Annotated in this window: 47 protein-coding genes and 3 pseudogenes (1 of these 50 running past the window's edge); 27 read left to right on the forward strand and 23 right to left on the reverse strand. The window is 70.2% G+C overall.

Features of this window, described 5'->3' with window-relative positions; translation table 11 throughout:
• Together AB0I04_RS08380 and AB0I04_RS08385 are read right to left on the reverse strand one after the other, a co-directional pair.
• Positions 1-338, reverse strand: a pseudogene (locus tag AB0I04_RS08380) (polyphosphate kinase 2); the annotation flags it as partial.
• A 218-nt stretch (positions 339-556) separates the two neighbouring features.
• Positions 557-1,726 (reverse strand): alpha/beta fold hydrolase, encoded by a 1,170-nt coding sequence (locus AB0I04_RS08385; protein ID WP_360881053.1) that lies wholly within the window; start codon positions 1,724-1,726, stop codon positions 557-559.
• Between the two features lie 98 nt (positions 1,727-1,824).
• Between AB0I04_RS08385 and AB0I04_RS08390 the strand changes: the two genes are divergently transcribed.
• Complete coding sequence (locus tag AB0I04_RS08390) at positions 1,825-2,439, forward strand: TetR/AcrR family transcriptional regulator (RefSeq protein ID WP_360881055.1); 615 nt, start codon at positions 1,825-1,827, stop codon at positions 2,437-2,439.
• Positions 2,440-2,451: 12 nt separating this feature from the next.
• Here AB0I04_RS08390 and AB0I04_RS08395 read toward each other — a convergent pair whose 3' ends face one another.
• A complete protein-coding gene (locus tag AB0I04_RS08395) occupies positions 2,452-5,436 on the reverse strand; it encodes an NACHT domain-containing protein (protein ID WP_360881057.1) in 2,985 nt (994 codons plus the stop codon).
• 283 nt (positions 5,437-5,719) lie between these two features.
• Between AB0I04_RS08395 and AB0I04_RS08400 the strand changes: the two genes are divergently transcribed.
• Positions 5,720-5,851 carry a hypothetical protein gene (locus AB0I04_RS08400; protein ID WP_360881059.1) on the forward strand — a complete coding sequence of 44 codons (132 nt, stop codon included), beginning with the start codon at positions 5,720-5,722 and terminating at the stop codon, positions 5,849-5,851.
• Between the two features lie 382 nt (positions 5,852-6,233).
• On the opposite strand, the gene AB0I04_RS08405 is transcribed toward AB0I04_RS08400, so the two are convergent.
• Complete coding sequence (locus AB0I04_RS08405) at positions 6,234-7,508, reverse strand: barstar family protein (RefSeq protein ID WP_360881061.1); 1,275 nt, start codon at positions 7,506-7,508, stop codon at positions 6,234-6,236.
• A 123-nt stretch (positions 7,509-7,631) separates the two neighbouring features.
• On the opposite strand from AB0I04_RS08405, the gene AB0I04_RS08410 reads away from it, so the two are divergent.
• The 4 genes from AB0I04_RS08410 (at position 7,632) to gap (ending at position 11,405) form a co-directional block, all read left to right on the forward strand.
• A complete protein-coding gene (locus tag AB0I04_RS08410; RefSeq protein WP_360881752.1) occupies positions 7,632-8,456 on the forward strand; it encodes an alpha/beta hydrolase in 825 nt (274 codons plus the stop codon).
• 52 nt (positions 8,457-8,508) lie between these two features.
• Positions 8,509-9,321: a DJ-1/PfpI family protein gene (locus AB0I04_RS08415; RefSeq protein WP_360881063.1), complete on the forward strand. Its 813-nt coding sequence runs from the start codon at positions 8,509-8,511 to the stop codon at positions 9,319-9,321.
• Positions 9,322-9,334: 13 nt separating this feature from the next.
• A complete protein-coding gene (locus tag AB0I04_RS08420; RefSeq protein WP_360881065.1) occupies positions 9,335-10,306 on the forward strand; it encodes a helix-turn-helix domain-containing protein in 972 nt (323 codons plus the stop codon).
• 100 nt (positions 10,307-10,406) lie between these two features.
• The gene (gene gap / locus AB0I04_RS08425) at positions 10,407-11,405 is read left to right on the forward strand and encodes a type I glyceraldehyde-3-phosphate dehydrogenase (RefSeq protein ID WP_360881067.1); all 999 of its coding nucleotides are present in this window, start codon (positions 10,407-10,409) and stop codon (positions 11,403-11,405) included.
• 178 nt (positions 11,406-11,583) lie between these two features.
• Here the strand turns inward: gap and AB0I04_RS08430 are convergent, their stop codons facing one another.
• A complete protein-coding gene (locus AB0I04_RS08430) occupies positions 11,584-12,006 on the reverse strand; it encodes a VOC family protein (RefSeq protein WP_360881069.1) in 423 nt (140 codons plus the stop codon).
• A gap of 165 nt (positions 12,007-12,171) precedes the next feature.
• On the opposite strand from AB0I04_RS08430, the gene AB0I04_RS08435 reads away from it, so the two are divergent.
• Both AB0I04_RS08435 and AB0I04_RS08440 read left to right on the forward strand, forming a co-directional pair.
• Entirely contained in the window at positions 12,172-13,155 is a 984-nt protein-coding gene (locus AB0I04_RS08435) for a WYL domain-containing protein (RefSeq protein WP_360881071.1), read from the forward strand.
• A gap of 420 nt (positions 13,156-13,575) precedes the next feature.
• Positions 13,576-14,976, forward strand: a complete 1,401-nt coding sequence (locus AB0I04_RS08440; protein WP_360881073.1) for a cytochrome P450 — start codon at positions 13,576-13,578, stop codon at positions 14,974-14,976.
• Between the two features lie 22 nt (positions 14,977-14,998).
• Here the strand turns inward: AB0I04_RS08440 and AB0I04_RS08445 are convergent, their stop codons facing one another.
• From AB0I04_RS08445 to AB0I04_RS08460, 4 genes are all read right to left on the reverse strand, one after another.
• On the reverse strand, positions 14,999-15,706 hold the full coding sequence (locus AB0I04_RS08445) for a DUF4126 domain-containing protein (protein ID WP_360881075.1): 708 nt from the start codon (positions 15,704-15,706) through the stop codon (positions 14,999-15,001).
• Between the two features lie 145 nt (positions 15,707-15,851).
• Entirely contained in the window at positions 15,852-16,931 is a 1,080-nt protein-coding gene (locus AB0I04_RS08450; RefSeq protein ID WP_360881077.1) for a maleylacetate reductase, read from the reverse strand.
• Positions 16,928-17,896, reverse strand: coding sequence for an intradiol ring-cleavage dioxygenase (locus AB0I04_RS08455; RefSeq protein ID WP_360881079.1), 969 nt, complete (start codon positions 17,894-17,896; stop codon positions 16,928-16,930). Before AB0I04_RS08455 ends, AB0I04_RS08450 begins: the two co-directional genes overlap by 4 nt.
• Before the next feature lie 217 nt (positions 17,897-18,113).
• Complete coding sequence (locus AB0I04_RS08460) at positions 18,114-18,872, reverse strand: dienelactone hydrolase family protein (RefSeq protein WP_360881081.1); 759 nt, start codon at positions 18,870-18,872, stop codon at positions 18,114-18,116.
• A gap of 228 nt (positions 18,873-19,100) precedes the next feature.
• On the opposite strand from AB0I04_RS08460, the gene AB0I04_RS08465 reads away from it, so the two are divergent.
• The gene (locus AB0I04_RS08465) at positions 19,101-19,694 is read left to right on the forward strand and encodes a TetR family transcriptional regulator (RefSeq protein ID WP_360881083.1); all 594 of its coding nucleotides are present in this window, start codon (positions 19,101-19,103) and stop codon (positions 19,692-19,694) included.
• 104 nt (positions 19,695-19,798) lie between these two features.
• On the opposite strand, the gene AB0I04_RS08470 is transcribed toward AB0I04_RS08465, so the two are convergent.
• On the reverse strand, positions 19,799-20,770 hold the full coding sequence (locus AB0I04_RS08470; protein WP_360881085.1) for an RNA polymerase sigma-70 factor: 972 nt from the start codon (positions 20,768-20,770) through the stop codon (positions 19,799-19,801).
• 139 nt (positions 20,771-20,909) lie between these two features.
• Entirely contained in the window at positions 20,910-22,076 is a 1,167-nt protein-coding gene (locus tag AB0I04_RS08475) for a helix-turn-helix domain-containing protein (protein ID WP_360881087.1), read from the reverse strand.
• A gap of 120 nt (positions 22,077-22,196) precedes the next feature.
• On the opposite strand from AB0I04_RS08475, the gene AB0I04_RS08480 reads away from it, so the two are divergent.
• Positions 22,197-23,123, forward strand: coding sequence for a proline dehydrogenase family protein (locus tag AB0I04_RS08480; RefSeq protein ID WP_360881089.1), 927 nt, complete (start codon positions 22,197-22,199; stop codon positions 23,121-23,123).
• 16 nt (positions 23,124-23,139) lie between these two features.
• Positions 23,140-24,765 (forward strand): L-glutamate gamma-semialdehyde dehydrogenase, encoded by a 1,626-nt coding sequence (pruA, locus tag AB0I04_RS08485; RefSeq protein WP_360881091.1) that lies wholly within the window; start codon positions 23,140-23,142, stop codon positions 24,763-24,765.
• A gap of 120 nt (positions 24,766-24,885) precedes the next feature.
• Here pruA and AB0I04_RS08490 read toward each other — a convergent pair whose 3' ends face one another.
• The 3 genes from AB0I04_RS08490 to AB0I04_RS08500 all read right to left on the reverse strand — a co-directional run bounded on the left by AB0I04_RS08490 (position 24,886) and on the right by AB0I04_RS08500 (position 27,667).
• Positions 24,886-25,626, reverse strand: coding sequence for a PIG-L deacetylase family protein (locus AB0I04_RS08490; RefSeq protein ID WP_360881093.1), 741 nt, complete (start codon positions 25,624-25,626; stop codon positions 24,886-24,888).
• Positions 25,627-25,830: 204 nt separating this feature from the next.
• On the reverse strand, positions 25,831-27,288 hold the full coding sequence (locus AB0I04_RS08495; protein ID WP_360881095.1) for a WGR domain-containing protein: 1,458 nt from the start codon (positions 27,286-27,288) through the stop codon (positions 25,831-25,833).
• Between the two features lie 196 nt (positions 27,289-27,484).
• Positions 27,485-27,667, reverse strand: coding sequence for a hypothetical protein (locus AB0I04_RS08500; RefSeq protein ID WP_360881097.1), 183 nt, complete (start codon positions 27,665-27,667; stop codon positions 27,485-27,487).
• Between the two features lie 66 nt (positions 27,668-27,733).
• On the opposite strand from AB0I04_RS08500, the gene AB0I04_RS08505 reads away from it, so the two are divergent.
• The 6 genes from AB0I04_RS08505 (at position 27,734) to AB0I04_RS08530 (ending at position 35,071) form a co-directional block, all read left to right on the forward strand.
• Entirely contained in the window at positions 27,734-28,384 is a 651-nt protein-coding gene (locus tag AB0I04_RS08505) for a hypothetical protein (RefSeq protein WP_360881099.1), read from the forward strand.
• Between the two features lie 11 nt (positions 28,385-28,395).
• On the forward strand, positions 28,396-29,040 hold the full coding sequence (locus AB0I04_RS08510) for a hypothetical protein (protein ID WP_360881101.1): 645 nt from the start codon (positions 28,396-28,398) through the stop codon (positions 29,038-29,040).
• Positions 29,037-30,230: a hypothetical protein gene (locus AB0I04_RS08515; protein WP_360881103.1), complete on the forward strand. Its 1,194-nt coding sequence runs from the start codon at positions 29,037-29,039 to the stop codon at positions 30,228-30,230. The genes AB0I04_RS08510 and AB0I04_RS08515 overlap by 4 nt, the downstream gene beginning before the upstream one ends.
• A 106-nt stretch (positions 30,231-30,336) precedes the next feature.
• Positions 30,337-32,598, forward strand: a complete 2,262-nt coding sequence (locus tag AB0I04_RS08520) for an alpha-galactosidase (RefSeq protein WP_360881105.1) — start codon at positions 30,337-30,339, stop codon at positions 32,596-32,598.
• Between the two features lie 19 nt (positions 32,599-32,617).
• Positions 32,618-34,012 carry an FAD-linked oxidase C-terminal domain-containing protein gene (locus AB0I04_RS08525; RefSeq protein WP_360881107.1) on the forward strand — a complete coding sequence of 465 codons (1,395 nt, stop codon included), beginning with the start codon at positions 32,618-32,620 and terminating at the stop codon, positions 34,010-34,012.
• Complete coding sequence (locus AB0I04_RS08530) at positions 34,013-35,071, forward strand: (Fe-S)-binding protein (RefSeq protein WP_360881109.1); 1,059 nt, start codon at positions 34,013-34,015, stop codon at positions 35,069-35,071.
• Positions 35,072-35,090: 19 nt separating this feature from the next.
• Here AB0I04_RS08530 and AB0I04_RS08535 read toward each other — a convergent pair whose 3' ends face one another.
• Positions 35,091-35,747, reverse strand: coding sequence for a GntR family transcriptional regulator (locus tag AB0I04_RS08535; protein ID WP_360881111.1), 657 nt, complete (start codon positions 35,745-35,747; stop codon positions 35,091-35,093).
• 88 nt (positions 35,748-35,835) lie between these two features.
• Here AB0I04_RS08535 and AB0I04_RS08540 point away from each other — a divergent pair, with 88 nt between their 5' ends.
• Entirely contained in the window at positions 35,836-36,303 is a 468-nt protein-coding gene (locus tag AB0I04_RS08540) for a MarR family transcriptional regulator (RefSeq protein WP_360881113.1), read from the forward strand.
• Positions 36,300-38,360: an MFS transporter gene (locus AB0I04_RS08545; RefSeq protein WP_360881115.1), complete on the forward strand. Its 2,061-nt coding sequence runs from the start codon at positions 36,300-36,302 to the stop codon at positions 38,358-38,360. Before AB0I04_RS08540 ends, AB0I04_RS08545 begins: the two co-directional genes overlap by 4 nt.
• A gap of 43 nt (positions 38,361-38,403) precedes the next feature.
• Here AB0I04_RS08545 and AB0I04_RS08550 read toward each other — a convergent pair whose 3' ends face one another.
• From AB0I04_RS08550 to AB0I04_RS08565, 4 genes are all read right to left on the reverse strand, one after another.
• Positions 38,404-39,750 carry a right-handed parallel beta-helix repeat-containing protein gene (locus AB0I04_RS08550; RefSeq protein ID WP_360881117.1) on the reverse strand — a complete coding sequence of 449 codons (1,347 nt, stop codon included), beginning with the start codon at positions 39,748-39,750 and terminating at the stop codon, positions 38,404-38,406.
• A 215-nt stretch (positions 39,751-39,965) separates the two neighbouring features.
• Complete coding sequence (locus tag AB0I04_RS08555) at positions 39,966-42,719, reverse strand: alkaline phosphatase family protein (protein ID WP_360881119.1); 2,754 nt, start codon at positions 42,717-42,719, stop codon at positions 39,966-39,968.
• 4 nt (positions 42,720-42,723) lie between these two features.
• Complete coding sequence (locus AB0I04_RS08560; RefSeq protein ID WP_360881121.1) at positions 42,724-44,076, reverse strand: ABC transporter permease; 1,353 nt, start codon at positions 44,074-44,076, stop codon at positions 42,724-42,726.
• Positions 44,073-45,032 (reverse strand): ABC transporter ATP-binding protein, encoded by a 960-nt coding sequence (locus AB0I04_RS08565; protein ID WP_360881123.1) that lies wholly within the window; start codon positions 45,030-45,032, stop codon positions 44,073-44,075. The genes AB0I04_RS08560 and AB0I04_RS08565 overlap by 4 nt, the downstream gene beginning before the upstream one ends.
• A gap of 413 nt (positions 45,033-45,445) precedes the next feature.
• Here AB0I04_RS08565 and AB0I04_RS08570 point away from each other — a divergent pair, with 413 nt between their 5' ends.
• On the forward strand, positions 45,446-46,567 hold the full coding sequence (locus tag AB0I04_RS08570; RefSeq protein WP_360881125.1) for a glycosyl hydrolase 53 family protein: 1,122 nt from the start codon (positions 45,446-45,448) through the stop codon (positions 46,565-46,567).
• Positions 46,568-46,573: 6 nt separating this feature from the next.
• Here AB0I04_RS08570 and AB0I04_RS08575 read toward each other — a convergent pair whose 3' ends face one another.
• The 3 genes from AB0I04_RS08575 to AB0I04_RS08585 all read right to left on the reverse strand — a co-directional run bounded on the left by AB0I04_RS08575 (position 46,574) and on the right by AB0I04_RS08585 (position 49,619).
• A complete protein-coding gene (locus AB0I04_RS08575) occupies positions 46,574-48,313 on the reverse strand; it encodes a hypothetical protein (protein WP_360881127.1) in 1,740 nt (579 codons plus the stop codon).
• A gap of 255 nt (positions 48,314-48,568) precedes the next feature.
• Positions 48,569-48,928 (reverse strand): cellulose binding domain-containing protein, encoded by a 360-nt coding sequence (locus AB0I04_RS08580; RefSeq protein WP_360881754.1) that lies wholly within the window; start codon positions 48,926-48,928, stop codon positions 48,569-48,571.
• A gap of 25 nt (positions 48,929-48,953) precedes the next feature.
• The gene (locus AB0I04_RS08585) at positions 48,954-49,619 is read right to left on the reverse strand and encodes a GntR family transcriptional regulator (protein WP_360881129.1); all 666 of its coding nucleotides are present in this window, start codon (positions 49,617-49,619) and stop codon (positions 48,954-48,956) included.
• A 218-nt stretch (positions 49,620-49,837) separates the two neighbouring features.
• On the opposite strand from AB0I04_RS08585, the gene AB0I04_RS08590 reads away from it, so the two are divergent.
• The 5 genes and pseudogenes from AB0I04_RS08590 to AB0I04_RS08610 all read left to right on the forward strand — a co-directional run.
• Positions 49,838-51,454: a thiamine pyrophosphate-binding protein gene (locus tag AB0I04_RS08590; protein WP_360881131.1), complete on the forward strand. Its 1,617-nt coding sequence runs from the start codon at positions 49,838-49,840 to the stop codon at positions 51,452-51,454.
• A gap of 172 nt (positions 51,455-51,626) precedes the next feature.
• Entirely contained in the window at positions 51,627-52,820 is a 1,194-nt protein-coding gene (locus tag AB0I04_RS08595; RefSeq protein WP_360881133.1) for a CoA transferase, read from the forward strand.
• A complete protein-coding gene (locus AB0I04_RS08600; protein WP_360881135.1) occupies positions 52,817-54,001 on the forward strand; it encodes an acyl-CoA dehydrogenase family protein in 1,185 nt (394 codons plus the stop codon). Before AB0I04_RS08595 ends, AB0I04_RS08600 begins: the two co-directional genes overlap by 4 nt.
• A gap of 189 nt (positions 54,002-54,190) precedes the next feature.
• A complete protein-coding gene (locus tag AB0I04_RS08605) occupies positions 54,191-55,051 on the forward strand; it encodes an RNA-guided endonuclease TnpB family protein (RefSeq protein ID WP_360881137.1) in 861 nt (286 codons plus the stop codon).
• Positions 55,048-55,137: pseudogene (locus tag AB0I04_RS08610) on the forward strand (hypothetical protein); the annotation flags it as partial. The gene AB0I04_RS08605 and the pseudogene AB0I04_RS08610, both read left to right, overlap by 4 nt.
• 139 nt (positions 55,138-55,276) lie before the next feature.
• On the opposite strand, the gene AB0I04_RS08615 reads toward AB0I04_RS08610, so the two are convergent.
• Positions 55,277-56,197, reverse strand: a complete 921-nt coding sequence (locus tag AB0I04_RS08615) for an NAD-dependent epimerase/dehydratase family protein (RefSeq protein WP_360881139.1) — start codon at positions 56,195-56,197, stop codon at positions 55,277-55,279.
• 56 nt (positions 56,198-56,253) lie between these two features.
• On the opposite strand from AB0I04_RS08615, the gene AB0I04_RS08620 reads away from it, so the two are divergent.
• Together AB0I04_RS08620 and AB0I04_RS08625 are read left to right on the forward strand one after the other, a co-directional pair.
• On the forward strand, positions 56,254-56,859 hold the full coding sequence (locus tag AB0I04_RS08620) for a TetR/AcrR family transcriptional regulator (RefSeq protein ID WP_360881141.1): 606 nt from the start codon (positions 56,254-56,256) through the stop codon (positions 56,857-56,859).
• Between the two features lie 177 nt (positions 56,860-57,036).
• Positions 57,037-57,671 (forward strand): annotated as a pseudogene (locus AB0I04_RS08625) (cellulose binding domain-containing protein) (its annotated part continues 202 nt past the right edge of the window); the annotation flags it as partial.

A 57,671-nucleotide genomic window follows, 5' to 3' on the forward strand; every position in this document is an offset into this window, starting at 1 on the left:
TCGACGCCGGCCCGGTTGTACCAGCTGCGGTCGAACAACACGACCTCGCCGGCCGCCGGCAGGTGTTCGACGTAGCGCTGGAAGTACCACTGCGTGCGCTGCCGCTCGGTCGGGGCGGGCAGTGCCACGATCCTGACGACACGCGGGTTCAGATACTCGATGACGCGCTTGATCGTGCTGCCCTTGCCGGCCGCATCACGCCCCTCGAAGACCACGACCAGGCGGGCCCCGGTCGTACGGACCCATTCCTGCAACTTCACGAGTTCGCCCTGAAGCCGGTAGAGCTCCTGTTCGTAAGCCCGGCGGGGAAGCCGTTTCATCTCACCGCCCTTGCCCATGCACGATCCTCCTTTCTTAGCTGACCGCTCCCCTACGGGCTACCGCCTGCAGAGTGATCGGACACCCGCCGAAAGCGAGAAAAGTGCATCTTCCTCCTGGGTGATGCAAAGTCGGTGCGGCACGGAGACCGTAGAGGCAGATCCCGCAGCGAAACGCCGGCTCACAGCACCGAATCGGGTTTCCGAGCGGGACACGACCTGCAGGCCGGCCTGCGAGGTCAGCCGGCGAGCACGGTGTCGAGCCGGTCGAAGGTGCGCTGGTGGAACAGGAACATCGCACCCTCGTGGCAGTGCTCCCCTGCGCCTTCGTCCTCACGGAAGGCGATCAGCTCCTTCTGGCAGGTCAGCTCGTCGAACAGACGCTGCGGCTGCCCCTTGAAGAACTGGTCGTTCTCGGCTTCGAGTACGAGTGTCGGGCAGGTGATGCGGTCGGCGATACCCGCCATGTTGTACGCCTCGGTCGCCTTGACCATCTCGTCGAAGCTGGACACGCCGAAGGTCCACAGGCCGTTGCGCACCACCCACCGCACCATGGTGTTCTGCGCCATCAACGCCTCCAGACCGCCGGGCATCGAAGCGGCACGGCCGGCGGTTGCGGCGATGACCGCGTGGAAGTCGTAGACGCCGTCGTACAGCACGCACGCGGCGATGCGGTGCTCGAAGGCGGCCGCCCTCGCGGCTAGGTAGCCGCCGAGGCTCATGCCGATCAGTACGAGTCGCTCGGCGTCCACCTCGGGCATGGTGAGCGCGAAATCGACGACCGGGGTGACCACGGCCTCCCAGTCCGGCCGGAAGTGCAGGCCCTGCTCGCGGACGTTGCTGCCCTGGCCGGGGCCGTCGAACGCGATGACGTTGTAGCCGCGCCGCAGCGCGCCCGCGGCCATCGCCAGATAGTCCTCCTCGAGGGTGGAGTCGTACCCGCCGTGGAAGAGCACGGTCGGGCGCGGGGTGCCCGAATCATCGACGAGGAACAGGTAGCCGGGCAGCGTGGTGTCCTCGTAGGGGATGCGCAGGGCGCGGGCCGGGGTGTCGAGCAGGGCGGCCGCGTCGGCGAACGTCTGCTGGGAGGCCTTGGCGAGCCGCGCCGACTCGGCGTCGGCGGCGGGATTCTCGCGGCGGTAGAAGTCGGCGGTCCGGTAGTAGTTGGACGCGCGCAGCAGCGCCTCGCGGGCGCTGACCCGGTGACCGGCGGCCAGCGCGTCCCGGCCGATGCGCTCGATGCGCGCCGCCGTCGCGGCCCACTGTGCGGACCAGGCCTCCTCGTCTCCCTCCGGGATCCGCCGGCAGGTGACCAGGACCTCGCCGAGGTCGGCGCCGCTGTAGGCGGCGTAGCCCGCGGCGCGCAGCGCCTCGAAGGAGAAGGACTCGTCGTCGTAGAGGAATTTCATCGTCGGCTCCCTTCCACGAGTGGAACGGAACGGCACCGTTCCATCTCTTGAAGGCTAACATATGGAACGCGACCGTTCCGTTCGTTATGCTCAGGGGCATGGCAGTGCAGCAGAAGGAGGGCCGGTCGGCGACCGGCGGGGCGGTCCTACGGCAGCGGGTGACCGAGGCGATCACCGAGGCAGCCTTCGCCGAACTCGCCGAGGCCGGGTATGCGCGGATGTCGATGGAGTCGGTGGCCCGGCGTGCCGGCGTGGGCAAGGCCGCGCTCTACCGGCGCTGGCCCTCGAAGCAGGCGATGGTCACCGAGTTGATCCGTGGCAAGGTCACCGACGCGCTCCCGCCCACTCCGGCCACGGGCGCCCTGCACACCGACCTGCGCGAGCTGCTCGCCACCTTCCGCAGCCAACTGGCCAATCCGCTACTTGCCCGGATCGCGCCCGGACTGCTCGCCGAGGCCGTTCACGACGACGCTCTGGCGGAGGAGCTCGACACCGGAGTGACCGCACCGCGGCGGGCGGCGGCACGCGCGATACTGCAGGGCGCGATTGACCGCGGCGAACTCCCGCCCGGGCTGGATCTGGAACTCGGCACCGACCTGCTGATCGCACCGCTCGCATTCCGCATACTGGTCATACAGGGCAGCAGTGACGATGAGTATCTGGAAGCGCTGACCAACGCGATCGAGGCGGCGTTGAGAGCGGCCATCCGCTGACCGACGGACGAACTACGGCGCTGACAGGTACTTCCGCGCCAGCCGTAGTACGAGTGCTTGGTCGAGCCGCCAGAACGGCCTGTCTTGGCGGATTTCATGCAGTAGGGACAGCGCGTGGTCACGGTCAAGGGCGGCGACGCCTTCGATCGCCTTGAGTCGGTCGAACAGGCCGAGGTTTCCACGCGCGATCCGCTCGAGCAGTGCCATGCCCAGCTCGTCTCCGCCGGCGGCGAGCCAGCGTGCCGCCGAAATGTTCCGGATGAGGCCGAACGAAGGGTCTTCGGCGTATGCGGTGAGCAGGGCCGTTGCGCGCGGGTCTCCGAACCTGGCGAGCTGGCATGCGGCGATCAAGCGCTGCGTGGGTCTGAGATTCGTGTCGTTGGAGATCTTGTAGAGCAGGTCAGCCGCCCGGGGGTCGTCCAGGCTGGGTGCGAGTCCCGCCGGGAGCCGATCGTTGTGTTCAGGCGATGCAATGAGGCCGCGACGGTAGTCCGGGGAGTTCACGATCGGCGTGAGATGGGCCAGTTGAATCGTGATCCAGGCGGAGGAGTGTTCCAAGGGCTCTGTGTCCTGCTCATTTGGCACGACGGGCTGGAGCAGGTCTGTGGCGAGTTTGGTCAGCCAGGCGCGATCTCGGCGGGAAGGCCGCTCGTCGAGCCGCTCGTGCACTAAAGCGACGGCCCTCTGCGGATCCACCTCCACCAGCCGTCGTACCGCCTGTTCGGCGTTGGCTCGTAGAACGCGATCGCTTTCTCGGAGCGCTTCAACGACTGCTGTCTCCAGCAGGCTGGCGCCTGGGCCGAGGTTGACCGTCACCAGCGCGAATGCCGCCTCCGCCCGGTCCCAGGCGAGGCTGCTCTCATCCCGGGCCTGTGCTTCGAGTAGCTCGGCGGCGAGCAGCGGATCCAGCGGCAGCAACGACCGCGCGGCGGCCACCCGCATCGAGCCGGAGGCCGGCCTGTCGCGGGCGATGGCCGCGAGGCGTTGTGCACCTTGCAGAGGGTCGAGCTGTGCCAGCAGGCGTGCGGCATCGACCCGCCGCTCGCGTAGGCGGACGTTCTCTGCCATCGCACACAGCAGCCGTGTACCGCGGGCGATGTCGAGGGCCGCGACCCCGCGGGCGGCCGCGAAGGGGTCGATGTGGGACGGGATGGCAGCGAGGCCTTCCAGTGCTGCCAGACCTTGGTCCCGGTCGAGGTCGGCGAGGATCCGCGCTGCCTGGACCCGCGTGTCGACGCTGGACTGCGAGTCGATGAGGTGTTCGACGACCTCGCGCATCTTCGCGACGACCGAGGGCGGCAGGCCGGTGCCGAGCCGTCGCTGTGCGGCCAGAAACCGGCACCCTTCGAGGCGGCCGGACGTGACGAGCTCGAGAGCCGCCTGCTCCAAGTCGGCCGGCAAAGTCTCGTCGGCCTGACCCCAGGTTCCTGGGTCGAGGACGAACCCGAGCAGTGAGGGGTCCTGTCGCGGAGCCGACCAGTGGACGTATCGCCTGTGGCGTCGAAGGGCGAAGATCTCCCGAATGGTCCGCATGCGATCGAGGTGATGGCGCGCGATGAGGTAGTCGGCCAGGGTCTGGTGCAGGAGCTCGAAGTCCCCCCGGCGAATGTCGAGCAGGCCGCTGCGCCGCAGCGCGGAGTCCAGCACGCTGCGCCAGTCCTCAGCCGGCACGCTCGCCGGGCAGGCGGCCAGCGCGTGAGTGGCCACGATCTCCAGGGCGGGTGCGGTGTCACCGGCCCTGCGCCGTACCGCAAGAGCGGTAATGAGTTCGGGAAGCCGGTCCAAGGTGCGGTCGGCCCGGGTGGTGGCGTCGTCGCCGTAGCGGCGCAGCGCCCGGTGGGTCTGCGCCCGTACGCCGGACTCACCGTCGCTGTTGAGACGTCTGTGCAGCTGCAGCGTGAAACGGTAGTAGATCTCGCCACGGGTTCTCGGCAGCTCCGCGTCCGGCAACAGCGCGTGCAACTGGCACATGATCGAAGCCATCAGCGGTGTGGCGGCCAACTCGGTCAGCCGCATCCGGCTGAGCAGCGCAACGAACCGATCGGCCATCAGCTCGGGTCCGGGTAGCTCAAGCGCCCGATACCACGTGACGGCGAGAACATGGATGTCATCGGGAGTGAACGGCTGGATCTCCCAGCGAACCGGGCGCCACCGGACATAGGCGAGCAGCGAGTCGAGTTCCAGACCGCTCAGCGGCCGCGTCGTGAGGATGATGCGATAGCCCGGGGCGGTGTTCTCGCGAGCCAGGGCCGCAAGTTTCTCGACCACTTCGCGGCGTGCCGTCACACCGACGATTTCGTCGAGGCCGTCCACCAGGAGAAGCCAGCGCGCGCCGGCAGCAGGCGCGACGGCGAAGAACTCTGGTGACCATATGATTCGCGGTTCATGGCCGGACAGATCTCGCCGTACGGCGTTGGCGATCAGTTCGGCAACCGACCCCGGGCCCAGCAGGTCGGCGGCCAGAATCCGCACCGGCACCTCCCCCGCAGGCCGCCGCGTCAACGTGAGCACACACTGCCGCAACAGGCTGGACTTGCCCATACCGGGACCGCCGACGACCAGGCAGTCTTCGTCCATGTCCACGACGTCCTGGGCCGGCATCCTTCCGCCGGCCTGATCCTGGCCACTGGACGCGGCCCGCGCATCCGGTTCGGCCAGGTGGGGACGCAGGTACACCTGCGACAGCGGCGGCGGGAAGGCGTTCTCCACCACCGCCGGATAGGGATGAGCACTGGCATCATTCGCCACGGCGGTGAGGTAACGGCGTAGGAGCGTATCCCTACGACCGGGATCACGAGGCACATCCCTGGCCTCATCGAGCAGCGTCCGCCATCGGCCCTCATCGACTCGGGGATCACCCGCCCAGCGGCCCAGCACGGTCACCAACGCCAGCAGCGAATCCGGGTCGTCCGGGACGGTGGCCCTCCCAGGCGTGTCGGCGATCCACTCGCTGAGCCGCTGCCCCCTGAAGGCCGCACCGCCGGGTTCTCTTCGCACCGCCCGTTCGATCTCGCGCTGACCGTGGTTGAGACGCTGCCTCGCCCGGGCGGCTGTAGCCCTTCCATAAAGCGCACGCAGCTCGTCGTAGAACCGGCGTCTAGGGTCGTCGGCGATAACGACCTCCCGCCCCCACATGACCCATGCCCGCACCCGGGCACCCCCGGGCAAGGCTCTCAACAGCAGATTAAACGGAATCTCCCGAGTGTGCCCGCGATCGGTGGCACATGACGCCGACCGCTCCGCATGGTGGTGTCACACGATCCACCGCGAAGGAGTACCGATGAGAAAGACCCGCAACAGCACCAGCCGCCAGCTCGCCCGCGTCACGATCGTCAACCTTGTCCGTGGCATGGCCACGGCGGCCGGTACGGCGGCAACCGCCTTGGTCATCAACTGGCTGCACGGCCACTGAGAAGACCTGAAACACGCCGAGATACGACGACCCATCAGGCCAGGCGAGCGCCTCGCCCAGAAAGCAGAACCTGGAATCGTCGAGGTAGCCCCGGGACGCGAAGAACCTTCACCGGCCCGGGGCCACCACCACCGGCACGGATCGCTCTTTGCGGCATGAGCAGGTGTCCCAGGGCCTGCTCGGTATCCGTGCTGATGAGCGCCGTCGCCGCAGACGGTGATCGTATGCGGAAGCTCATCGCCTCGGCCGAGGCCGGCGGCTTCGAGTTCGATGATTGATGCGAGCGCGACTCTTGGTGCGCGCGGCCATGGACCGCCAAGGAGACCGTCAGTCTCCCGTGTGATGAGGCGCATGTGCGGGCCGCAGGGGTGAGGTGAGGCGCTCAGCGCAGTTCGACCTCGACGCCGTGTTCGGCGAAGATCTGCAGGAGAGAGTCGAGAGTGACCGCCGGCGCGTGCCGATACCGGTCGTAGCCGGCGACGAGGTGTTCACCGGCCACCGCCGAGTCGTGCCAGACCAGTCGGAACGGCGCCCGAGCACCCCACCTCCCGCCAAGGCAGTCATCGAGGGCGTCAAGGTTCCAACCGAAGTAGCCACCCGGACCGTTGATCGCCTCCCCGATGGCGCAGTAGAAGCCCTCGAGGTCGGTGACGAAGCGGCCATCGAGGTGGAACACGGTCCCCGCCGGCCGGTCTGGCGGGGCATCGGAGCGACGATGAGCCAGTGCCACGCCGGCCCACTCGTGCCGCAGCGTCCGGTCATAGCGGGCCCACAGGTTGGGTTCGGTGGGTCGACCGGCGAACCACAGGTCCAGAATGCCGCGCGTCCCCGCCGGGAACGGTTCACGTGCGTCACCGGCGATGGTGACGTCCAAGAGGCCGGCGCCGAGCGCGGACGACACACTCGACACGAGCGTCCCGGACACAAAGCCATTGACCAGCCGAACCACCGAACCGTCGGCGGCGACGGCTCCCACCTCCGCGGACACCCGCCGGCGGCGCAGGCCGGCCTTCGTCGACTGTTCTACTGCGGCGATCGCGGCCAGCAGCGACGGCTCGGCCCGGCAGCCGACCAGGACGACGTGCGGCACCGGCGGCTCGGCCGGCTCCCGGAAGACGCCGGTGACGTCGACGCAGACACCGGCCCGTGTGTCGTCCGGACCGCTCAGCACGAATCCGGTGACGTCATCAGGACGATCGACGCCATCCGTGCGGTCGTACACACCGACCAGGCCCTCCAACTCGATGTCGACACGCCCCGGCGAGGTCTGTGACGGCCGGTGGTCCAGCACGGTCACATCGAGCAGTTCCTCACCGATCCAGCCGCGCCGCGCCGCCGGGTCATCGGGCATCGCCGACACCCAAAGGTTGCCCAGCCACGCTCGCTCGGCGCCGGCGGTCCCGGTGCTCACGACGTCGAGGATCGAGGCGAGCGCGCCGTCCGGCACACAGCCGAGGAGGGTGAAGCGTTCCCGCGGCCGGGGCGGCAGATCGATGAACAGCCCGTCGATGTCGGCGCACAACGCCAAGGCGTCCTCGTCGGGGTACTGCGGCGTACCGGTGTGTCCGACGAGCAGCCAACGCGGCGAAACCCGCCGATTCCACGTCCACCGCCGCTGCCACGGCTCGTCGGCCCGGCCCGAGCGGTCGGTCGTCACCTCCCAACCGTATCGGCGATCAAGAACTCGCCCCGCGCACCACTCAGTTCGTCACGGTGGTGCGATCGGCCGGTACTTCGCCGACTACGACCTGCTGCTCACCCCGGCTCTGCGTGACACAAGCTGAAAGGGCAGGAACCACTTGTTCCACGGCGCCGGTCGCCCAAGCCTGAGTTCGCCGAGGCCGGCTTCGCCGTGCTGGTCCACGACCACCGCACCTTCGGCGCCAGCGACGGCACCCCACGCCAGGACATCGACCCCTGGCGGCAGATCGAGGACTGGCGGCGCGCCATCACCTATCTGGAAGCCCGCCCCGAAGTCGACGCCGACCGGATCGGCCTGTGGGGCTCCAGCTATGCCGGAGGACACGCCCTCGTGCTCGGCGCCACCGACCGCCGCCTCAAGGCCGTCGTCGCCCAGGTGCCCACCATCAGCGGCTTCGAGCAGTCCAAGCGCCGCGTCGGCCCCGAACACGTCGCCGCCCTGGAAGCCGCCCTCGACGCCGACGAGCGTGCCCAGTTGACCGGCGCGGCGCCGCTCACCCAGGCCCTGGTCAGCGCCGACCCGGCCGTCGCCGCCGCCTACCGGGCTCCGGACGCCGTCAGCTACTACCTCCAGGAGCTCCCCGATGGAACCCGCTGGGACAACACCGTCACCGTCGGCTCCACCCGCAAGGCACGCATGTACGAGCCGGGCACGTTCATCGAGCGCGTCTCCCCCACCCCGCTGTTGATGATCACCGGCCGGCAGGACACCGTCACGCTGACCGACACGGCACTCGCCGCTTACAACCGGGCGCTGCAGCCGAAACAGCTGCTGATGGTCCCTGGTGGGCACTTTGCCCCGTACACCACCGAGTTCGCGCGAGCCTCAGGCGCGGCCACCGACTTCTTCCGCGGCCATCTGGCACCGGCGGCGGACCGACGGGCGGAGGTGGCAGATCGTTGAGCCTGACCAGCATGCGGATGGCAGAAATGCCTACTTTCGCTAGAATACCGCCATGACCATCCATCGAGTGGCCGTGCTGGCGCTGGACGGGATGGCCCCGCTCGACCTGGCCATCCCTTTGCAGATCTTCGGTCCGCACGCGGAGACCCCCTACGAGGTCTCCGTGTGCGGACCGACCAGTTCTGTCTCCAACACCAGCGGCTTCGCGCTGGCCGTCACCGGCGGACTGGACGTCCTGCGCGCAGCCGACACGCTGATCGTGCCGGGGTTCGGCCCGGGGTTCCTGCCGCGGCCGGGGCCGGTGCCGCCGTCGGTGCTCGACGCGCTGGCCATGGCCCGCGACCGGGGCCGGCGGGTGGTTTCCATCTGTACCGGCGCATTCGCGCTGGCCGCGGCCGGCGTGCTCGACGGGCTGCACGCCACCACACACTGGCAGTACACAGACGAACTCGTACGGGAATACCCCGCCGTGCACGTGGATCGTGACGTGCTCTACGTAGACGAGGGCAACATCCTCACCTCCGCCGGGGTGTGCTGCGGCATCGACCTGTGCCTGCACATCCTGCGCCGCGACCTGGGCGCCGTTGTGGCCGACCAGATCGCCCGGCGCATGGTCGCCGCTCCCCACCGCGAGGGCGGCCAGGCCCAGTTCGTACCCGCACCCGTCACGGTCACCGGCGACACGGCGCTGGCCGACACCCGAGCCTGGGCCCTGGAACGTCTCGGGCAGCCGCTCACCGTGACCCAACTCGCCCGCCACGCCGGCATGTCCGAACGTTCGTTCATGCGCCGGTTCGTCGAGGAGACGGGCACGACGCCGCTGCAGTGGCTGGTGGGCGCCCGGCTCGGCCTGCATGGACAATAACCCCAGAGTACTCATGACACCTTTTCCCGTGCCGTCCTCCCGCCTGCGCCGCGTCGCCGTCCTGGTGCTCGAGGGTGCGAAGCCGCTTGATGTCGGCATCCCCGCGCAGGTGTTCACGACCCGGGTGAGCATGCCGTACGAGGTGCGGGTGTGCGGCGCGGCACCCGGGCTTGTGACCGGCGGCGATGGCCTGGCCTACCACGTCGCCCACGGTCTCGACGCGCTTGTGTGGGCCGACATCGTCTTCGTCCCCGGCTATCGGTTCCCGGACCGCGACGACCCGCCACAGGCCGTCGTCGATGCGCTGATCTCCGCACACGACCGAGGTGCACGGCTCGCCGCCATCTCGACGGGTGCCTTCGCGCTCGCCGCCACGGGCCTGCTCGACGGCAAGCGCGCCACGACGCACTGGCACTACACGCGGGCGCTCGCACAGAAGCATCCGCTCGTCCGGGTCGACGAGAACGTCCTGTTCGTCGACGAGGGCAGCGTGCTGACGTCGGCCGGCGCCGCCTCGGGCATCGACCTGTGCCTGCACGTCCTGCGCGGCGATCTCGGCGTGGCCGTGTCGAACCACGCGGCCCGGCGCCTGGTCGCGGCCCCCTACCGCAGCGGCGGCCAGGCGCAGTACGTGCCGCGCAGCGTGCCCGAGCCGCTCGGTGAACGGTTCGCCGCCACCCGCGAATGGGCCCTGCACCGGCTCGACGAAGCCCTCAGCCTCGAATCCCTCGCCCAGCACGCGGCGGTCTCACCGCGTACGTTCTCGCGGCGCTTCGTCGAGGACACCGGGTACACGCCGATGCAGTGGGTCATGCGTGCCCGCATCGACCTGGCCCGTGAGCTGCTCGAGCGTTCAAAGCGCAGCGTCGAGCAGATCGCGAACGACGTCGGTCTCGGCACCGGCGCGAATCTGCGGCGGCATTTCCAGCGCATCCTCGGCACCACCCCCAGCGAGTACCGGCGTACCTTCACACGCGGCGAGTAGCCCGGCGTCTGGCGCGATCCTTTCGAACCATGGCGCTCACGCCACGGCCATGGCCGGATCCCGCACACGAGACTGGTGACGAACCGAAGGGACACCGCACATGACTCGCATCGCCATCAACGGATTCGGCCGCATCGGACGCAACGTGCTGCGCGCCCTGCTGGAACGCGACAGCAAGCTCGAGATCGTCGCCATCAACGACCTCACCGAACCCGTCACCCTCGCCCGGCTCCTCGCCTTCGACACCACCGCCGGACGGCTCGGCCGTCCGGTGACCGTCGACGGGGACGCCCTTGTCGTCGACGGCCGACGCATCACGGTACTCGCCGAGCGGGAGCCGGCGCGGCTGCCGTGGGCCGAGCTCGGCGTCGACGTCGTGCTGGAGGCGACAGGCCGCTTCACGTCGGCCAAGGCCGCCCGCGCTCACCTGGACGCGGGAGCGAACAAGGTCCTCGTCAGTGCGCCGTCGGACGGCGCCGACGTCACGCTCGCGTACGGGGTCAACACGGAGAAGTACGACCCGATCATGCATACGATCGTCTCGAACGCCTCGTGCACGACGAACGCGCTGGCGCCGCTGGCCGCGGTGCTCGACGAACTCGCCGGCATCGAGCACGGCTTCATGACCACGGTGCACGCCTACACGCAGGAGCAGAACCTGCAGGACGGTCCGCACCGCGACGCCCGTCGCGCCCGTGCCGCCGCTGTCAACATCGTGCCGACCACGACGGGCGCCGCCAAGGCGATCGGCCTCGTGCTGCCCGACCTCGAGGGCAAGCTGTCGGGCGACTCGATCCGCGTGCCGGTGCCGGTCGGCTCGATCGTCGAACTCAACACCACCGTCGCCCGCGACGTGACGCGCGACGACGTGCTGGCCGCGTACCGCGCCGCCGCGCAGGGCCCGCTCGCCGGCGTCCTCGAGTACTCCGACGACCCGCTCGTGTCGTCCGACATCGTCGGCAACCCCGCCTCGTCGATCTTCGACTCGGCCCTCACCCGTGTCGACGGCCGCCACGTCAAGGTGGTCGCCTGGTACGACAACGAGTGGGGCTTCTCCAACCGCGTGATCGACACGCTGGAGCTCCTCGCCACACGCTGACCGGTCCCCGAGCCGCCCTCGGAAACCGCTCCCAGCGCGGGTCGAGGGCCGCTCCCCGCTCAGGAATACCGCGGCCTCGTGCCGCCTGCGGACGGTGGCCCGCTTTTCTTTCGCTTTTGCCGACCGGTCCGCCGCGAGAACGCGGCGGACCCTCCGTGTCGCGTGGCGGGCCAGGCGGTCAGCCGTTGTAGGGAGCGGTGACGTCCAGGACCCAGGTCACGCCGAAGCGGTCGGTGAGCATGCCGTACAGCGGCGCCCACGGTGCGGCTTCCAGGGGTCGTACCACCGTCGAGCCTTCCGACAGCTTCTGCCACAGGGCGCTGATCTCGTCGGCGTCGTCGCCGCGTACGGACACGAAGAACGGGTCGTCTCCCTGGCTCCAGGCCAGTTGGGAGGGCACGTCGTACGCCATGATGTGGAAGCCGTTGTCCGCGACGACCTCGCCCCACATCACCCGGTCCGCCTCGCTCTCGTTCTGCACGTTGCCGGCGTCCCTGTAGGTGACGGCGACGGTCCGCCCGCCGAACACCGACTGGTAGAAGTCCAGTGCCTCACGCGCGGCGCCCCGGAAGTTCAGGTGGGTGGTGGTGATGACAGCCATGAGCTGCTCCTTGCCTTCAGTCCGTTCGGGTGTGCACCGCCGCCGGGAGATCCGGACGCGGCGCAGCCACCGTGACCTGGAGCGACGCTCCCTCGGTGGCTTGGGACCCACCATCACAGAGGTAGCGGACAGGATGTGTCCTGTATTTTCGGCAGAATGGCGGGTGTGCAGAAAACGTCTTCGCGGCTGCTCTCGCTGCTCTCGCTGCTCCAGATGCGCCGTGACTGGTCCGGCGACGACCTCGCCGAACGCCTCGACGTCACCCCGCGCACGGTGCGCCGCGACGTCGACCGGCTGCGGGAACTCGGGTACCCGATCCTGACCTTCAAAGGACCCGCCGGCGGTTACCGTCTGGATGCGGGCTCCCATCTGCCTCCACTGCTGTTCGACGACGGCCAGGCCGTCGCTCTGGCCCTCGCCCTGCAGACCGCCGCCACCAGCACCACGATCGGCGAGGACGCGAAACGTGCGCTGGCCACCGTCCGCCAGGTCATGCCTCCACGCCTGCGCCACCGGATCGACCTGCTGCGCGCCACTGCCGTGCGACCGCCCGAGAACGACAGCGCCGCGCCGGTCGACTCCCAGACCCTCGTGGAGCTGGGCAACGTCATCCACACCCGTGCGGAGCTCCGCTTCGACTACGGGCCCGACCGCGCCGCCGCCGCCGAGCACCCCCGCCGTACGCAACCCCACCACCTGGTCACGTGCCGCGGCCACTGGTACCTCCTGGCCTGGGACCTGGACCGCGAGGACTGGCGGGTCTTCCGCGTCGACCGGATCCGCCCCCGCACCCCCACCGGCCCTCGCTTCACCCCGCGCGATATCCCCGGCGGTGACGTCGCCGCCTTCATCACCAGCCGATTCCGCGGCAACGACGGCACCCACACCGACTGGCCGTGCCAGGGCGAAGTCATCCTCGACCTCCCCGCCACCGCCGTCGCCCCCTTCGCCCAGGACGGCACCGTCGAAGCACTCGGCCCCGGCCGATGCCGCCTCACCCTCGGCTCCTGGTCATGGACCGGACTGGCCGCCGCCCTCGGCCGTTTCGACACCGACATCGAAGTCATCGGCCCACGCGAACTCAGCGACGCATTCGCGCAGCTCGCCACCCGCTACGCCAACGCCACCCGCAATACCGGCTCGCCCTGACCTCGGGTGTGACCGGGCCCGGTTCCTCAAAGCCCAGGCGTCCGAGGTGACACATTATTCGGCACCCACAGGCCGGGTGATCGGACACCGCAGAATCGGAAGGATTGCGAAATACAAAGCGCCGAAACGGTGGTGAGCGCGGCCCAACACCACCTCCTTTACCACCGAAAGAGCGACAGAGCCGAAAACCGCGCAGTCCCGCCTGCGAACATCCGCCCGATGACGTATCATCCGCCGTTACGGCGGGCACTCTGGCGATTACGCGCCAATTTGCGACGACAAGATCGCCGAGTGTAGCGTTGCCGAATTCGGTCGCGCGGCCCGGTGATCAATGTGGATTTCTGACCCCGCACGAAGTATCGGGCGCCCACCGCGTTGTTGTTCGGCTCCCCCACTCGCCGACACTCGTCAGGAGCGCACATGACCTCGCCCGATTACAATCCGGCACCATCACCAGACGGTTCAAAGACCGGCGGGCTCCCTATGCTGTACGGCCCGGAGTTCGCCGCCGACCCTGAAAGCGTGTATCGCAGGCTCCGCGCGTACGGCCCCATCGCCCCGGTCGAACTGGACCCGGGCGTGCCCGGAATGCTCGTCACGGACTACGACGTCGCGCTTGAAATCATGCGCGACCAGGTGAGATTTCCCCGCGACGCCCGCCGCTGGCAAGAGGGGATTCCACACGAATGCCCGATTCTGCCGATCATGGCGTACCGGCCGACGTGCAACCTGACCGACGACCCCCTCCGATCGCGGCTGCGGAAGGCCGTGACCGACACCTTGGACCGTGTCGACCCGAAGGCGCTGCGCACCTTCGTCGAGCGCAGCGCGGACAGGCTCATCGGCCGGATGGCACCCCAGGGTGAGGCGGACCTCCGCACCGATTACTCCCTTATTCTGCCGCTGCTGGTGTTCAACGAACTGTTCGGTTGCCCGGCCGAGCTCGGCGACCGGATGGTCGATGCCATTCAGGAGGTCCTCAAGTGGGAGAACTCCGAAGAGGCGAACATGACGCTCGCCCTGTGCGTCCTGGAACTCATGGCGCTCAAGCGCGAGAACCCCGGCCAGGACATGACGACGTGGCTGATGGACCACCCGGCCGAGCTCACGGATGAGGAGGTCGCGCACCAGATCGTGATGCTCGTCGGCGCGGGAAGCGAACTCGTGCAGAACCTGATCATCAACACGACGCGCTTGTTGCTGTCCGACGAGCGGTTCGCAAGTGATCTGTCCCGCGGGGATCTGCTCGTCGAGGACGCCCTTGAGGAGGTCCTGTGGACGGACCCGCCGCTCGCCAACTTCGGAGCCACCTACCCGGTCAGGTCGTTCGACTTCCACGGCGTGCGGCTGCCGGCCGACCAGCCGGTCATCATCAGCTTCGCGGCGGCCAACAACGACCCGTCGACCCGGGCCGAGGATCGGGTGGGCAACCGCGCCCACCTGGCGTGGGGCATCGGTCCGCATGTCTGCCCGGCTCAGGGGCAGGCACGCATCATCGCGACGGTCGCCATCGAGAAGCTCCTCGATGGGCTGCCGGACATGGAGTTGGCCGTCCCCGCCGAGGAGCTCACGTGGCGACCCGGTTGGATCCAGCGCGCCCTGTCCTCGCTGCCCGTACGCTTCTCGGCCCCTCTCGAACCCGCGCAGGCTCGGCCGGGAGCGCCGTACCCGGTGACCGGACCGGGCGGCCATAACGCCCCGGGGACTCCGACCGCCCCCTTCGCCACCGCGACAGCACCGGCACCCCAGGCGCCGACGCCCCATGCGCCGGCCCGCTGGTGGCGCCGCCTGGCGAACTGGTGGACCGGTAACGCAGACTGACGGCGATCCCAGAGCTCATGGATCAGCTGTGGCCGGCTCCACTGGGCGTTCTCCTCATCGGTTTCTCCCGCCTACGCCGCTTGCGAACCATTCGTGTCAACCGCCATCCGATCAGGACGAGCACGATCAGGAACAGGATGACGAGCGCTGGGATCAGGAGCGCGACGAGGCTCATCACCAGTGACATCGCGTCTTCCGCCGCGCTCACGAAGGGCGTTCCGACGCCGACCGTGCCGACGTTGATGACGGGACGCACGCCGGCCTTGGTGACGTGCACGCACAGCGCGACGACGATGCCCAGCGCCCAGCCCACCCAGGGATGATCGGTCATCCACCCGGAGTGGTCGATCCGCGCGGCCGCGTTCGAGGCGGCGAAGACGGCACCGCCGGCCGCAGGCCGTACGAATGTCTGTATCGCGTCGTTGACATGGTCGACGACGGCGACCTTGTCGAGAACGACTTCCGCGGCGAGCAAGACCGCCACGGCGGTGAGCGCCCATCCGTTGCCCATCCACGCGAACTGGTGCGGCAGTGCGATCACGTCGGTGAAGCGGGCGAGCAGGCCGACCACCAGGATCGGGATATAGGCGTTCAGACCGGCTGATGCGGACAGGCCGAGCCCGGTCAAGGTCGCGAACATGCCAGGTAAGACGTCATCGAGGGGGAGGAAGGTTCCGCGGACACACCCGGCGGTGCACGTCGTACGAGCCGCACTGCGCCATGAAGTCACGGAACGCACCGCCGAACCGCTTCCCGAATGAATGCCTCGGGACGGTCGAGCGCGCGGAACCACTGAGGCCCGCCGGCGCCCAGTGAGCCGGTCGGCGACGGTTCCCGACGAGCGCCCCCGTGTCAGAACCGCCGGAGCGCGGGGCTCACGCTGCCGCGTGCGGTGGCGGAGGGTCGCCGGCCCATGCGGCGTGCAAGAGGCCGGTCAGACCTTCCGCGGTGACGTCGATCGGGTTGGCGTACGGGTCGGCGAGCACCTCGTCGACGATCCGGGGGATGTCCGTCTCCGCCATTCCCAGCCGACGGAGTGACCGCGGGGCCCCGAGCTCACCGGCGAGTTCCCAGAAGCGGCGTGCCGGGTCGGCGGTGCCTCCGAGCGCGCGGCGCAGTGCGGCCACGGCCTGTGGTGCGCCGGGCTGGTTGTAGGCGAGAGCGTGTGGGAGGACGACCGTGTGAGTGGCGGCGTGGGGCAGGTCAAGCGTTCCGCCGAGGCTGTGGCACAGCTTGTGATGGAGCGACATCGTCGTGGCGCCGAGGCAGGCGCCGCTCAGCCAGGCTCCGTACTGGGCCTGCTCCCGGGCTTCGAGGTCGCCGTTGTCGCGTACGAGGGCGGGCAGAGCGTTGGTGAGGGCTCGGACGCCTTCCTCGGCCATCAGCGAGATGATCGGGCTGGTGTCGGGCGCGTAGAGGGCCTCCACGGCATGCGCGGCGGCGTTGATCCCGCTGGTCACCGAGAGATCGGTGGGCAGGGTGAGGGTAAGTCCCGGGTCGTAGAGCACGCTGACCGGCAGGACGCGCGGGTCCCGGCCGGTGCGTTTGCGTCCGCCCTCGGTCAGCCCCCAGATGGGCGTCATCTCCGAACCGGCGTAGGTGGTGGGGACGGCGAGGACCGGCAGTCCATGGGCCAGGGCGACGGCTTTGCCCAGACCGATCGCCGAGCCGCCGCCGACGGCGACGCAGCAGTCGGCCCCGAGGGCGAGTGCTCGGTCCCGGGCGAGGTCGGCGACCTCCAGTGGAACGTGCATGCGCGCCTCGGCCAGGACACCCGCCGAACGGCTTCCGAGCGCGTCGGCGATCATCCGGCCAGTGGACTCCTGCTCGGGGCCGCAGAGGACCAGCGCCCGCTCGTATCCCAGGCGCTCGATCTCCTGGGGCAGCGACTTCACGGCTCCGACGCCGAAGACCACCCGCATCGGCAGGGCCTGGTAGGTGAACGGCCGGATCACGGCTGGACCTGCTCGCCTCGTTCGTCGTCCGCGAGTGATCCGTCGGCTGGGACTCGTCTGCCGTCCGCGGGCTCCTCGGGACGAAGCACCACGTCGAAGTGGACGGTACGGAACGGGTTGGGCAGGCCGGCCTCGGCCGCGCGGGCGGGGTCGTCGACGGTGGGAAAGTCTCGTACGAGGCTGTCCTTGACGCCGAAGACCGCGTCCGAGTCGATGTAGGGCGTGTCCGCGACGAACAGGTGGGTGACCAGCGGCCGGAAACCGGTGGCCCGGACGTCGAAGTGCACATGCGCGGGCCGGTTCGGGTGCCGCCCGGTCGCCTCGAGAAGCCGGCCGACCGGTCCGTCGATCGGGATCGGGTAGTACCGGGGCACGATCGACCGGAACCAGAACCGCCCCTCATCGTCGGTGGTGAACAGCCCGCGCAGGTTGCGCTCGGGTTGCAACTCCGGCTGCTGCACGTCGTAGAAGCCGTCCGCGTTGGCCTGCCACACGTCCACGGCGGCGCCGGCGACCGGGGCGCCGTCCGTTCCCCTGACCGTGCCGGTGATTAGACACGGCTCGCCCTTCCCGTCCAGGGCGATGTCGGCGCCGGGCTCACGTGGTGGCGACTCGACCACGTGGAAGGGCCCCTCCACGGTCGACTCCGTGGCCTCGCCCGCCCGGTTGTTCACGGTCTCCACCAGCATGGACACCCCGAGGATGTCGGAGAGCAGGATGAACTCCTGCCGGACCGGCGTACAGGTCGCGCCCACCTCGGTGAGGAAGTCGATCGCCGCCGTCCACTCCTCGATCGTGGGCTCGACGTCCTTGACGAACGCGTGCAGGTGCCGCACGAGCGAGGTCATGATGTCGCGCAGGCGCGGATCCGGGGTGTCGGCGAAGGTCGCGGCCACGACCTCGGCGGAGAGTTCCTCGCTGAAGCGTGCCGCGGATGCGGTCTTGGCGGGGGTGTCCGCTGTCATGGGATGGGCCCTTACGTGAGGTACGGAGGGGGGCGACTCCAGACGGAGAATGTGAACCATTATCGACGCGGACGCCGTGGACGGCGGAACCGCGTACGGCCGCCGTCCCGGCGCGTCTTTGCGGGAGCCGGCGCAGGTCGGGCTCGGGACGCCCGCACGAGCCCGCATCCAGAGCACCTGCGGCGATGCCACCTCTCGCCGCCGGCGGTGCCCGGGGTCAGAGCCTGCGGCCGAACAGGTCCAGCAGAGCGGTCCAGTGACGTTCCGCCGCCTCCGCGCTGTACATGGCGGTGTCGGCCTGGGTGAAGCCGTGACGCGCGCCGGCGTAGACCTCGCCGCGGTGGCGGACGCCCGCCGCGGTGAGGGTCGTGTCCAGGCGGTCGATCTGCTCGGCGGGGTTCGTGGCGTCCTGGTCGGCGTGGCCGAAGTACAGCTCGGCGGTGATGCGGTCGGCCACCAGGTGGGGGCTGTCCGGGGCGTCGCTCGCGAGGTACGCGCCGTGGAAGCCGGCCGCGGCGGCGACCCGGTCGGGGTGAGTACCCGCGGTGCGCAGGGCGAGGCCGGCGCCCATGCAGTAACCGGTGACGCCCGCGGGGCCGCCGGTGGTCAGCGGAGATGCGACCAGCCAGTCGAGGTAGGCGGTGGCGTCCCGCATGGCACCTTCGGGGGTCAGTGTCCGTGCGGCCGGCTGCAGGCTCCGGATGATCTCCGGGCGCTCGGCCGGGTTGATGAACTCGGGCAGTTCCACCACCGGCGCCCGGCCGTGGCGATAGAAGACGTTGGGCACCAGAACGACGTATCCGGCCGTCGCGAGGCGGTCCGCCATGGCCTTCAGGTGCGGGCGGAGACCGAAGGCGTCCATGTAGAGCAGGACGGCGGGATGCGGAGCGCGGGTATCCGGGTGCGACAGGTAGGCGTCGGCGATTCCGTCGCGGGTCGGGATGTCGACAGATGCTCCGTGCACGGCAGTGGTCATGGCGGCGCTCAGTCCCGGGAGAGGTTCGCGGCGGCGCCCGCGGGTCGCCGCACCAGGCCAACGAGCGCGCTGCCGATCATGCCGCCGCCGATGAGTCCAAGAGTTCGAGTGGTCACGGTGTTCCGCCCTCAGTCGTGAAACTAAGATTCCTATGTGAAACTGAGTGTCAAGATAGCCATCGCGTATCAATTCTGCAAGTGGAGATCTCGTTGAGGCTACGATCGCAGGGTGAGCGCAGCAGGGCGTACGAACACCAGGGACATCGCACGGGCCGCCGTACGGGCTGAACTGGGCCAGGTGGCCTTCGAGCTGTTCCGCCGCGAGGGCTTCGAGAAGGTGACCATCGACGACCTTGCCAAGGCCGCCGGGGTGTCCCGAAGCACCTTCCTGCGTTACTTCGGCACCAAGGAGGACGCGGTCCTCAGCACCTTCGACGCCAAGGGCGAGCGGGTCGCCGACGCCTTGCGCGCCCGCCCGGGCGGGGAGGACGACTGGACGGCGCTGCGGCGCGCCCTGGACACGGCCATCGAGCCCTACCACCAGGACCCGGACGACTCCCTGGCCATGACCCGCCTGGTCCGGGACACCCCGGCGCTGTGCGCACGGCAACTGGAAAAGCAGCACGGCTGGCGCCCGGCCCTCGCTCGGGCCCTCGCCGAACGCGGCGGCTCCACCGAGCGCCCGGCACTCGGCGACTGGGTTCGCGCGGCCGCCGCCCTGGACTGCCTCAACGCCGCCGTCGAACACTGGACCGACTCCGACGGCCGACTCGACCTCGTCACCCTCCTCGACGACGCCTTCGCCGCACTCGCACCACGCTGACCTCGTCACCGACCGGACCCGTGGCAGATCTCGACCGGAAGAACCGCCGCCCGCGTGCCGGCCGGTGGCGCTGAGCCCCACGCCCGGCCAACGAACTTGAGCGATCAGTCAGGCTCGGAGCCGGGAACGACGCTCGGCGGCTCTGGCCGCGCGTGGGAGATACCCGCGAGCTTGGCCGGATTCATCACCCACATGATCTGATCGATGCCCTGAGCCGAAGCACTGACCGAAAGCAGCACGATGACCGTCTCACCGCGCGAGACCAGCACGCCCGGCCGCCCGTTCGCCTCGACCCACGCGGTCGTCGTACCAGGCCAGAACCTTGCTGCCCACCCCGCGATGAACTTCGCGACGCGGATACGGCCGACCATGGGTATCCGCGCGGCCTCACGGACGACTCCCCCTCCGTCGGAGTAGCTGACGACGTCGGCGGCGAAGAGCTCTTCCAGAGTGGTGAGGTTGCCCGTCTGGGCTGCGGCCAGGAAGGCCTCCAGCAGGCGCCGGTGCTCGGCCCGGCTCACCGGCGTGCGGCGCTCGGCGGCGAGATGCTTGCGCGCGCGGCTCACCAACTGGCGTGTGTTGGCCTCACTCAGCTGAAGGATCTCCGCGATCTGACCGTAGGGGTAATCGAACGACTCTCGCAGGACGTACGCCGCGCGCTCGGTGGGCGAGAGCTTCTCCAGCAAGAACAGGACCGCCAGCTCCAGCGCCTCACCCCGCTCGGCTCCGACCTGCGGATCGGCGCTGGTGTCCACGGGCTCGGGAAGCCACGGTCCGGCATACGTCTCCCGCCGCTTCCGCGCGGATTGGCCGACGTTGATGGCGAGCCGGGTCGTGATCGTCGCGAGGAACGCCTCCGGTTCCTTGACGGCCGCGTGGTCGGTGGTCTGCCACCGCACCCAGGCCTCCTGCACGACGTCCTCGGCCTCGGCCGAACTACCGAGCATCCGATACGCGATCCCGAACAGACGCGGCCGCAGACCGACGAAGACCGAAGCAGCCTCATCGAGCCCACCCGCCGCCCCGAGGTCCCGCGGCTGCATGACCGCGATCACCTCCCAGCTCCGCGGCTCCACCGTTCGTTCAGCGTATAAAAGCCGCTGATCGCACGGTCCGGCGGCCGTCGGTGCGGGTCCTTCGTCCGGCTTCCCGCGCCACGGTAAGAGGCGGGGCCGCCGCCGGGTGATGCCGGAATCGAGCAGGCGATTCTCGCTTTCAATCCGTGGCTTCTGGGGACGGGTCCCAGGCGCTGGTAGGGCCTTCGGGCGTGGTGGCCAGGCGGAAGGTCTTGATGGCCAGGTGCAGCAGGAGGCGGTCTGCTCCGGAGTCCAGGTCGAGGCCGGTCAGTGCCTTGATCCTGGACAGCCGGTAGTACAGGGTCTGCCGGTGCACCGACAGGGCCTCGGCGGTGCGCTGGGCATGACCGGCGTGGTCCAGGTAGGTCTCGGCAGTGCGCAGCAGGTCGGCGCGTGCGGGTTCCAGGAGCGGGAGCAGGGCCGGGTCGGCGGGCGGCGCCGTGGGTGTCGCCATCGGGGGCGCGGCGATCAGCCGGTAGGCGCCTAGTTCGTCCCAGCAGGCCACAGGTCCCAGCCGGGGCTCGGCGCGCGCCGCCCGTACGGCCAGCCGGGCCTCCCGCCATGAGTGAGGCACATCGAGCAGGTCCGTCCTGGCGCCGCCCACGCCCGCGAGCATCCGTTGGGGGCGATCGAGCAGTCCGGCGGCGATCGCCTCGGCGGGAGCGGTGCCGGCGGGGTCCGGCAGCGGCACGAGAAGCGCCAGGCCACCTGTACTCCGATGGGTCAGCACGCCGTGCGGGAGCCGGGCGGGGGCGAATCGCGGGGCGGGGCTCATCCAGACGACGGTGACGGACGCGGACGCCGATGCCGGATGCTGCAGCGCGCTCAGGGTTCGGGCGGCCTCGGCGCGGTCGGCGGCCGAGTTCGACAGCAGTTGCGCGAATGCCCGCGGCGCGGCCTCTCCCTGCCACGTGTCAGCGGCCAGCAGCCGTCCGGCCCGGGTCGCCAGGGTCATCACCCGGGTCATGCGGGGATCGGCGGGGTCGATGGTGCCGTCGTCCAGCAGCCACAGGTAGCCGTAGACGGCGCCCTCGTACCGGGCGGGCACGCACAGCCGTGCGCGGATCCCCGCCGCGGGGTCGGCGGGGGTACGGGTCGGACCGGTCGCGCGGGCGATCCCAAAGCCCTCGAACCAGGCGCGTACCTCCGGGGAGGAGCGCCGGCGCAGGATCGAGCGGGTGCGTACCGGATCGAGGTCGTCGTCGTGGGAGCTGAAGGCGATGAGCGTGAACTCCCGGTCCTCCAGGGTCACCGGTGCTTGGAGGAGCGCCGACACCTCGTCCACCAGGCTCTGGTAGTCACTCATTTCATACAAATGTACAAGGCAAGACCGCCAGGGTCGTGACCGCTGTCGATGGCGGCCGCACCGCCCGGCTCGTACCTTCGAGGACATCGAAGATCCCCTGCTTGACCTGGGAGATTGCCAGTGCTCGGTCCCGTCTTGCTCGCCGTCTCGCGCAGTGACCGGATACACCGGCTCGTCAGCCGGACCCCCGTGACCCGGCCCGTCGTCGACCGCTTCATCGCCGGGGACACGCTGCCCGAGGCGCTGAAGGCCGTGGAGGCGCTCACCGCCCACGGCATCGAGGTCACCCTCGACCACCTGGGCGAGGACATCACCGACGCCGACCAGGCCCGCCGCAACCGCGACGCCTACCTCACGCTGCTGGAGGCGCTCGGCCCCAAGGGACTGGGCGGGCGCGCCGAGGTCTCGGTGAAGCTGTCGGCGTTCGGCCAGAGCCTGCCCGGCGGCCACGACCTCGCCCTGGCGGGCGCCCGCCGGGTCTGCGAGGCCGCCGCGGCGATCGGCACCACCGTCACGCTCGACATGGAGGACCACACCACCGTCGACTCCACCCTGGCGATCCTCGCCGAGCTGCGCCGCGACTTCCCGCAGACGGGCGCCGTCCTTCAGGCGTACCTGCTGCGCACCGAGGACGACGTACGGGCCCTGGCCGTCGAAGGGTCGCGGGTGCGCCTGGTCAAGGGCGCCTACAAGGAACCCGCCTCCGTGGCCTACCAGAGCAAACGGGACGTGGACCTGGCCTACGCGCGCTGCCTGCGGATCCTCATGGCCGGAGACGGCTACCCGATGATCGGCTCGCACGACCCCCGGATGATCGAGCTGGCCGTCCGGCTCGCCGAGAGTTACGGCCGCTCCCCCGGCGGCTACGAGTTCCAGATGCTCTACGGCATCCGCGACGCCGAGCAGCGCCGGCTGGCCGCCGAGGGACGGCGGATCCGCGCGTACGTTCCGTACGGCGCCGACTGGTACGGCTACTTCATGCGCCGCCTGGCCGAGCGGCCGGCGAACCTCGCCTTCTTCCTGCGCTCGTTCACCACCCGCCACTGACCCCGAGGAGGTTCCCATGGACGCCATCACCAGCGTGCCCACACCGGCCAACGAACCGGTGCACGACTACCGGCCCGGCAGCCCAGAGCGCGCCCGACTGGAGGCCGAGCTGGCCGCGCTGTCGGCCGGCGGCCCCGAGCTGACCTGCACGATCGACGGCCAGGAGCGGATGGGTGGCGGCGAGCGGATCCCGGTCGTCCAGCCGCACAGTCACCGGGAGGTGCTGGGCACCACCGCAAACGCCGACCACGCCGACGCGCGAGCCGCCCTGGACGCCGCCCGCCGGGCCGCCCCCGGCTGGCGGGCCCTCGGCTTCGACGACCGGGCGGCGATCCTGCTGCGCGCCGCCGACCTGCTGTCGGGGCCCTGGCGGGAGACGATCGCCGCCGCCACCATGCTGGGCCAGTCCAAGACCGCCCAGCAGGCCGAGATCGACGCTCCCTGCGAGCTGGCCGACTTCTGGCGGTTCAACGTTCGCTTCGCCCGCGAGATCCTGGCCGAGCAGCCCGTCTCGTCGCCCGGCGTATGGAACCGCGCCGACCACCGGCCCCTGGAGGGCTTCGTCTACGCGGTCACCCCGTTCAACTTCACCGCGATCGCCGCGAACCTGCCGACCGCGCCCGCGCTCATGGGCAACACGGTGATCTGGAAGCCGTCACCCACCCAGCAGTTCGCCGCGCACTTCACCATGCGGCTGCTGGAGGAGGCCGGGCTGCCGCCCGGCGTGATCAACATGGTCACCGGAGACGGCCGCGCCGTATCCGACGTCGTGCTGGCCGACCCCGACCTGGCTGGCGTGCACTTCACCGGCTCGACCGCGACCTTCCAGCACCTGTGGCGCACCGTCGGGGAACACCTCACCGGCTACCGCTCCTATCCGCGCCTGGTCGGCGAGACCGGCGGCAAGGACTTCATCGTCGCGCACTCCTCGGCGGACCCGGCGTCGCTGGTCACCGCGCTGATCCGCGGCGCGTTCGAGTACCAGGGGCAGAAGTGCTCGGCCGCCTCCCGCGCCTACGTGCCGCGCTCGTTGTGGGGGCGGATCAGGGACGAACTGGTCGCCGAGACCGAGGCGCTGACGATGGGGGACGTGCGCGACCTGCGCAACTTCGGCGGTGCGGTGATCGACGACAGGTCCTTCGGCCGGCTCCGGGACGTCCTGGAGCGCGCCGCCAAGGATCCGGCCATCGACGTCCTGGCGGGCGGCACCTGTGATGACCGTGAGGGCTACTTCGTCCGCCCGACCGTCCTGGTCTGCGACGAGCCGGGGCACGAGGTGTTCCGAAGCGAGTTCTTCGGCCCCATCCTGGCCGTCCACGTCTACGACGACGCCGACTACGAGCCGATGCTCGCCCAGATGGAGTCGGTCAGCCCGTACGCGCTGACCGGGGCGATCTTCGCCCGTGACCGGGCCGCCATCGCCCGCGCCACCGAGGTGCTGCGGTTCGCCGCCGGCAACTTCTACATCAACGACAAGCCCACCGGCGCGGTCGTCGGCCAGCAGCCCTTCGGCGGCGGACGCGCCTCGGGCACCAACGACAAGGCCGGCTCCGCCCAGAACCTCCTGCGCTGGACGTCCACCCGGACCATCAAGGAGACCTTCGTCCCGCCGACTGGCCACCACTACCCGCACATGGGCTGACCGCCCCATGAGCCACAGGTCCCGCACAAAGGCGTGCGGGACCTGTGATCATTTTGAAAACGAGCGTGCTGGCCTGGACAACCGGTCGCCGGGTGGGCGCATCCGCCTCCGTACGCGGCGTCAGCGGGTGAACAGCTCGAAGGACACGGCGGGACGGTCGCCGAACCGGACGGACGCGGCGTTCATCGTGGTCTCCAGGAACGACCGGGAGTACTGCTCGGGGTCCTGGTCGGTGAGCGCCTCGATGTAGGTGCGGTGGGCCAGCAGCGACCGGACGGCCCGCTCGTATCCGGCGCTCGCGTCGACGGCGTGCGTGGCCTGTGGCGAGCCGGCCACGGCCACGTACCGCACGCCGTTCCACGGTTCGAGGCCGTCCTCGGCGAGCTCGGGGAAGATCCAGCGGTTGCCGGCGTCGGCGACGGCGTCGAGGACGGCGCGGCCGACGGCCCGGTGGTCAGGCGTGTTCCAGGCGGTGCCGCCCCAGGTCTCGTGGTGGTTGAGGGTCAGCACGAGCTCGGGGCGGTGGAGCCGGATGGACGCGGCGAAGTCGCGGCGCAGCGCCGTGCCGTACTCGATGACGCCGTCGGAGTAGCGAAGGAACTCGACGGTGGACACGCCCACAGCGGCGGCACTGGCCCGCTGCTCCTGCTCGCGCAGGGGCCCGGCCTTGGCGGGCTCGATGCCGTCGATGCCCGCCTCGCCGCGGGTGGCGAGCACGTAGACGACGTCGCGACCCGCGTCGGTCCAGGTGGCGATGGCGGCCGACGCCCCGTATTCGAGGTCGTCAGGGTGGGCGACGATCGCCAGGGCGCGCTGCCAGTCGGTGGGCATCTCGGCCAGGTCCGCGGGCGCGCCGGCCATCTCGGTCTCCTTCGTTCGCAGTATGAGGGCGGCGTCTCCGATCAGCTTAGAAGGTTGCCGCCTCGCTTTCGGGAGTGTCACGCTTCGCCGACGCGAGACCGGCCCGCTGACCGTCGGCTGCGCGGGAGCCGTGACCGCACGCGAACGCGAATCGTGCGGGGGTGAGCCTGCCGCGCTACACCCCCGCTCGTGCACCGAGCGTCGTCAGGCGAGACGGTGGATGTCGCCGTAGGCGCGGTAGAAACCGCCGCGGCCGGACTCGCGCACCTCGCTGACCACGTAACGGACGCCGCGCTCGCGGATCCCCTTCGGGAACTGAACCCGCCAACTCTGGTCGAATCCGGGAGAGACCACGCGGACTCGAAGCTGGCCGTGCTCTTCAAAGCACTCCACGACGATGCCGCCGCTGCTGTCATCGACGACGTCGACGGTGGCCGACGGGATGACCGTCTCGACGACGGGCGGAGCCTTGACGTCGACGACGTCGGGGACCGAGCCCTGCTCCGCCGACTTGATCGCCTCCTCGCTCGCGTCGACGCAGGCCAGTGAGCCGTCCGTGGTCACGATGTAGAGGCGCTGGTCGTGGTACTGCATGGAGTAGGCGGCGCCGCAGCCGGTGCCGAGCTTCCACAGGCGGGTGCCCGCCTCGTCGAAGCAGTAGATCGAGCCCAGGCCGTCCCCGGCGAAGACGTACCGGCCGTCCTCCGCGGTCGCGCAGGAGAAGACCGATGCGTCGCAGTTGTAGGTCCGCTCCCGGCCGCCGTCCTTGCGCAGCCGCACCACCGTCCGGGTCGAGGTACCCGCGTAGACCGTCGACCGCTCCTGCCAGCCGAAGAGCACCGCGCCGGTGGACTGGTGCCACAGCTCCTTTCCGGTACGCCAGTCATAGCTGGTGACGCCGCCGCTGTGACCGTGGTGAACGGCGGCGGCGTCGCATCGCACCATCCAGCCCTGCGTCCCGCGGCCCTGCCGGCGCCACAGGAACTCGTCCTCGTGGTCGATCGCGACGACGCCACCGCCGGCGTCGGACACGCCGAGGATGCCGTCATGGATGTCGAGCCAGTAGATGTCGATGTCCGGGGAGATCTGGTAGGCGAGCCTGGGCACCTTTCCGGACAGGTCATAGACGTTGCCGTCGTCGCAGCCCGCGTAGAGCCAGGCGTCGTCGGCGACGATGCACTTCACGCCGTCGGGCAGCCGGACCTGCTGCACCACCTGGGCGTCATGCGTCAGCGACGTGATCACACCGGCCTCGTTGCCCACCATGCACAGCCGGTCGTCGATGAAGATCCCGAACGCGGCGGAGCCCGAGGCGTATCGCCACAGGACCGGAGCCCGCCGCGTCGCCGCGCGGCCGACGGGGGCCGACGCGCCACCGGCGTGGGCGCTCATGACCTGGCGACGGGAAAAGCCCCGCTTTTTTCGGGCTCCGCGTACGGCTGGGGCGTAGCCCTTACGGACCTTTTCCCCAATCTTCTTCGCGGCCGTCTCCCTCGCTTTTGCCTCATCCGGGAACGTGCTGGTCTTTCGCTGCCCGGCGTCACCGATCCGGCCGTACCGGATGGTCATCGTCGTGCCGTCGACCGTGACCTCATAGAACTTGTGCGCTCCGCTGCCCTCTTCGGAGAGTTCGAGGTAGGTGGTCTCTTCGGTCGTTTCCACGGATATCGGGCCTTCCACCGGAGGTTCGGGAGATGGGATTGGGAAGGCGAATAAGCGTCGCCTTCCGCATCGACAACCCAAACCGTACAAGCCAGGTGCGACATTTCTGGCTTTACCGATAGGTGGTCTCGTCCAGGCCGCTCAGCGTCGGGTCGTAGGAGACCTCGCCGACGTCGTACATCGAGGTCATCCAGTGCTAGAAGTTGTCGCCCCGGTCCCGCAGCACCTGGTACAGCCGCCGCAACAGCCGACCGCGCACCTCCGCCATCTCCGGATGCTCGTAGACGTTGAGCAACTTGTCCGGGTCGGTGACCAGGTCGTACAACCGCGTGTACGAGCCAGGCGGGATGGGCGCGGCGCGCTGAGGTCCGGCCGCCACCGAACGTAGGCGAACTACGCCAAATGGTGATGGTGCCGTGCTCCGCCCGGGTGCCACCGTTACGGCATGAAATGGCCCTTCGTCGGGGTGACGGTCGGCTGCCTGGTGCTGGCCGCGTGCGGCGGGACGTCGCGGACGCCCGTGGCGGCGACGGCCCGGCCGACGGCGGCGGCCCCCTCGACGCCGTCCGTCTCGGCGCCCGCGCCGTCCTCGACCGCCTCGGCAACCGAGGGCTCCGCCGCGCCCTCACCCGAGTCGAGCGAAACGAGCACGGACGACCCGTCCTCACCCGCCGTCTCCGACGACTTCCCGGCGACATACCGGGTGTCCCAGGTCACCGCGTTCGCCCATTACCAGGGCAACCCGGCTTGGGCCCCCGCCGAACGGTCCAGGGTGGCGAATGCCGTCTGGCACTTCGACAGGGACGGGACGTTCGCGTTCACGACCTCGAACGTCCGGACCGACCTGTTCCCCCTGCACGGCACGTACCAGGTCAACGGCACGACTCTCAGCTTCTCCGCGCACGGGGCCGCGGCCAACGCCGGTGGCAGCGCGCATGCCGAGCTGGTCGGCACGATGGACCTGTCGGCGGATCCCCGCACCGTCCAGTTCAAGCTCATCACCGGTGCCGGCTACGGAGCGGTCGTCGACGACCAGCGGTTCGCCTCGGCGACGACCGCGGCGTACGGCGGCACGGTCGCCGTGGCGACCGGTTGACGGGGGTGTCGGTGAACACCGTCGCGGAATGGTCGGAGCGCATCGCCCGGAGGGTGACGCCCGACGAGGTCGACTTCGCGGCCGACGTCGGCGAGGCGTACGCGGCCGGGGGCGGCTCGCGGGCGGCGCTGTTCGACCGTCCGGGTGCGGAGCCGGGCGGATTCGGGCTCGTGAGCGCCATCGGCGAACTGCCCGTCATCCTCGCCGCCCTGGCGGACACCGGCCGGGTCCTCCGGCACGCGCTGGCCACACAGGAGCTCGGCAACGCGGTGGCCGTCGCGAGTCTGTGGGTCTCGCTCCGCGGGGCCAGAACGCCGCCGACCGTGCCGGAGGACACCAAGGCCGGGCCGGGCGACGCGCGAGCCGTATCGGGCGACGCGCGGGCCATGTCCGGCGACACGCGAGCCGTATCGGGCGACATGCGAGCCATGTCCGGCGACGTGCAGGCGATGCCGGACGACGCGCAGGTCACCCCGGCGGACGACGCCCGTACGGCGCTCACCCGGGCGTACGCCGAGCTCAGAGATCGGCTGCGATCCCTCGGGTTCCCGCCCGAACGCGCCGAACGGCTGGCCCGCGAACTCCTCGAAGAACTGCTCGCCGACGCCGTGAGCGCAGAGGACTTCATCCGCCGGCTGGACGGCGGGAAGCGGTGAGCCGACCGGGCGTCGACACCGTGGCGCCCCCGTGGATCTGGATGTTCTTCGTCGGATACCTCGCCATCGGCGTACCCGACTGGATCCGTACCTGGCACCGCCAGCTCGCCGACTACCGCGGTCACGACTCACTCGCCTTCACCCTGTTGAAGGTGTTCGCCGTCGTCGAGCTCCTGCCGGTCGCGTTCCTCGCCGCCGGGATCGCGGGCGTCGCGCTGCCCGCCGTGCGCGGGCGCTGGGTGGAGCGGAGATTCGGCCTCGTCCCCGACGACCGGCCGGTCATCGCCGAGATGCGGCGGTTCGCCGAGGCGTACGCGCCGGGCGTCGACCTGCGGGTCACGCTCCGGCCCGGCCGGCTCGCCCGCGTGTACCCGGTCGGCTTTCGCCGGGCCCGCATCGCGGTCTTCCGGCCGATGGCGGCCCTCTGGCGCCAGGACCGCCCGGCCGCCGAGGCCGTGCTCCTGCACGAGATCGCGCACCTGCGGCAGGGCGACCACCTGCTCGTCGGGCTCGGCAGCCCCTTCCCGTGGCTCGTGCGCGTCTGCGCGCCGGTGTTCCTCGCCGCCGAGGTGCTGCCCGCCGTCGTCTTGTTCGTGGTGCAGCCGCACCTGGGCACCGCCGTCGGCGCCCAGGTCGTGCTCGACGTCGGCGCGATCCCCCGCCAGCTGATCCTCCCCGTCGCCGCGCTGTGGCTCGCGGAGCTGGGCGCCGACCGGTTCCCCGCGCAGGTGGCCGGGCCGCATGTCCTCCAGCGCGCGCTCGACCGTTCGCGGTCGACCTCCTGGTTCGGCCCGCTGTCCCATCCCCCGAAGGGCCTGCGGTGGCGGCTGGCCGCTCATCCGCGAGCGGCGACGCTCACCCTGCTCACCGGCTGGTTCGCCGCGCTGGTCATCAAGCTCGCCGTCACGATCGTCGCCGCGACGCCCGCGTCGCTCATGATCGGAAACTCCGTTCCGGATACGGCGCGGCTGCTCACGCGTGGTATCCGCGACTTCCTCGTCGACGGCCGCCCGCTCCTCCTCGCCGCTCTGGCGCTCCTCGTGACGTGGCCGTTGCTCGCCCGGCTGTGGACGCGCGCCTGGTCACCCGGCACGCCGCCCGGGTGGCCGGCCCAGTACCCCCTCTATCTCGCCGCCACCGCCGCGCCGACGCTGCTGGTGCTGGGCTCCGTCCTCGTTCCCGTTCCCTGACACACGCCGGTGGCCCGGGGTGGAGACGCTGCCTCCCAGGCCGGACCTGTACATATAGGCGGGACCACGCGGCCGCGCCGGCTTCGCACTGAGGAGACGTTTGACCATGCATGTACCGAACATCGTCCAGTTGCGCGGGGGTGGCACCAGCGTCGTCGTGGAACTGGCCGAACCGGTTCCCAGGGTGCTCCACTGGGGTGCGGACCTGGGCGAGCTGTCCGAGGACGCGCGCGCCGCGCTGCGGCTGACGGCCGAGCCCGCGGTCCTGAACAGCGCCCCCGATGTGGCGAGGCACCTGTCCATCTGGCCGACGGAGGCCGAGGGATGGTCGGGTACCCCGGCGCACGAGGGGCATCTCGACGGAACGGCGACCGCGCCGCGCCCGCGCCTCACCGACGCGCGGCACCGGCCGCTGCCGGACGGCGGCGCCGAGCTCGTCATGACGCTCGCCGACGACCTCTCCGATGTCGACATCGTGGTCGGGTACCGGCTCGGTGCATCGGGCGTCCTGGCCGTCGACGCCGCCGTGACCCGCCGTACGGCGGCGCGGCGCGAGGGGCACTACCAGCTCGGAGGCGTGTCCACCCTCCTGCCGTTGCCCCAGCGCGCCGACGAGATCCTCGACTTCACCGGCAAGTGGTGCCGGGAGCGGGCGCCGCAGCGCCGGCCGCTCGCCTTCGGCGGCCACGTCCGGGAGGTCCGGCGGGGGAAGCCGGGCCACGACTCCCCGTACCTGATGGTCGCCGGCGTGCCCGGCTTCGGCTTCCGATACGGCGAGGTCTGGGGCGTGCACGTCGCGTGGAGCGGGAACCAGCGGTATCTGGTCGAGCGGCTGCCGGAGGGCGCGGGCGTGCACGCGGCCGTGCTCGGCGGCGGTGAGCTGCTCAAACCGGGCGAGATCGCGCTTGGCCCCGGGGAGACCTACCGGACGCCCGTCTGCTACTTCGCCTGGTCCGACGCCGGCCTGGACGGGCTCGCCGGCCGCTTCCACGACATGCTCCGGGCCCGGCCGGCCCATCCGGCTCGTCCCCGGCCCCTGACGCTCAACACCTGGGAGGCGGTCTACTTCGACCACGACCTGGACCGGCTGACCGCCCTGGCGGACCGTGCCGCCGAGATCGGGGTCGAGCGGCTGGTGCTCGACGACGGCTGGTTCCGCGGCCGGCGCGACGACACCGCCGGTCTCGGGGACTGGTTCGTGGACGAGAAGATCTGGCCGCACGGGCTGACGCCGCTGGTCGACCACGTCCACGGGCTCGGCATGCAGTTCGGTCTCTGGTTCGAACCCGAGATGATCAACCTTGAATCCCGGCTGGCCCGCGAGCACCCCGACTGGATCCTCGGCCCGTCCGCCGGCCTCGGCCCGCCGTCCCGGCACCAGTACGTGCTGAATCTCGCCGACGAACGGGCGTGGTCCTACATCCTGGAACGCGTCGACGCGCTCGTCGGCCGGTACGCGATCGACTACGTGAAGTGGGACCACAACCGCGACCTGCACGAGGCGGTGTTCCGTGACGCCACCGGCGCCGACCGGCCCGCCGTGCACGCGCAGACCGTGGCGCTGTACCGGCTGCTCGACGCCCTGAAGGAGAGGCATCCGGCACTGGAAATCGAGTCGTGCGCGGGCGGCGGCGGGCGGGTCGATCTGGGGATCCTCGCGCGTACCGACCGCGTCTGGGCCTCCGACTGCAATGACCCCGTCGAACGCCAGGCGATCCAGCTCTGGACCGGCCAGTTGCTGCCTCCCGAGCTCGTCGGCGCGCATGTCGGCCCGGCGGAGGCGCACACCACGCTGCGGGTGACCACGGACTCGTTCCGCCTGATCACCGCGCTGTTCGGGCACGCCGGCATCGAGGCGGACCTCACGCAGTGCTCCCCGGAGGAGCTGGAGCGGCTGGCGGCGTGGGCGGCGCTGTACCGGGAGTTCCGTCCGCTGCTGCACCACGGCCGGGTGGTCCGCGCGGACACCGGTGACGACGCGACGATCCTGCACGGCGTGGTCGCGCGCGACCGGACGAGCGCGCTGTACTGCTGGGCCCGCCTGGCCACGTCGCCCGCGGCGCAGTCGGGCCGGGTGCGGCTACCGGGGTTGGACGCGGCCGGCGACTACCGCGTGCGGGTCCGGACCGACGTCGGACACCCCTCCGCGCACCATGCGGCCCCGCCCGCATGGGTCGCCCAGGCGATCGATGAGTGGACCACCCTTCCCGGCGCGGTCCTCTCCCGGACCGGTGTCCCCCATGCCCACGCTCAACCCCGAGCAGGCCATGCTGATCGAGGTGCGCGGGGTGACCACGGGACCCGTGTGATGCCCGATCCGGATGGAGAGGGCGCCGATCAGCCGGGACCTGGACGGACTTCCTGCTGACATGGTTACATGTCAGACAATGTTCAGCGATCGGTCTCTCTCCACCAATGTCCTGCGGCAGCTCCGCTCGGTCGTCGGCGACGAAAACGTGCGCACCGACCCCGGAGTGCTCGAGGCGTACGCGCGGGACGCGACGCCGCTGTTCCACGCCTACCCACAGGCGATCGTCGAGCCCGACGACGCGCCGCAGATCGCCGAGATCGTCCGCATCGCCGTCGAGCATGGCCTCCCGATGATTCCGCGCGGCTCCGGGTCGAACCTGTGCGCCGCCACCTCGGCTCAGCAGGGCGGCATCGTCCTGACCACGGCCCGGATGCGGCGCATCGAGGAGATCGCCCCGGCGGAGCTACTGGCCCGGGTCCAGCCCGGCGTGACGACGGCGACGCTGGCGAAGGCGGCGGGCGAGCACGGCCTGTTCTATCCGCCCGACCCGGGCAGCCACACCGTCTCCACGATCGGCGGCAACATCGCCACCTGCGCCGGCGGACTGCGCGGGCTGAAGTACGGCGTCACCCGCAATTACGTCCTCGGCCTCACCGCGGTGCTCGGAACCGGTGAGATCGTCACCACCGGCGGCCGGCTGTGGAAGGACGTCGCGGGATACGACCTGACCCGGCTGCTCACGGGCTCGGAGGGAACACTCGGCATCATCACCGAGGCCACCGTCGCCCTGCTGCCCGCGCCCGCGACGGTGGGGACCGGGCTGGCCTACTTCGCCGATCTCGAGGCGGCGGGGCGTGCCGTCACCGAGATCATCGCACGCGGCATCGTGCCCGCGACGCTGGAGTTCCTCGACCGACGCTGCATGGACGCCGTCGACGCCTACGCCCACCTCGGGCTGCATGCGACGGCCGGCGCGATGCTGCTCTTCGGCGACGACGGCGAGGACGATCAGGTGGCCGCGAGCCTCGCGCGGATGCGGCAGGCGTGTCTCGACAGCGGTGCCCTGTCCGTCGAGATCGGTGGCGTTGCCGAGGCCGAGTCGCTGCTGGCCGCCCGCCGCTGCACCCTTCCGGCGCTGTCCCGGCTCGGCTCCCTGACGATCCTCGAGGACGCGAGCGTGCCCCGGCCCCGTCTCGCCGAGATGGTCGCCCGCATCGACGACATCGCGCGCCGGCACGATGTCGTGATCGCGACGTTCGGGCACGCCGGTGACGGCAACCTGCACCCGACGTGCGTGCTGCCCTCCGCCGAGGACACCGAGGCCGTCGCCCGCGCCGAACACGCCTTCGGGGAGATCTTCCGAACCGCGATCGAACTCGGCGGGACGATCACCGGCGAGCATGGCGTGGGTGCGGCGAAGCTGCCCTATCTGGCCGAACGGCTCGGCCCGGCGCAGACGGCCCTGCTGCGCCGGATCAAGTCCGCCTTCGATCCGGCGGGCATCCTCAACCCCGGAAAGCTGGGATCATAAGTGGCCGATCTCTTCGACCCCGATCGGCTCAGCCGCTGCATCTCCTGCGGGTTCTGCCTCCCGGCGTGCCCCACCTACGCCATGACCGGTGACGAGGCCTCCTCACCGCGCGGCCGGATCACCCTCATGCGAGCGCTCGACGCCGGGCGGCTCGATCTCGACGATCCCACCCTGACCGACCAGGCGTCCCTCTGCCTCGGCTGCCGCGCCTGCGAGCCGGTCTGTCCCGCCGGTGTCGAGTACGGCCAACTGCTCGAACAGTGGCGCGGCGCGCAGTGGCAGGGACGCCGCCGCCCGCTGATCGTGCGCGCCCTCGTCCTGCTGGTGACACTGCGCCCGGCCCACCGGATCGCCGGAATCCTCCGGCGCGCCGCCCGCCGGAAGGCCGCCGAGGCCGATCAGCTGATGCTCGGCTGCGTGGAGCGGACGCTGTTCCCGCAGGTCAGCCGGGCCGCGCTCGCGCTGGCACCGGGCCTCGCGGCCGATCCGGACCAGGGCTGCTGCGGCGCGCTGCACGCGCACAACGGAGAACCCGAACGGGGCGAGGCGCTGGCCCGCCGCCTCGGCGACGACCTGCCCGGCACCATCGTCACCACCTCCGGCGGATGCGCCGCCCATCTCGCCTCGGTGATCGGGCGGGAGCGGGTACGGGAGTTCTCCGAATACGTCCAGGACCAGCGGTTCCAGCCGGTCCTGATCGACGGCCGGCCCGCCCGGGTGACATTGCAGGACTCCTGTCACCTTCGCAACGGCCTCGGCGTGTGGCGCGAACCGCGACGGCTGCTGCAGAGCGTCGCCGAGTATGTCGAACTGCCCTCGGCGGCCACCTGCTGCGGCGCCGCCGGCACGTACTCACTGGTCCGTCCCCGCGAGTCGCGGACCCTGGCGGAGGCCAAGGTGGCCGAGATCGAGGCCGCCGGCGTCGACATGGTGGTCGCGGTCAACCCCGGCTGCCTGCGCCAGCTCCGCCAGGCGTTGCGCCGGCACCGCTCGCCGGTCCGCGCCGTACACCTGGCCGAGTTCCTCGCCCTCTCCGCGAAGGGACCACGATCATCATGAGATTCGTCGGGGCACTTCCTCAGGCCGTCCTGTCGGCCCTCTTCAGCAGTGCGTCCCGTGCTCCGGTCAGGTGCCGCCGGGCGGCCTCCACCGCGCCGGGCCCGTCCCCGCGACGGATCGCCTGGAGGATCTCGCGATGCTCGCGGGCGATCCGCGTCCGGCCGAGGGCCTGCCGCGTCTGCATCATGCACAGGTGCTCCTCCCCCGCCAGCGTGTTGTAGGAGCGCTCGAGGCGCCAGTTGCCGGTCGCCGCGGCCAGCGCCCGGTGGAACCCCAGGTCCGCGGCCACGAACGTGCTGGTCACCGCGTCATTGGACAGCTTCTCCAAGGCGTCGATCGCGTTCTCGGCGTCGTCCAGCCCGGCGCCGTTCGCCTGACTGAGTCGCTCGACCATCGCCAGCTCGAGCGGAATGCGGACGAAGTACAGATCCTCGATGTCCTGCGCGGAGAGGGATGGAACAACGGCCGCGTGGTGTGAGTCCTGCCGAAGCAGGCCCTCGAACACCAGCGTGCGCACCGCCGCCTTCGCCGTCGGCCGCGACACTTCGAAACGCCGCGCCACCTCCACCTCGGCGACCGGCGCCGCCGCAGGCCACTGCCCGTCGAGGATCTGCTCCCGCAGCGCCTCGACCAGCGCGTCGACCACCGTGACCGTCGAGAGACCCGCTCGAGACATGTCGACATGATTACACGTCTGACAATCGATGGCGAGTTAGACAAGCAACTTGGCGAAGTTACTTGTCTAACTGGTAGCGTGATCGGCCATGGAGCGAAATCTCGGGTCAAAACGCTCAGCGGCGACGGCGCAGCGCCTCGACCACGCGATCAAGCGCCTGCGGGGACGGCTGCGTACCGAGTCGGGGATGTACTCCATCGGGCTGACCATCACCCAGCTCTCGGTGCTGCGCAGCGTGGTGGACGAGGGCCCGATCACCGCGGCCCGTCTCGCCACGCTGGAACACGTCAGCCCGCAGTCCATCGCGCAGAGCCTGGCCGTGCTCAGGGCCGCCAAGCTGGTCCGCGGCGAACCAGACCCGCAGGACCGCCGCAAGACCCTGGTCAGCGCCGATCCCTCCGCGGCCGAGCTCATCACCTCACTGCTGGCCGGCCGCGAGTCCTTCCTGGCGCGCGCCATCGACCAGGTCGTCGCCCCCGAGGAGCGCCAGGACCTGGAAAAAGCCATCGAACTGCTGGAACGCCTCGCCGCGGCGGATCTGAGCGGCGGCGCATGACCACCGGCCACGCTCAGGTGGAGGCGCGCGACGGCGAACGTGATCCCTTCGCCTGGACGTTCACCGCGCCGCTCTACGTGGGCTCCAGCCTCAACCCGATCAACAGCTCCATCATCGCGACCGCGCTCGTGCCCATCGCCACCGGCCTGCACGTCTCGGTGGGGAGCACCTCAGTGCTGGTCACCTCGCTGTATCTGACCAGCGCCATCGCGCAGCCCACGGCGGGCAAGCTGGCGGAGGTGATCGGCCCGCGCCGGGTCTTCCTCGGCGGCATCCTCCTGGTGCTGCTCGGCGGCCTGATCGGCGGCTTCGGCCAGAACCTGGCGACGCTGACCGTCGCCCGGGTGTTCGTCGGCATCGGCACCTCGGCCGGCTTCCCGTCGGCGATGGTGCTGATCCGGCGCCGTGCGACCGACGCCGGGCTGGAGTCGCCACCGGGCGGCGTGCTCGGCGGTGTCGCGATCGCCGGAATGGCCACCGCGGCCGTCGGCCCGCCGATCGGCGGCCTGCTGGTCGGCGCCGCGGGCTGGCGCTGGGCCTTCCTGATCAACATCCCGGTCACCGCGCTCGCGATGGCGATGGCCGTGCGCTGGGTGCCCAGGGACCCGGTGCGCGAGGGCGGACGGCGCGGCTTCCGCGAGGTCGCCGACCGGATCGACCTGCTCGGCATCCTCGGCTTCGCCGCGGCGATGACCTCGCTGATCATCTTCCTGATGAGCCTGCCGCACGCCGACTGGTACGCGCTCGCCGTCTTCGTGGTGGTCGCCGTGCCGACGGTGTGGTGGGAGCTGCGCGCGACCAGGCCGTTCTTCGACCTCCGCGAGCTCGCCGCCAACGGCGCCCTCGGCCGGACCTACCTGCGGCAGGCGTTCACACTGCTCGGTGTCTACACCGTGATGTACGGGATGACCCAGTGGATGGAGGCGGCACGCGGGGTCTCCGCCGAGGATGCCGGACTGCTGTTGTTGCCGATGGGCGCGGTCTCCGCGATGCTGTCGCGTCCGCTCGCCAGCCGCAACCTGGTACGCGGTCCCCTGATCGCCTCGGCGGTGACCATGCTGGTCGGGTCCGTCGGCATCGTGCTGCTCACCTCGCACGGCCCGGTGGTCGCGATCGTGTCGGTGTCACTGATCTTCGGCGTCATCTCCGCCGCCTCCACGGTCGGCAACCAGACCGCCCTCTACCTCTCGGCCTCGCCGGAGCAGATCGGCACCGCTTCCGGCCTGTTCCGGACCTTCGGGTACCTCGGAACCATCGTCTCGGCCGTGGCCACCGGCATCGTCTTCCACGACGGCGTCGGCGACCACGGCCTGCACACCCTCGGCGTCGTGCTGGTCGCGGCGGGCGTCGTGGTCCTGCTGCTGACGGTCCTGGACCGCCGGCTGATGACCCGCCGCGACATGAGCCGGCGCACCGGCACCGAAAAGAACACAACGAACACCGCCCAAGGAGAACAGCACGTGAGCACCACCGCAGTCCCGGCGATCGACCCCCAGCGGACCGCCCTGCTGGCGATGGACTTCCAGAACGGGATCGTCGCCCGCGTCTCCGACCCCGACGCGCTGCTCGAGCGGGTCAACGGCGCCATCGCCGAGGTCCGCGCCGCCGGCTGCACCGTCGGGTACGTCCGCGTCGCCTTCACCGAGGACGACTGGGCAGCCGTCCCGGAGACCAACAAGACCTTCGCCGCGGCCGCCGCGGCCAAGATGATGCACCACGAGGACACCACCACCCAGATCAACGAGCGGATCAGCCCTCAGGAGGGCGACATCGTGGTGCGCAAGATCCGCTTCGGCGGGATCTCCACCACCGACCTCGACGCGCAACTGCGCGACCGCGGCATCGACACCCTGGTGCTGTCCGGCATCAGCACCAGCGGAGTGGTCCTCTCCACCCTCATCGACGCCGCCGACCGCGACTATCGCGTCTACGTCCTGTCGGACGGCGTCGCCGACCCTGACGCCGAAGCCCACGAGGTGCTGATGAACAACGTGTTCCCGTCCCGGGCCCACGTCATCGACACCACCCAGCTCCACGAACTACTGCGCTCCGCCTGACACGGCCTTGGCCGGCATGGGCGCCCGAAAAGTCCGGTTGGTCTCAGCGGGCTTCGAAGGCTCCGAGATCCGGCGCCTGCCCGCTGTAGGGCAGGCCGACGTTGACGCCTTTGTCGATCAGGGTGCTGTTCGACGCGAGGCGGAGGTTGGGCAGCACGGGCAGGCTGCCGTCGGCTTGGCGAGCCGCGTCCCAGCCGGACGTCGACACGCTCTGGAACTGCGCGTCCGAGAGGGTGACGCTCAGGTTCCAGGAGTTGTACGCGGCGCTGGTACCGGTCATGTTCGACGTCAGGGTGCCCGTGTAGGCGAGGTTGTTGCGCAGATTGCCCAGACCGACGGCGGCACCGCTCGAGTTCACGCCGAGCATGTTGAAGTCCGGGTGATTCCCATAGCCGGTGTTGTTGAAGTAGTCGTTCGCCAGCGTGTGGTGGTTGGCGTAGAAACCCGACGCCCTGTTGGCGAACGCCACCGAGGTACGGACCGTGTGCTTGGCGCCGTTGGCGACATAACCACCGCCGTATCCGCCCGCCTTGAAGCCGTTACCGTTGCCGGCCGCCGTGGTCGTCTCCGGCACGTATCCGTTCCGCCACGCCCACGAGTTCTCGATGGTCACCGACGAGAAGGCGTTGATGAGGTCGAACCCGTCGTCGGAGTTCCACCACGCGCGGCAACCGCGGAACACGTTCCCGGGATGGCCGGCCGAGATGTGCGCCCCGAACCCGTCGGCGCTCTCGCCGGCCCCATTGGAGGTGTGCAGGTCATAGTTGTCGTGCGAGTCGGAGTTGAGGACGAGGTTGCCGCCCCCGTCCTGGATGAACAGGCCGGGTCCCATGTTGTTGTGGGCGTTGATCAGTTCGAAGGTGTTGTCGCTGCCGGAGACCCAGATGCCCCAGGACTCATGGTTCAGGTCGTTGTTCTGCGGAACGCCCTTGACCTCCAGCCCTTTGAGGTGGATCCAGTTCCCGGTGACGTCGAAGCCCTTGATCCGGCAGTCGTCGGTCATGCGGGAGAAGTCGAAGACCGGCTTCTCTCCCGGATAGGCCAGGTAGTTGATCAGGCTGCCCGAGCTGCCGCTCTTGTTCAGGGTGATCGCGTCGACTTTGTCCGTCTGGCTTTTGCAGCTGCTGTCGGCGTGTGTGTAGGCGTAGGTGCCGCCCCGGAGGTACACCGTGTCACCCGCCGTGACGACGGACTGAGCATGCGCGACCGTGGCCCAGGGAGCGGCCTGCGTCCCCGCAGCGCTGTCATTGCCCGTCGGTGCGACGTAATAGACCTTCCCGGCCGCCGCGCTGCTCGCCGCCGTGATCGCACCGATCGCGCCGCTCAGGGTCAGGATCGCTGAGGCCGCTGCGACCCGGCGAAGGGCTCGCCGCCGAGGTGTCGGATACATCGAGATCTCCCTCGCGAGAAGGTGCGTGATCATCAAGGCCCGGGCGCCGATGTTATCGCTAACAAGGCCGCGGTCAATGTCCCGTCCATCGGCTGCCGCGGCCATCCCGTCGTCACCGGGGGCGGCGTGCGGCGAAGCGATGAAAGTTTCAGTGCCCGGACGTGGCGACGGCCCGCCGGGATCCCCGGCGGGCCGTCACTACAGTTGTGCGAAGGTCAGTCGTTGTCCGACGCGGGGATGTACGCGCCGGGCACCTGGTCCGGAGCGTAGATCTTGGTCTCACCCGGGTAGGGCTTCGTCCACCCGTGCGCCTCGTACCACGAGAAGTGGTTCATCTGCTCGGGGTTGGCGGAGTCGGCCTTGGCGTTGGGCCCGGTGAACGGCTGCTTCGCCTTCCACGCCTGCCACTTCGCCGCCACCGGCTGCTCGGCCTTCGGCACCGCCGCCGACGGCACGGCCGCGGCCTTCACGTCCTGCGGTGCCGGGGTGTCCGAGCCGCAGGACGGCTGGGTCGACAGGCCCAGGGTCAGCGAAGTCCGGTTGGGCAGAGCGGTGAACGGCGTGTTGTCGGGCTTGCCGGTGAACGCCGTGCTCATCGGGGTCGCAGCGCTGTCCTTCTGGTTCATCGGGTGGATCCCGAGGATCTGCTCGACGGTCCGGATCATCGTGATCTGCGAGTAGTAGCGGCTGTCGACGGTGCCGTGCTTGGCCCAGGGGCTGATGATCTGGATCGGGGCACGGTGGCCGTCGACGTGGTCGACGCCGGCCTGGGAGTCGTCCTCGACCACGAAGATCGCGGAGTCCTTCCAGTACTTGCTGTGCGAGATCGTGTCGATCACCTTGCCGGTCGCGAGGTCGTTGTCCGCGACCTGAGCGGGCCCGGTCGGCGGGCCGCCGGTGTGGTCGTTGGAGAACCAGAACATGTTCAGGTTCGCCGGCCCGTTCTTCTGGAAGTCACGCTTCCAGATCTCGTACTTGTAGATGTCCGGGACGCTGGTGTCGAAGAGCGGGAAGCCTGGCGCCGACACCTTGTTGAGCGACGGGATCGCCGAGCCCGTCTGGATGGGGTAGGCGGTGTTCTGCGCGGGGTTCGCCGCCATGGTCTTGGCGTCGCAGTACAGGTTCTGCCAGGTCGCGCCGGTCGGCTTGCTCTCGAACGACTGGAACTCACCGAAGTCCCGTACGGTCTTGCCCGCCGCCTGCGCACCGGTCCAGATGAAGCCGGTCCGCTGGTGGCCGAGAACGTCGTCCTCGGTGTCGTAGCTGCGCGTGTACTCACCGGCCGAGGACTCGGTGTACTCCGGGTCGTCGGCCTGCATGAGCCAGTTGTGACCCTCGGCGGAGTTCGTGCCGATGTCGTAGGTGTTGTCGTACAGCCCGAACTGCTTGGCCAGCGCGTGCTGGTTCGGCGTCACGTTCTCGCCGTACTGGGCCAGCGTCGGGTCGCCGTTGCCCTGCGGGATGTCACCGTAGACCTGGTCGTAGGTCCGGTTCTCCTTGACGAGCAGGAAGACGTGCTTGATCGTCGAGGGGTCGCCGAGCTTCACCGGGACCGCCACCGGCTTCGCACCGTTGCCCTTGCTCCGCAGGACCGAGTTGGGGGTCCAGCCGTTCTGCTGGAAGACCTTCCTCGTCAGGGACCTGATGACGCCGTCGGACGGCAGCTTGAACCGCTGCAGGCTCGACGTCGTGTCGTGGGTACCGTGCCCGGCGCTGTTGGCGGGCGGCGTGCGGAGGGCGTCGATACCACGGGTGTTGGAGACCAGCACGTCGTTGCCGACGGTGGTGATCTCCGAGGGGAAGTAGTCCGTCGGGAGCAGGCCGACGTAGCTGACCGGCTCCAGCGGCTTCGTGTACCGGTAGACGGCGACCGCGTTGGCGCGGCCGAGCGTCACCAGCAGGTGACCGTCGTCGGTGAGCGTCACCGCGTCGGGCTCGTAGCCGACCGACGCCTCCGGCCACGGCTGGGTGGCGATGGTCTGGACGACCTTGTCCTTGGCCGTGTCGATGACCGACACGTTGTTGGTGGCGGTGTTCGTGACGAACAGCGCCCCGTTCTTGGCGTACAGGGCCGTCGGGTGCAGACCGACGTCGATGCTCCCGGCGGCGTCGGCCGGGTTCGCCAGGTTGATGACGCTGACCGTGCCGGTGGTGGTGGCACCGGTCTCCGGGTTGGCCGGCACCTGGGTGCCGTAGGAGTTGATCGTGGTCTCGCCCGGCTTCGCCGGGCGGCCGCCCTCGTTGCTGACGTAGAGCTTGTTGCCGACCAGCGCCAGATCACGCGGGGCGTTGCCCACGGCCCAGCTCTGCTGGATGGCCCCGGTGGCCGCGTCGATGGCGACCACGCGGTTCTGGCCGTTGACGGCGGAGTACACGGTCTTGCCGTCGGCCGAGAACACCGCCTGACCCACCAGCGCGCGCTTGGACCCGTCCGCCGCGATCTTGATGGACGTCGGGTTGGCGAGGGTGCCGTCCGTGTTCACGGTGAACTTGGTGTAGCCGTCGGACTGGCCCAGCCACAGCTGCGAGCCGTCGGGCGAGTACGTGGGGCCTTCCTGGCCCACGTCGTTGCCGCCGATCTTCAGGTCCGCGGCCTTGTTGTTGCCGACGAGCTGCTGGACCTTCCAGTTCTTCAGGTCCACGACGGCGAGCGCCATCCCACCGTCGGTGACGTTGGCCGCGAGGTGGGAGCCGTCCGGGCTGACCGTGGACGACATGATCTTGCCGTTGTTGATGACGAGGCGCTCGCCGATCGGCTTGATGTACTGGTCGGCGGATACCACCATGCCCTTGCTGGTGGTCTCTCCGACGTGGCTGGTGCCGAAGCCGTTGGTGGAGGCGAACGTTACGCCCCCACTGGTGATGGCGAGAGCCGCGGTGCCGGCCGCCACCACGCGGAACCGGCTGTTGGTAAGTCGACGGAAGAGCCCGAGCGGGGCCTTCTCGACACGCTGGCGGGTGACCTGCATGAATCTATTCCTTAGTGCTTGCGAGCAGATCGACGTTCCCGTCGAATTGCCACAGGGGGTTGGGTGCGTCCCCGGTCTGGGTGCGCACCGGGAAGTAGCCGTTCACCTCCTTCGGCCCGTCTCCGTCGGCGACGTACCGCCCGTCTGCGGTGACGTCGAGCTGGTAGATGGCGGTGCCCACGGCGGTCGCGCCGGGGAGGTGCCAGGTCACGACACACCGCCAGTCGTTGCCCGGTCCCTCGTCGGGGACCAGGGAGCCGCCCTTGTCGCAGGACGCGGTGGCCCGCTGCTGCGCCTCAGTGACGTCGGGGCGATGGAGTTCCCGCGTCTGCAGCCGGTAGAGGTGGGCGTACACCGTGGCGAGCGAGTTCTGCAGCTTGGTCCGCTCGATCCCGGAGCCCTTGGCCGGGGTCGCGCCGATGAGCACGACGACGGTGAGGGCGACCAGGCCGGCCAGCGGTAGCACTCCCGCCACGAGGACGCGCCGGCCCGACCCGTCGTACGCGAGGTCGGTGAAGTCGCGGCGCAGGAAGAGGTGGTAGGCCAGCGCGGTGGCGAGGGCCGCCCACGCCAGGCTCACCGCGAGGCCGACGAGGAGGGGGCCCACCTGCGCCGGGCTGGTGAAGAGCCCGCGCCAGGCAAGGAAGGCGTGGCTCGGCAGGGCCAGCTGCACGGCGACCGGCAGCGGGAGCAACTGCGCGAGCTGCAGCGCGAAGGCGACGAGCGCGGGCATCAGCAGCCCCATCGTGGAGCGGCCCAGGGCCACCGAGCCGAGGAGGCCGATCGCGGCGAACGCCAGCGTCGGCGCCAGCACGCAGGCCCACGAGAGCAGGACCGTGCCGGCCGCGGCCGCCGGGGTGAGGAGATGGCCGTCCAGGCCGACGAGCGGCCGGTTGCCGACCGCGGCCAGGCCGCCGGCGATTCCCGAGGCGGCCAGCCCGGCCACCAGCAGCACGAGCACGGTGAGGCTGGCGAGACTCTTCGCCACGAAGATCCGCTTTGGTGAGCGGACCGCCACGAGGAGGTGGCGCCAGGTGCCCAGCCGGTCTTCGGTCGCGAAGACGTCGCCGGCGACCAGCGCCGTCAGCAGCGGGAGCGCCCAGCTGCGCGAGAAGTCCAGCACGACCAGTGCCCCGGCCCAGCCGGTCGCGTGCATCCACCGGCCGAAGACCGTGTCGGCGGGCAGCTGGCTCTGCACGCTCACCGCGGCCACGAAGCCCGCGGGGGCGATCCAGCAGGCGAGCAGCAGCACGCGAATCCGCCACTGGGAGAGCAGCTTGACCAGCTCGAACCGGTAGCCACGCAGCACCGGCGCCGGCCGGGCCTCGACCGGCGGCGGTGCGACGGTCGCGGTCATGAGTCCTCCTCATCGGTCTGTCCGGTCCCGGTCAGGGCCAGGAATGCCGCCTCGAGCGGCGCCACCACGGGCGCCACCTCGCGTACCGCCACGTCGGCCCGCACCAGCCGGGCCACCAGGTCCTCGATGGCCGACACTGGTCCACGGACCACGAGTACGTCGTCGTCCAGCCGCTCGACGCGGTCACGACCGGGCACGACGCGGAGCCCTGACGTGTCCAGCGCCACCTGGTGGGCGGCCGCCGAGTCCGAGGTGAGCAGCCGGTAGTCGAGCTCCCCGCTCTCGGCGGCGAGCTTGCTCACCGGCCCGGAGAAGACGACCCGCCCGGTGGCGAGGACGGTGACCTCGGAGCACAACGCGGCGAGGTCGTCCATCCGGTGGCTGGAGAGGACCACTGCGGTCCCGTCCGCGGCGAGCTTCGTGATGACGCGATGCACGTGGTACTTGCCGGCCGGGTCCAGACCGTTGGCCGGCTCGTCGAGCACGAGCAGTCGCGGTGTGGTGAGCAGCGCGGCGGCCAGTCCGAGCCGCTGGCGCATACCCAACGAGAATCCCCGGATGCGGTCGTCGGCGACGTCGGTGAGCCCGACCTGTTCCAGCGCGTCGTCGACGCGGACGGCGCGACCGGCGTCGTACCCGCGCAGGGAGGCCAGGGCCGAGAGGTTCTGCCGCGCGGTGAGCGACGGATAGAGCCCAGGCCCGTCCACGAAGCCCGCGACGCCGTCGGGGACCGCCAGCGTCCGTCCGACCGGCGTACCCAGGATCTCCAGGCGGCCGCCGTCCGCGACGGCCAGGCCCAACAGCAGACCGAGGAGGGTCGTCTTGCCCGCGCCGTTCGGGCCGACCAGACCGTGGACCTGTCCGTCCGCCACGTCGAGGTCGACGCCGTCGAGTGCGACCACATCACCGAAGGACTTCCTGATCCCGCGACCCCGGACTGCGGGGCTCCTCTGCATGTCGGTCTCCCTTGGCGTTGATCTCCAGCAGAAGGAACTTAGAGATCGTGGTTTGCCTTGGGAGGGCACCCAGTCGAACGTTTGGCAAATGACAACTAAGTCCGGCGGTGCGGCGCCGAACCATGTCGATTCACGTGTCAACCCGGCAATCACGGCGAGGCCGCCGTTGCCGCCACCGGCGACCTGGCCCGGCGGCTTCGTCTCGATGACTGTGCGGTGAAGGCGACTGTCAACCTACCGACTCCGGGGCGCTCGCTCTCCGGAGTCGTTCATGTACCGATGAAAGAAGCATGAAAAATATTCACATGCTTCCTCGATTTGGTTACCGTAACCGGTTACGGCCCTCCATGGACGAGATTTAGCGGCGCCCAGAGGAGCCGGACTCCTCGATACCTCGGTCAAAGGAGGTCGGGATGCGCGTGTACGGCCTTGGTCGCGTGAGGAAAGCCGCACTGGGCGTGGTGGCCCTCGCCATTTCAGCGAGCATGTTCAGCGCGCCCACAGACGCCTCTGCCGCCAACTCACTGAGCATGCTCGGAGCCGACGTGTCGAGCGCGCAACGAGCCCTTGATCTCGGTGCCAGGTATTACAACGCGAACGGTAACGCCGCAGATCCGCTCGACATCCTCAAGGGCCTCGGCGTGAACTACATCCGCCTGCGGATCTGGAACAATCCGGCCAGCGGCTACAACAACAAGGCCAAGGTGCTGGCGTACGCGAAGACGGTCAAGGCCAAGGGCCTCAAGCTGTTGATCGACTTCCACTACTCGGACACCTGGGCCGACCCGGGTCAGCAGCACAAGCCCGCGGCCTGGTCCGGCCACGGCATCGGCCAGTTGCAGACCGACGTCTACAACTACACCTACGACGTCTGCACCAGCCTCAAGGCCCAGGGCACGACCCCGGACAGCGTGCAGATCGGCAACGAGATCAACGTCGGAATGCTGTGGGACGACGGCAAAGTCATCAACAATGACTTCACTAACCTCAGCCTGCTGCTCAAGTCCGGCTACAACGCGACCAAGGCGTGCAACGCAGGGACCAAGGTGGTCATTCACACCGCGGACGCGGACAGCGACGCCCATGCGCGCTGGTTCTACGACGGTATAGCCGCGAAAGGCGTCGCGTGGGACATCACCGGGCTGTCGTACTACTGCATGTGGCACGGCTCGCTGTCAAACCTGTACAACGTCATCGCCGACATGAAGTCCCGATACGGCAAGAACGTCGTCGTTGCCGAAACGGCCTACCCGTTCACCTCGGCGAACGCCGACAGCACCGCCAATTCGGTCACCTCCGGATGCTCGGGCTATCCGCTCACCCGGGAAGGTCAGGCCGCCAACTTCACCGATGTGCAGAACACGGCTCGCAACGCAGGCGCGATCGGCGTCTTCTACTGGGAGCCGACCTGGTACGCGGTGCCCGGCAACGGCTGGGATCCCGCGAACATCGCGGGCAGCGGAGACGGCTGGGACAACATGGCCGTCTTCAACTGGACCGGTCAGGTGAACCCGAACGTCAGATGGACCCCGTAGCCGGCCTCACCACTGGGGCCGCCACGGGTGCGGCCGAGCACATCGAGACGCTCGCTCGGAAGTTCCGTAGCACGCCCGGCCGGGGTCTCGACGGCCTATGCTCCCCTGCCCGTCCGCGGGCGCGTCATCCGGCACGTCGGTGTGATGCGGTCTCGGCCTCGTCGTCCACCGGCCCGGCCACTCGTCCGTCGGGGTCGGTTCAGCGGATCGCGTCGGCTCGACGGGTCGCCTCGGCTCAGCAGGTCGCCTCGGCCCGACGGGTCGCCTCGGCTCAGCAGGTCGCCTCGGCCCGACAGGTCGCCTCGGCTCGGCGGATCGCGTCGCTTCGGCGGTCGGGGCCGGTTCAGCGGCCTGGGCCGGTTCGGTCGGCGAGCTCGGTTCCGTGGGTGACGCCGGTTCGGCGGACGGGGTCGGCTCGGCCGTCAAGGACGGTTCCGTCGGTCGAGTCGGTTTGGTGGTCGGGGTCGCCGTCGCGGATCGGGTCGGCTTGGCGGGGCGCTTCGGCGTCGCCCGGCTCGAGCCGGTTGGAGAGGCGATGCCGCGTCGAGGTGTCGCGGTCGTGGGCGCGGCGGCGGTACGGGGAGGCGTCGGCGACGCGCTCGTGTCCGAGGTGGCCACCTTGGGCGACGGGGACGTCTGGTCGCCCGACGGTACGGGCTGGGCTGAGCGGCTCGGCCGCACGACCGTGCCGGTTTCGTGCGCGTGGTCGGAGCCGGACAACGCGAAGGCCGCGCCCGTCGCCGCGGCGACGCAGACCACCAGGGCCACGGCCGGGAGGAGGAAGCGGCCACCGGCCGATGACCTCTTCTGCTCGGCGTACGTGTCGCCGACGCGTGGCGGCCGCTCGCCGTCACGTGCGTTCGAGTCCTCGGCCCACGCGGCGTCGATGGCCTCCCAGCCGGCCGATCCCACGCTGACCGGTGCGGCGTCCGCGGACCTGTGCTCGGAGCCCGCGGGCTCTTCGGGCGCTGACCCGGCAGGCCGGGATTCGCCGGTTCCGAACAGATCCGGTCGCGTGTCCGCGGAGCCCGCGTCGACCCGGCGCAACGGCGCGGTGGCCGCCTCGTCCGGGGACACTCTCGGGATCCGCCGAGTGGCATCATCGGCCACGTCGGGCGGAGGCGTGCCGTCGGCGGCGGACACCGCCGCTCCGCCGGACACGCGCCCGGCTGTCGCGCACGAGGACAGCACGCGCTCTCGTAGCCCCGCCGGAGGCACATGCCCCAGCGTCACCAGCCGGTGCAGCGCCTCTCCGCTCAGCGGGGAGAGCATGGCCGAGTCCCGTGTCTCCCGGCTGCTGACGAAGGCGGCGGCCTGCTCCAGGCTCCGTTGCGCCTCCCACGCGAACGCCTCGGCGGCCTCCCGCGTCACGCCGAGCACCCGGGCGGTCTGCTCCGGATCGAGGGCGTTCGTCAGCGCCAGGACCTCACGATGTTCGGGACTCAGGAGGGCCAGCGCGCGTCGCAGTGGGTCGGCCGACGCGGTCGTCGCGACGGCGCGCACGAGGGCGCCGCGCCGTACGCACGCGGCCCGGGCGAGCGAGTGGAGCCAGACCGGCAACTCCGCGTCCTCACCCGGGACGGCGTCCGGATGGCCGGCGACCGCGACGAAGGCTTCGCGCAGCGCGTCGCCCGCCTCGACACCGACCATGACGTAGCAATACGCGTAGAGCGGTTCGGCGTACTCGTCGTAGAGCTCGCCGAACGCCTGGGGAGTTCCCACCCGTAGGGCCTCGGTCAGGGACACCGATACCTCCGTCCCACCACGTCACCCCAAATCGGGATAACTTACATAAAGCGGCAGGAAACGGATACTATCCTCCGGGTCGGCATGCGATGGCCCGTTGACCAGGTAAAACTCTGTCGTTCGTGCGGAACCGGCGACGACCGCGGCCGTCTGGACGAGGTGGTCGAATCATCCGCATCGCCCGCCCCAGGGCCGGACCCTGCGTATCGGATCGCCGATGGGGGCTATGCCACGGGCGAGACCCTCCGGATCGGGTCAGGCCGCGGTGCAGGTGAGCGCGGGTACTTCGGCCGCGCCGGAGCCGAGGAATCCGAACTCGGCACTGGCACCCGCGCCGAGTGCGCCGTTGTAACCGACGTTGCGGGCGGTGACCTGGGATCCGGAGCTGGTGAGGGTCGCGTTCCAGACCTGGGTGACGGTCTGGCCGCCGGCGTATCGCCAGGTGACGGTCCAGCCGGTGATGGCCGTGGTCCCGGCGGTCACCTTGACCGATGCCTGGAAGCCGCCGGACCACTGCCCGACCACGCTGTAGGTGGCGGTACAGCCGCCGGCCGGCCGTGAATCGCTCAGTGATGACGCGGCGCCCCCCGAAGATCGGCGGCGCCGCGCCGCTATGGCGCGGGGCCTCGGCGACGCGGGATCAGCTCTCCGCGGAGATGATCTGCCGCAGCGCCTCGACCGCGTGGTCGCGGTGCTCGGCGAGCAGCTTCACGAGCCGGTCGCCGTCACGGTCGCGCACCGCGTCCACGATGCCGGCGTGCTCGCGCTCGACCAGTTCGCGATTGGTGGGCGCGTTGTAGTAGACCGAGCGATAGGGGTCGGTGGAGTCCCAGAGCGAGCGGATCATGCGGACCAGCCGTGGCATCCGCGAGGCCTCGAGTATCGAGAAGTGGAGCCTGCGGTTGGCCGCGGTCATCGCCGGCAGGTCGCCTCGGGCGGAGGCGGCCTCCACCTCGCGCTGCGCCGCGACGATCTGCTCGATGTCCGCGTCGCTCACCTTCTCGACGGCGAGGCGGGCCGCCTCGGACTCCAGCAGTCCCCGGATGTGGTAGACCTCCAGCAGATCTGACAGGGACAGCTCGGTCACCATGTATCCGTGGTGCGGCCGGTGGACGACCTGGCCCTCGCCCTCCAAGATCTTCAGGGCCTCCCGGAGCGGGACCCGGCTCACTCCGAACCGCTCGGCGAGGAGCTCCTGCCTGATCGGCCGGCCGGGCTTGAGCTCCCCGGAAATGATGAGCTTGCGGACCTCGGCGAGCACGTAGCCCTGTACCGTCGGCGGCCGCGAGACCCCGCCAGCCGGCATCGTGCTCACCTGCCTTCCCGGAGGCCGTGGAGATATCGGACACGAGCCTCTGCAGTGTCCCAAGGGGCGCCGGCGCCCTGCACCAACATATCCGCGAGTCCACGGCGAGCGCCGAACTATTGGCGAATGTATAGTGGATCCAATTTGTGCCGCAAGACCCTCCACCAGGGCTTTCGCGGTCCGTTGTGAACCCCTGGCCGGAGATGGGAGAGGCTCACATGAAGCAGGTGACCGTCGCGGGCAGCGTCCTCGACGCTCTCGCGTCGATCGGGACGGAGCGCGTCTTCGGCCTTCCGGGCGTGCACAACCTCGCGTTCTGGCAACAGCAACGGCCCGGCCGGCCGGGCATCATCGGGGTCAGGCACGAGCAGACCACCGTGTACGCCGCCGACGGCGCCGCCCGCGCCACCGGCGCGCTCGGCGTCGCGCTGACGACGACGGGCCCAGGCGCCGCCAACGCGGTCGCCGCCTTCGGTGAGGCCGCGGCGTCGCACAGCCCGGTGCTGCTCGTCGCCAGCGAGGTCGCCACCACGCTACGCCGCCCCGGCGTGGTGCGCGGCATCCTGCACGAGAGCGCGGACCAGGCGGCGCTGTTCGAACCGCTGGCCAAGGCCGTCTACCGGCCGCGTACGCCCGGCGAGGTCGCGGAGGCGGTCGGCGCAGCGATCACGACCGCGCTCACCTGGCCGCAGGGGCCGGTCTACCTGGACGTGCCGACCGACGTCCTGGGACGGCCGGGCGTGCCCGTACGGCACACCGCACCGGAACGCGCCGCTCCTGAGGACGACCGGCTCGGCGCCGCCGTGGCCGAGATCGACCGGGCCGAACGGGTCGTGCTGTGGGCCGGCGGCGGGGTGGTGCAGGCCGGTGCCGAGAGCGACCTGGACGCCCTGGCCCGGCGGCTGGGCGCCCCGGTGGTCAGCACGTTCGGCGCGCGCGGCGTGCTGCCCGACGACCATCCGTGCCTGGTCGCGGCTCCGCCGCACGAGCCCGAGGTTGCGGCGCTGATCGCCGAAGCGGACCTGATGGTGGCGGTGGGCACCGACTTCGACGGGATGAACACCCGCAACTGGTCGATGCCGCTCCCGCCCCGGCTGGTGGCGGTCAACTGCGACGCGACCGACCTGGGCAAGAACTACTCCCCCGACGTCGGTGTCCTCGGCGACGCCCGGGAGACGCTGCGGGCGCTGGCCCACGCGGTCGCCGCCCGGCCCGCGTCGTGGACGGACGCGGCGGGACTGCGCGAGAAGATCAGGGAGAGGCTGCGCGGCGAGAAGTGCGACGAGCCGCTGAGCCTCGTCGAGGCCGTCGAGGACGCCTGGCCCACGGCGGGCGCGGTCGTGGCGGACATGGCCGTGGCGGGCTACTGGGTCGGCGGGTACGCCTCGATGGGACGCCCGCGGCGGCTGCAGTACCCGGTGGGCTGGGGCACGCTCGGCTACGCCCTTCCGGCGGCGATCGGCCCCGCCGCGGTGTCCGGCACGCCCACCCTCGCCGTCTGCGGAGACGGCGGCCTGATGTTCGGCGTCGGCGAGCTCGCCACCCTCGCGCAGGAGCGGCTGCCGGTGACGGTCCTCGTCGTCGACGACGCCTGCTACGGCATGCTCCGCTATGACCAGGAGCGGTTCGGCCATCCTGAGCAGGGCGTGCACCTGGCGACTCCGGATTTCGTGGCGCTCGCGCGCAGCTTCGGCATCGGCGCCGCGGACGTGCCCGGCGTCACGGAACTCCCCTCCGCGCTGCGCGAGGCGGCGGGACACGGCGGCCCGATGCTCCTGCGGCTGCCGGCCGCGCTGCCCCCGCCCCGTACGACCTCCCCGCGCTGGCACGACTGACCGGTGCCGTCCCGCCCGGCACCCACGAGCCCCTGACACCCCGACCGCCGCGGGCGTTCCGTCGTCCCGGCCCGAGCACGAAAGCGAGCCCGACCATGACAGCGGTCTCCATCAGCAGAGACCCGGCCCGAAGCCGTACGGAGACGTCCTCTCCCGAGAGTGGGGAACGCCGATGACGGACCGCGGCCCGCTGTCCGGACTGCTGGTGGCCGACTTCAGCCGGGTCCTCGCCGGGCCGCTCGCCACCATGATGATGGCGGACCTCGGCGCGACCGTGATCAAGGTGGAACGACCGGGCGAGGGGGACGACACGCGCCGCTGGGGGCCGCCCTGGACGCCGCGTTCCAGCTCGTACTTCGAGGGCGTCAACCGTGGCAAGCGCAGCATCGCGCTCGACCTGACCGACCCCGCCGACCGCGAGATCGCGACCGAGCTGGTGCGCCGCGCCGACGTGCTGGTGGAGAACTTCCGGCCCGGAGTGCTGGCGCGGTACGGGCTGGACCACGAACAGGCCGGTGCGCTGAACCCGCGCCTGATCTATACCTCCATCTCCGGATTCGGCAGCTCGGCCGGGGCGGAGCTGCCCGGCTACGACTTCGTCGTCCAGGCCGCGGGCGGCCTCATGAGCATCACCGGCGCGGCCGACGGCGATCCCATGAAGGTCGGCGTCGCCCTCATCGACGTCATCACCGGCAAGGACGCCCTGATCGGCATCCTGACCGCCCTGCGTCACCGGGACCGCACCGGCCGGGGGCAGCATGTCGAGGTGAACCTGCTGACCAGCCTGCTCGGCGGGCTGGCGAACCAGGTCTCCGGCTACCTGACGACCGGGGAGGCTCCCGTTCGGATGGGGAACCGGCATCCGAGCATCGCACCGTACGAGACGCTGCGGTGCGAGGACGGCCTGCTCGCCGTCGCGGTCGGCACCGACGCGCAGTTCCGCAGGTTCTCCTACGAGCTGGGGCTGCACGGCATCGCCGACGACCCGCGGTTCGCCGACAACGCCGCGCGCGTCGAGCACCGCGCGGAGCTGGTCGAACGGCTGGAGGGAGCGCTGTCGGCCCGTACCGCGGGAGACTGGCAGCGGCGGCTGACCGCGGCCGGGATCGCCTGTTCGCGGGTCAACGACATCCCCGCGGCCATCGATTACGCGGCCGAGCTCGGCCTGTCCCCGCTGCTCCACGTCGGGGACGACCATCCGCCGCAGGTACGGCCGCCCATCACCTTCTCCGACACCGCCGCGACCGCGCCGACACCGCCGCCCGACCTGGATGAGCACGGCGACGCGCTCCGGGCGTGGCTGCGGTCGACCGATCCCGTCCCCCTCCCCAACGGCTTCCTGAACCACGACCGAGGAGCATCATGACCGCCACGCCCCCGTTCCGGCCGGACGACCCGCTGGACATCGACTCGCTGCTGAGCCCGGAGGAGCTCGCCGTCCGGGACACCGTGCGGGCGTTCTGCGCCGAGCGCGTCGCCCCCCACATCGCGGACTGGTTCGAGCGCGGTGAGCTGCCGACCGCACGAGAGCTGGCCCTGGAGATAGGGAAGATCGGCCTGCTCGGCATGCACCTCGAGGGGTACGGCTGCGCCGGGATGAGCGCGGTCGCCTATGGCCTCGCCTGCCTGGAACTCGAGGCGTGCGACTCGGGCATCCGTTCGCTGGTGTCGGTCCAGGGTTCGCTGGCGATGTACGCGATCCGACGCTTCGGGTCCGAGGAGCACAGACGCGAGTGGCTGCCCCGGATGGCCTCGGGCGAGGCGATCGGCTGTTTCGGCCTCACCGAGCCCGACCACGGATCGGATCCCGGCTCCATGAGCACCACGGCGCGCCGTGACGGCGGTGACTGGGTGCTGAACGGCCGCAAGATGTGGATCACCAATGGCTCGATCTCCGACGTCGCCGTCGTCTGGGCACGGACCGACGAGGGTGTTCGCGGCTTCGTCGTACCGACCGGCACACCCGGGTTCGACGCACCGCTGATGCACCGCAAGCTGTCCCTCCGGGCCTCGGTGACCAGTGAGCTCGTGCTCGACGACGTGCGGCTGCCCGCCACCGCGGCGCTGCCCGAGGGGACCGGCCTGCGTGCCCCGCTGAGCTGCCTCAACGAGGCCCGGTACGGGATCATCTGGGGCGCCGTCGGGGCGGCCCGCTCGTCACTCGAAGCGGCGCTGGACTACGCCGGCTCCCGAGTCCAGTTCGACCGGCCCATCGCCGGCTTCCAGCTCACCCAGGCCAAGCTCGCCGACATGGCGCTCGAGGTGCACAAGGCGCTGCTGCTCGCCCTGCACCTCGGCCGGCTCAAGGACGACCACCGGATCCGCCCCGACCAGGTCAGCTTCGGCAAACTGAACAACGTCCGCGAGGCACTCGACGTCTGCCGCACCGCCCGTACGATCCTCGGCGCGAACGGAATCTCCCTGGAATACCCCGTGATCCGCCACATGACCAACCTCGAATCGGTGCTCACCTACGAGGGAACCTCCGAGATGCACACGCTCGTGCTCGGCCAGGCCCTCACCGGGATCCCGGCGTTCCGCGGCTGAGGCGTCGCCCGGCGTGTTCCCCGCGTGTGGCGTGCGGCCGGCTGCGGTGCTCGACTCGGTGGGGAGGCAAGGTGGGCACCGCCGTACTAGCGGTCGCCCTGGCGACGTCGCTGGCCGCCTGCTCATCCGGCGGCTCCGGTCTACCCGGACCCCGAGCAAGCGGCGGTGTTCAACCGCACGTTCGGATGTGTGCGCCTGGTGTGGAACAAGACCCTCGCCGAACGCCACGCGGCCTACCACCAGCGGGGCGCCAGGACCTCCTACAAGCAGACCGACGCCGCGTTGACCGGATGGAAGAAGACCGAGGACCTGGCGTTCTTGTCCGAGGTGTCGTCGGTTCCGTTGCAGCAGACGCTGCGGCATCAGCACGCGGCGTTCGCGAACTTCTTCGCAGGACGCGCGAAGTACCCGCGGTTCAAGAACCGCAACTCCCGGCAGTCCGCGCACTACACCCGTTCGGCGTTCCGGATGAACAACGGCGAGTTGTTCATGGCCAAGACCCGGACACCGCTGCGGTTCGTGTGGTCCTTCGACGACGTCGAGGCGTCCGCGCTGAACCCGACCATGGTCGTCATCTCCCGCGATCCGGACGGCCGCTGGTATGTGACGTTCGCCGTCGACACCGACGCGCCCGAGCCCATGGACGAGGCCGGGCACGCCATCGGCGTCGACCTGGGTGTGAAGGACTTCGCGGTCACCTCCGACGGAGAAAGCATCGCCAACCCGCGCCATCTTGAGCGCAAGGCCCGCAACCTCGCCCGGTATCAGCGGCGTATGGCCCGCTGCGAGCGCGGGAGCATGAACCGGCGTAAGGCCAAGGCGAAGGTCGCCCGCGCCCACCGCAAGGTCCGCAACGCCCGGAAGGACTTCCTGCACCGCACGAGCACGAACCTCGTGCGCAGGGCCGACACCATCGTGATCGAAGACCTCGCGGTCACCAACATGGTGAAGAACCACGCGCTGGCGCGGGTGATCTCCGATGCGGGGTGGGGGAGTTCCGCAGGCAACTGGAGTACAAGGCCGAACGCGCCGGCCGCACGCTCGTGGTGATCGACCGCTGGTACCCCTCCTCCAAGACCTGCTCGGCTTGCGGGCACCTGCTCGCCAAGTTGAGTCTTTCCACCCGGCACTGGACGTGTCCGGGCTGCCGCACCCGCCACGACCGGGACATCAACGCGGCCAAGAACATCCTTGCGGCTGGTCGAGCCGTAACCGGGGACAACCCTGGTGATGCCTGTGGAGCTGGCGCGAACGTGGACAAGGAGTGTCCGGCCGTCAGCAGCGTGCGAGAGCCGCCGAGGTCTTACGCCGGGCGAGTTCCGACTGGTAGCGGCGGCCGACCCGGGCGGCGTTCTCATCCAGGTAGCCGGTCAGCGGCGTGGGGCAGGTGGCCTCGCCCTCGACCATGACGAGCTCCGCCATGAGCCCCTCGATCTCGTCCCGCGTGAGCACGACGTCCCGGGTCAGCATCGACATGCCGCGCAGGAGGACGGACACGGCGGCCGTCGGGAGATGCACCGGCCGGAACGGGGCGCCGATGGCCTGGGCGATCGTGCCGACCAGGTCCTCGAAACCGAACGACTCGGGGCCGATCGCGTCGGTGACGGTGTTCGTCCGCTCCGCCCCGAGACGTACGCACAGGTCGGCGAGGTCCTGGACGTGCACCGGGCGCAGCCGGTACCGGCCCGTCCCGGGAATGGCGAACACCGGGAACCGGCGCAGCAACCAGGCGATGTTGTTGATCAGAATGTCGTCTCCGCCGAAGATCACGCTCGGCCGGACGATGGCGTAGGACATGCCGCCCGCCGTGACGAGATCCTCGACCGCCGCCTTGCCCTGGTAGTAGGTGTAGAAGGACGCCGAATCCGGATTGGTGATGCTCAGGTGCACGACCCGCTCGACCCCCATCCGGGCGGCGGCCGAGAGCAGTGTCTCGGTGTTGGCCACCGCGTCCACATGACTGGTGCCGGCCGGCGCGTACCGGGACCAGTAGGTGTTGTAGAACGTCGTGACACCGTCGAAGGCCTCCGCCAATGCCTCCGGGTCGCTGAAGTCGAGGGGGAACACGTCGATGTCGGCGTCGGCCGCCGGATGGTTCGTCAGCGTACGGACCGTGTGGCCCGCCATCTCGAGCCGACGCCTGAGGTAGGTTCCCGAGTATCCGTATGCACCCGTCACAAGATCTATCTGGCTCATGACCGATCCCTCCGTCGTCGCGGTTCCGGCGGCCACCACCGAAATCATACATACGTATGAGTGAGCGTCCAGACCCCACCCGTCGACGCCTGCTCGACGCCACCCTCGACGTGCTCCGCACCCACGGGGTCGCCCGAGCGACGTCCCGCGAGATCGCCTCCGCGGCGGGAGTGAACCTTCAGGCGATCACGTACCACTTCGGCTCCAAGGACGAGCTCGTGGCCCAGGCGCTGGTCCACGCCGTCCGGACCTGGATCGAGCCCGCCCGCACCGCGTTGACCGGCGTCGCGGACGATCCGCTGGGCCGCCTCTTCGGTACGGTGCTCGCCCTTCAGGAGGCCCTGGAGCAGGCACGCGAGCACTTCCCCGCCTACATCGAGGCCCTGGCGGCCGCGTCACGCGACGAGACCGTCCGCGCCCAGGTCGTCGGCCTGCTGGCCGAACTCCGCGACGCGCTCGCGACGAGCATCCGCGAACTGCGCGAGAGCGGCTACATCGCCGCGTGGGTGGATCCGGAGCCGATGGCGTCCCTCATCATCGCGGCCGGTGACGGGTTCGTCCTGCACTCCACGCTCGATCCCGGCAGCTACGCACCAGAGTCGACGCTGAACCAAGTGGTCCAGCTGCTTCTCGCCGCAAGGCGCTCGGAGGAGTCGGACTGAACGGCCGCCCGAGCGGTCCGCGGGGGCCCCGCGTTTGAAACTTTCCGGAGGCGGGCCGCGTTTTCGCACGTCCCGGGCTGCCGCCATCGACGCTCATTGACACGGCTGCGGCGGCTCGTTCACCGTGCCCATTGTTAGCGCTCACATCGACCACCCGAAAGTAGTACGGCGCGCTGGACCTTCGGCTCCGGGCAGACGGTCGGCCAGGCGTGGAACGCCCAGGTCTCGCAGAGCGGCAGTGCGGTGACCGCCTCCAACGTGAGCTGGAACGGCTCGCTGGCGACGGGTGCCAGCGCCTCGTTCGGATTCAACGGCACGTGGAACAACGCCGGCAATGACGTGCCGACCGGCTTCACCCTCAACGGCGTCACCTGCACCGGCGACACCACCACCCCGACCCCGCCCACCTCTCCCCCGCCGGCTACTCCACCGACGCGCACGGTGCGGGTCTTCTGGCTCAAGCCGTCGGACGTGGCGTACGACCAGCGGTACCCGGACGGCATCACCAAGGTCCTGCAAGAGGCGCAGCGCTTCTTCAAGCAGGAGCTGGGCAAGACGTTCACGTTGAACAGCCCGGTCGTCGAGGTCGTCAACGGCGACAAGCAGCGAAGCTGGTACGAGAACACGCCGAATTGCGGCGATAAGTACTGGTGGACGGTGTGCAACATGGAAGACGAACTGCGCAGCAAGTTCGGCCTCGGTGCACCGGACAACCGCTGGATCAACGTCGGCGAAATCAGCGCGGAAGGTGACGGCGCCGGCGGCGGTGGCGGCAACGGATGGGTGATCCTCAGCGGCCACGACGCCGACGG

Origin of the sequence: Actinoallomurus sp. NPDC050550 (assembly GCF_040655075.1) — a bacterium.
Taxonomy (GTDB): domain Bacteria; phylum Actinomycetota; class Actinomycetes; order Streptosporangiales; family Streptosporangiaceae; genus Actinoallomurus.

What these genes read in the sequence shown, in the direction of transcription:
- AB0I04_RS08385 (WP_360881053.1), bottom strand. Translation starts at nt 1,726, where the DNA reads ATGAAATTCCTCTACGACGACGAGTCCTTCTCCTTCGAGGCGCTGCGC.
- AB0I04_RS08390 (WP_360881055.1), top strand. Translation starts at nt 1,825, where the DNA reads ATGGCAGTGCAGCAGAAGGAGGGCCGGTCGGCGACCGGCGGGGCGGTC.
- AB0I04_RS08400 (WP_360881059.1), top strand. Translation starts at nt 5,720, where the DNA reads ATGAGAAAGACCCGCAACAGCACCAGCCGCCAGCTCGCCCGCGTCACG.
- AB0I04_RS08415 (WP_360881063.1), top strand. Translation starts at nt 8,509, where the DNA reads ATGACCATCCATCGAGTGGCCGTGCTGGCGCTGGACGGGATGGCCCCG.
- AB0I04_RS08420 (WP_360881065.1), top strand. Translation starts at nt 9,335, where the DNA reads ATGACACCTTTTCCCGTGCCGTCCTCCCGCCTGCGCCGCGTCGCCGTC.
- gap (WP_360881067.1), top strand. Translation starts at nt 10,407, where the DNA reads ATGACTCGCATCGCCATCAACGGATTCGGCCGCATCGGACGCAACGTG.
- AB0I04_RS08430 (WP_360881069.1), bottom strand. Translation starts at nt 12,006, where the DNA reads ATGGCTGTCATCACCACCACCCACCTGAACTTCCGGGGCGCCGCGCGT.
- AB0I04_RS08440 (WP_360881073.1), top strand. Translation starts at nt 13,576, where the DNA reads ATGACCTCGCCCGATTACAATCCGGCACCATCACCAGACGGTTCAAAG.
- AB0I04_RS08455 (WP_360881079.1), bottom strand. Translation starts at nt 17,896, where the DNA reads ATGACAGCGGACACCCCCGCCAAGACCGCATCCGCGGCACGCTTCAGC.
- AB0I04_RS08460 (WP_360881081.1), bottom strand. Translation starts at nt 18,872, where the DNA reads ATGACCACTGCCGTGCACGGAGCATCTGTCGACATCCCGACCCGCGAC.
- AB0I04_RS08475 (WP_360881087.1), bottom strand. Translation starts at nt 22,076, where the DNA reads ATGAGTGACTACCAGAGCCTGGTGGACGAGGTGTCGGCGCTCCTCCAA.
- pruA (WP_360881091.1), top strand. Translation starts at nt 23,140, where the DNA reads ATGGACGCCATCACCAGCGTGCCCACACCGGCCAACGAACCGGTGCAC.
- AB0I04_RS08490 (WP_360881093.1), bottom strand. Translation starts at nt 25,626, where the DNA reads ATGGCCGGCGCGCCCGCGGACCTGGCCGAGATGCCCACCGACTGGCAG.
- AB0I04_RS08505 (WP_360881099.1), top strand. Translation starts at nt 27,734, where the DNA reads ATGAAATGGCCCTTCGTCGGGGTGACGGTCGGCTGCCTGGTGCTGGCC.
- AB0I04_RS08520 (WP_360881105.1), top strand. Translation starts at nt 30,337, where the DNA reads ATGCATGTACCGAACATCGTCCAGTTGCGCGGGGGTGGCACCAGCGTC.
- AB0I04_RS08525 (WP_360881107.1), top strand. Translation starts at nt 32,618, where the DNA reads ATGTTCAGCGATCGGTCTCTCTCCACCAATGTCCTGCGGCAGCTCCGC.
- AB0I04_RS08535 (WP_360881111.1), bottom strand. Translation starts at nt 35,747, where the DNA reads ATGTCTCGAGCGGGTCTCTCGACGGTCACGGTGGTCGACGCGCTGGTC.
- AB0I04_RS08540 (WP_360881113.1), top strand. Translation starts at nt 35,836, where the DNA reads ATGGAGCGAAATCTCGGGTCAAAACGCTCAGCGGCGACGGCGCAGCGC.
- AB0I04_RS08545 (WP_360881115.1), top strand. Translation starts at nt 36,300, where the DNA reads ATGACCACCGGCCACGCTCAGGTGGAGGCGCGCGACGGCGAACGTGAT.
- AB0I04_RS08550 (WP_360881117.1), bottom strand. Translation starts at nt 39,750, where the DNA reads ATGTATCCGACACCTCGGCGGCGAGCCCTTCGCCGGGTCGCAGCGGCC.
- AB0I04_RS08555 (WP_360881119.1), bottom strand. Translation starts at nt 42,719, where the DNA reads ATGCAGGTCACCCGCCAGCGTGTCGAGAAGGCCCCGCTCGGGCTCTTC.
- AB0I04_RS08560 (WP_360881121.1), bottom strand. Translation starts at nt 44,076, where the DNA reads ATGACCGCGACCGTCGCACCGCCGCCGGTCGAGGCCCGGCCGGCGCCG.
- AB0I04_RS08565 (WP_360881123.1), bottom strand. Translation starts at nt 45,032, where the DNA reads ATGCAGAGGAGCCCCGCAGTCCGGGGTCGCGGGATCAGGAAGTCCTTC.
- AB0I04_RS08570 (WP_360881125.1), top strand. Translation starts at nt 45,446, where the DNA reads ATGCGCGTGTACGGCCTTGGTCGCGTGAGGAAAGCCGCACTGGGCGTG.
- AB0I04_RS08585 (WP_360881129.1), bottom strand. Translation starts at nt 49,619, where the DNA reads ATGCCGGCTGGCGGGGTCTCGCGGCCGCCGACGGTACAGGGCTACGTG.
- AB0I04_RS08590 (WP_360881131.1), top strand. Translation starts at nt 49,838, where the DNA reads ATGAAGCAGGTGACCGTCGCGGGCAGCGTCCTCGACGCTCTCGCGTCG.
- AB0I04_RS08595 (WP_360881133.1), top strand. Translation starts at nt 51,627, where the DNA reads ATGACGGACCGCGGCCCGCTGTCCGGACTGCTGGTGGCCGACTTCAGC.
- AB0I04_RS08600 (WP_360881135.1), top strand. Translation starts at nt 52,817, where the DNA reads ATGACCGCCACGCCCCCGTTCCGGCCGGACGACCCGCTGGACATCGAC.
- AB0I04_RS08615 (WP_360881139.1), bottom strand. Translation starts at nt 56,197, where the DNA reads ATGAGCCAGATAGATCTTGTGACGGGTGCATACGGATACTCGGGAACC.
- AB0I04_RS08620 (WP_360881141.1), top strand. Translation starts at nt 56,254, where the DNA reads ATGAGTGAGCGTCCAGACCCCACCCGTCGACGCCTGCTCGACGCCACC.